The 57,671-nt window shown below is 44.3% G+C and carries 47 protein-coding genes and 4 pseudogenes (1 of these 51 running past the window's edge); 30 read left to right on the forward strand and 21 right to left on the reverse strand.

All coding sequences use genetic code 11. From position 1 onward, the window contains the following. Positions 1–149 precede the first annotated feature (149 nt). Together RIG27_RS24885 and RIG27_RS24890 are read right to left on the reverse strand one after the other, a co-directional pair. A pseudogene (locus RIG27_RS24885) lies at positions 150–512 on the reverse strand (class I SAM-dependent methyltransferase); the annotation flags it as partial. Positions 513–529: 17 nt separating this feature from the next. Further along, complete coding sequence (locus tag RIG27_RS24890; RefSeq protein ID WP_446349665.1) at positions 530–1,054, reverse strand: NAD-dependent epimerase/dehydratase family protein; 525 nt, start codon at positions 1,052–1,054, stop codon at positions 530–532. 356 nt (positions 1,055–1,410) lie between these two features. Between RIG27_RS24890 and RIG27_RS24895 the strand changes: the two genes are divergently transcribed. After that, positions 1,411–1,974, forward strand: a complete 564-nt coding sequence (locus tag RIG27_RS24895) for a YqeG family HAD IIIA-type phosphatase (RefSeq protein ID WP_446349750.1) — start codon at positions 1,411–1,413, stop codon at positions 1,972–1,974. Between the two features lie 203 nt (positions 1,975–2,177). Here RIG27_RS24895 and RIG27_RS24900 read toward each other — a convergent pair whose 3' ends face one another. Continuing rightward, entirely contained in the window at positions 2,178–2,351 is a 174-nt protein-coding gene (locus tag RIG27_RS24900; RefSeq protein ID WP_446349667.1) for a hypothetical protein, read from the reverse strand. Here RIG27_RS24900 and proB point away from each other — a divergent pair. The 6 genes and pseudogenes from proB (at position 2,339) to RIG27_RS24930 (ending at position 5,600) form a co-directional block, all read left to right on the forward strand. Beyond that, positions 2,339–3,454, forward strand: coding sequence for a glutamate 5-kinase (gene proB, locus RIG27_RS24905; protein ID WP_446349669.1), 1,116 nt, complete (start codon positions 2,339–2,341; stop codon positions 3,452–3,454). The genes RIG27_RS24900 and proB overlap by 13 nt on opposite strands. Before the next feature lie 44 nt (positions 3,455–3,498). Next, positions 3,499–4,113: a hypothetical protein gene (locus RIG27_RS24910; RefSeq protein ID WP_446349671.1), complete on the forward strand. Its 615-nt coding sequence runs from the start codon at positions 3,499–3,501 to the stop codon at positions 4,111–4,113. Between the two features lie 227 nt (positions 4,114–4,340). After that, positions 4,341–4,536, forward strand: a pseudogene (locus RIG27_RS24915) (UPF0175 family protein); the annotation flags it as partial. Between the two features lie 117 nt (positions 4,537–4,653). Then, positions 4,654–4,881, forward strand: a complete 228-nt coding sequence (locus RIG27_RS24920) for a DUF2281 domain-containing protein (protein WP_446349672.1) — start codon at positions 4,654–4,656, stop codon at positions 4,879–4,881. An 11-nt stretch (positions 4,882–4,892) separates the two neighbouring features. Beyond that, positions 4,893–5,282 carry a type II toxin-antitoxin system VapC family toxin gene (locus tag RIG27_RS24925; protein WP_006104721.1) on the forward strand — a complete coding sequence of 130 codons (390 nt, stop codon included), beginning with the start codon at positions 4,893–4,895 and terminating at the stop codon, positions 5,280–5,282. A 48-nt stretch (positions 5,283–5,330) separates the two neighbouring features. Continuing rightward, the gene (locus tag RIG27_RS24930; protein ID WP_446349674.1) at positions 5,331–5,600 is read left to right on the forward strand and encodes a DUF3368 domain-containing protein; all 270 of its coding nucleotides are present in this window, start codon (positions 5,331–5,333) and stop codon (positions 5,598–5,600) included. Positions 5,601–5,603: 3 nt separating this feature from the next. Here RIG27_RS24930 and RIG27_RS24935 read toward each other — a convergent pair whose 3' ends face one another. Next, a complete protein-coding gene (locus RIG27_RS24935) occupies positions 5,604–6,569 on the reverse strand; it encodes a hypothetical protein (RefSeq protein ID WP_446349676.1) in 966 nt (321 codons plus the stop codon). A gap of 133 nt (positions 6,570–6,702) precedes the next feature. Then, the gene (locus tag RIG27_RS24940) at positions 6,703–7,212 is read right to left on the reverse strand and encodes a DUF262 domain-containing protein (protein WP_446349677.1); all 510 of its coding nucleotides are present in this window, start codon (positions 7,210–7,212) and stop codon (positions 6,703–6,705) included. A gap of 179 nt (positions 7,213–7,391) precedes the next feature. Here RIG27_RS24940 and ilvA point away from each other — a divergent pair, with 179 nt between their 5' ends. Next, positions 7,392–8,903: a threonine ammonia-lyase, biosynthetic gene (gene ilvA, locus RIG27_RS24945; RefSeq protein WP_446349679.1), complete on the forward strand. Its 1,512-nt coding sequence runs from the start codon at positions 7,392–7,394 to the stop codon at positions 8,901–8,903. A 207-nt stretch (positions 8,904–9,110) separates the two neighbouring features. On the opposite strand, the gene RIG27_RS24950 is transcribed toward ilvA, so the two are convergent. Both RIG27_RS24950 and RIG27_RS24955 read right to left on the reverse strand, forming a co-directional pair. Beyond that, on the reverse strand, positions 9,111–9,716 hold the full coding sequence (locus RIG27_RS24950; protein WP_044210174.1) for a Uma2 family endonuclease: 606 nt from the start codon (positions 9,714–9,716) through the stop codon (positions 9,111–9,113). Positions 9,717–10,133: 417 nt separating this feature from the next. Then, positions 10,134–10,787: a glutathione S-transferase family protein gene (locus RIG27_RS24955; RefSeq protein WP_446349682.1), complete on the reverse strand. Its 654-nt coding sequence runs from the start codon at positions 10,785–10,787 to the stop codon at positions 10,134–10,136. Between the two features lie 600 nt (positions 10,788–11,387). On the opposite strand from RIG27_RS24955, the gene RIG27_RS24960 reads away from it, so the two are divergent. Further along, positions 11,388–12,464, forward strand: coding sequence for a fatty acid desaturase (locus RIG27_RS24960; protein WP_446349684.1), 1,077 nt, complete (start codon positions 11,388–11,390; stop codon positions 12,462–12,464). 42 nt (positions 12,465–12,506) lie between these two features. Here the strand turns inward: RIG27_RS24960 and RIG27_RS24965 are convergent, their stop codons facing one another. The 4 genes from RIG27_RS24965 to RIG27_RS24980 all read right to left on the reverse strand — a co-directional run bounded on the left by RIG27_RS24965 (position 12,507) and on the right by RIG27_RS24980 (position 17,507). Next, positions 12,507–12,923 (reverse strand): DUF928 domain-containing protein, encoded by a 417-nt coding sequence (locus RIG27_RS24965; protein ID WP_446349686.1) that lies wholly within the window; start codon positions 12,921–12,923, stop codon positions 12,507–12,509. 175 nt (positions 12,924–13,098) lie between these two features. Then, positions 13,099–15,510, reverse strand: a complete 2,412-nt coding sequence (locus RIG27_RS24970) for a CHASE2 domain-containing protein (protein ID WP_446349688.1) — start codon at positions 15,508–15,510, stop codon at positions 13,099–13,101. Positions 15,511–15,682: 172 nt separating this feature from the next. Continuing rightward, complete coding sequence (locus tag RIG27_RS24975; protein ID WP_446349690.1) at positions 15,683–16,633, reverse strand: DUF1822 family protein; 951 nt, start codon at positions 16,631–16,633, stop codon at positions 15,683–15,685. 223 nt (positions 16,634–16,856) lie between these two features. Then, entirely contained in the window at positions 16,857–17,507 is a 651-nt protein-coding gene (locus tag RIG27_RS24980; RefSeq protein WP_446349692.1) for a sigma-70 family RNA polymerase sigma factor, read from the reverse strand. A gap of 365 nt (positions 17,508–17,872) precedes the next feature. Here RIG27_RS24980 and RIG27_RS24985 point away from each other — a divergent pair, with 365 nt between their 5' ends. The 3 genes from RIG27_RS24985 to RIG27_RS24995 all read left to right on the forward strand — a co-directional run bounded on the left by RIG27_RS24985 (position 17,873) and on the right by RIG27_RS24995 (position 25,975). Beyond that, positions 17,873–22,846, forward strand: a complete 4,974-nt coding sequence (locus tag RIG27_RS24985; protein WP_446349694.1) for a two-partner secretion domain-containing protein — start codon at positions 17,873–17,875, stop codon at positions 22,844–22,846. A gap of 73 nt (positions 22,847–22,919) precedes the next feature. After that, positions 22,920–23,060 (forward strand): hypothetical protein, encoded by a 141-nt coding sequence (locus RIG27_RS24990; RefSeq protein ID WP_446349696.1) that lies wholly within the window; start codon positions 22,920–22,922, stop codon positions 23,058–23,060. Positions 23,061–23,074: 14 nt separating this feature from the next. Next, entirely contained in the window at positions 23,075–25,975 is a 2,901-nt protein-coding gene (locus RIG27_RS24995) for a CHAT domain-containing protein (protein WP_446349698.1), read from the forward strand. 142 nt (positions 25,976–26,117) lie between these two features. Here the strand turns inward: RIG27_RS24995 and RIG27_RS25000 are convergent. The 3 genes and pseudogenes from RIG27_RS25000 to hisZ form a co-directional block, all read right to left on the reverse strand. Beyond that, positions 26,118–26,342, reverse strand: a pseudogene (locus RIG27_RS25000) (element excision factor XisI family protein); the annotation flags it as partial. A gap of 116 nt (positions 26,343–26,458) precedes the next feature. Next, positions 26,459–27,433, reverse strand: coding sequence for an ATP phosphoribosyltransferase (gene hisG / locus RIG27_RS25005; protein ID WP_446349752.1), 975 nt, complete (start codon positions 27,431–27,433; stop codon positions 26,459–26,461). 128 nt (positions 27,434–27,561) lie between these two features. Next, complete coding sequence (gene hisZ / locus RIG27_RS25010) at positions 27,562–29,133, reverse strand: ATP phosphoribosyltransferase regulatory subunit (RefSeq protein ID WP_446349700.1); 1,572 nt, start codon at positions 29,131–29,133, stop codon at positions 27,562–27,564. Here hisZ and RIG27_RS25015 point away from each other — a divergent pair, their 5' ends adjacent. Next, positions 29,134–29,400 (forward strand): hypothetical protein, encoded by a 267-nt coding sequence (locus tag RIG27_RS25015; RefSeq protein WP_446349702.1) that lies wholly within the window; start codon positions 29,134–29,136, stop codon positions 29,398–29,400. On the opposite strand, the gene RIG27_RS25020 is transcribed toward RIG27_RS25015, so the two are convergent. Next, positions 29,391–30,587: a histidine kinase gene (locus RIG27_RS25020; RefSeq protein ID WP_446349704.1), complete on the reverse strand. Its 1,197-nt coding sequence runs from the start codon at positions 30,585–30,587 to the stop codon at positions 29,391–29,393. The two genes, RIG27_RS25015 and RIG27_RS25020, sit on opposite strands and share 10 nt — an antisense overlap. A gap of 251 nt (positions 30,588–30,838) precedes the next feature. Between RIG27_RS25020 and RIG27_RS25025 the strand changes: the two genes are divergently transcribed. The 3 genes and pseudogenes from RIG27_RS25025 (at position 30,839) to RIG27_RS25035 (ending at position 33,088) form a co-directional block, all read left to right on the forward strand. Next, on the forward strand, positions 30,839–31,090 hold the full coding sequence (locus RIG27_RS25025) for a helix-turn-helix domain-containing protein (RefSeq protein WP_446349706.1): 252 nt from the start codon (positions 30,839–30,841) through the stop codon (positions 31,088–31,090). After that, positions 31,003–31,387: pseudogene (locus RIG27_RS25030) on the forward strand (zinc ribbon domain-containing protein); the annotation flags it as partial. The gene RIG27_RS25025 and the pseudogene RIG27_RS25030, both read left to right, overlap by 88 nt. 111 nt (positions 31,388–31,498) lie before the next feature. Continuing rightward, on the forward strand, positions 31,499–33,088 hold the full coding sequence (locus RIG27_RS25035) for a glycoside hydrolase family 57 protein (protein WP_446349708.1): 1,590 nt from the start codon (positions 31,499–31,501) through the stop codon (positions 33,086–33,088). 146 nt (positions 33,089–33,234) lie between these two features. Here RIG27_RS25035 and asnB read toward each other — a convergent pair whose 3' ends face one another. Beyond that, a complete protein-coding gene (gene asnB / locus RIG27_RS25040; protein ID WP_446349710.1) occupies positions 33,235–35,094 on the reverse strand; it encodes an asparagine synthase (glutamine-hydrolyzing) in 1,860 nt (619 codons plus the stop codon). Positions 35,095–35,468: 374 nt separating this feature from the next. On the opposite strand from asnB, the gene RIG27_RS25045 reads away from it, so the two are divergent. From RIG27_RS25045 to RIG27_RS25055, 3 genes are all read left to right on the forward strand, one after another. After that, positions 35,469–35,633 carry a bacteriocin gene (locus tag RIG27_RS25045; protein WP_446349712.1) on the forward strand — a complete coding sequence of 55 codons (165 nt, stop codon included), beginning with the start codon at positions 35,469–35,471 and terminating at the stop codon, positions 35,631–35,633. A 486-nt stretch (positions 35,634–36,119) separates the two neighbouring features. Further along, positions 36,120–36,965, forward strand: a complete 846-nt coding sequence (locus tag RIG27_RS25050) for a class II glutamine amidotransferase (protein WP_446349714.1) — start codon at positions 36,120–36,122, stop codon at positions 36,963–36,965. Between the two features lie 22 nt (positions 36,966–36,987). Further along, positions 36,988–37,998 (forward strand): cyclic nucleotide-binding domain-containing protein, encoded by a 1,011-nt coding sequence (locus tag RIG27_RS25055; protein WP_446349716.1) that lies wholly within the window; start codon positions 36,988–36,990, stop codon positions 37,996–37,998. 110 nt (positions 37,999–38,108) lie between these two features. Here the strand turns inward: RIG27_RS25055 and RIG27_RS25060 are convergent, their stop codons facing one another. Continuing rightward, complete coding sequence (locus tag RIG27_RS25060) at positions 38,109–38,510, reverse strand: Fur family transcriptional regulator (protein WP_446349718.1); 402 nt, start codon at positions 38,508–38,510, stop codon at positions 38,109–38,111. 286 nt (positions 38,511–38,796) lie between these two features. Between RIG27_RS25060 and purS the strand changes: the two genes are divergently transcribed. From purS to RIG27_RS25080, 4 genes are all read left to right on the forward strand, one after another. Continuing rightward, positions 38,797–39,078 (forward strand): phosphoribosylformylglycinamidine synthase subunit PurS, encoded by a 282-nt coding sequence (gene purS / locus RIG27_RS25065; RefSeq protein ID WP_446349720.1) that lies wholly within the window; start codon positions 38,797–38,799, stop codon positions 39,076–39,078. Further along, entirely contained in the window at positions 39,075–39,785 is a 711-nt protein-coding gene (purQ, locus tag RIG27_RS25070) for a phosphoribosylformylglycinamidine synthase subunit PurQ (protein ID WP_446349722.1), read from the forward strand. Before purS ends, purQ begins: the two co-directional genes overlap by 4 nt. Before the next feature lie 59 nt (positions 39,786–39,844). Then, a complete protein-coding gene (locus tag RIG27_RS25075; protein WP_446349724.1) occupies positions 39,845–40,096 on the forward strand; it encodes a hypothetical protein in 252 nt (83 codons plus the stop codon). Positions 40,097–40,356: 260 nt separating this feature from the next. Then, positions 40,357–40,989 carry a Uma2 family endonuclease gene (locus RIG27_RS25080; RefSeq protein WP_446349726.1) on the forward strand — a complete coding sequence of 211 codons (633 nt, stop codon included), beginning with the start codon at positions 40,357–40,359 and terminating at the stop codon, positions 40,987–40,989. Between the two features lie 393 nt (positions 40,990–41,382). Here the strand turns inward: RIG27_RS25080 and RIG27_RS25085 are convergent, their stop codons facing one another. Further along, on the reverse strand, positions 41,383–43,716 hold the full coding sequence (locus tag RIG27_RS25085; protein WP_446349728.1) for a VIT domain-containing protein: 2,334 nt from the start codon (positions 43,714–43,716) through the stop codon (positions 41,383–41,385). Positions 43,717–44,133: 417 nt separating this feature from the next. Between RIG27_RS25085 and RIG27_RS25090 the strand changes: the two genes are divergently transcribed. From RIG27_RS25090 to RIG27_RS25105, 4 genes are all read left to right on the forward strand, one after another. Next, complete coding sequence (locus RIG27_RS25090) at positions 44,134–44,292, forward strand: hypothetical protein (protein WP_446349730.1); 159 nt, start codon at positions 44,134–44,136, stop codon at positions 44,290–44,292. A 375-nt stretch (positions 44,293–44,667) separates the two neighbouring features. Then, positions 44,668–46,524 carry a ShlB/FhaC/HecB family hemolysin secretion/activation protein gene (locus RIG27_RS25095; protein WP_446349732.1) on the forward strand — a complete coding sequence of 619 codons (1,857 nt, stop codon included), beginning with the start codon at positions 44,668–44,670 and terminating at the stop codon, positions 46,522–46,524. 18 nt (positions 46,525–46,542) lie between these two features. Then, a complete protein-coding gene (locus RIG27_RS25100; RefSeq protein ID WP_446349734.1) occupies positions 46,543–48,102 on the forward strand; it encodes a tetratricopeptide repeat protein in 1,560 nt (519 codons plus the stop codon). Between the two features lie 18 nt (positions 48,103–48,120). Then, positions 48,121–49,296, forward strand: coding sequence for a hypothetical protein (locus RIG27_RS25105; RefSeq protein WP_446349736.1), 1,176 nt, complete (start codon positions 48,121–48,123; stop codon positions 49,294–49,296). Positions 49,297–49,392: 96 nt separating this feature from the next. Here the strand turns inward: RIG27_RS25105 and RIG27_RS25110 are convergent, their stop codons facing one another. Together RIG27_RS25110 and RIG27_RS25115 are read right to left on the reverse strand one after the other, a co-directional pair. After that, positions 49,393–53,844, reverse strand: a complete 4,452-nt coding sequence (locus RIG27_RS25110) for a CHAT domain-containing protein (protein ID WP_446349738.1) — start codon at positions 53,842–53,844, stop codon at positions 49,393–49,395. A gap of 313 nt (positions 53,845–54,157) precedes the next feature. Further along, positions 54,158–54,346: a CPXCG motif-containing cysteine-rich protein gene (locus RIG27_RS25115; RefSeq protein ID WP_446349740.1), complete on the reverse strand. Its 189-nt coding sequence runs from the start codon at positions 54,344–54,346 to the stop codon at positions 54,158–54,160. 444 nt (positions 54,347–54,790) lie between these two features. Here RIG27_RS25115 and RIG27_RS25120 point away from each other — a divergent pair, with 444 nt between their 5' ends. Further along, positions 54,791–55,318, forward strand: a complete 528-nt coding sequence (locus tag RIG27_RS25120) for a DUF4330 domain-containing protein (RefSeq protein ID WP_446349742.1) — start codon at positions 54,791–54,793, stop codon at positions 55,316–55,318. Between the two features lie 90 nt (positions 55,319–55,408). Here RIG27_RS25120 and RIG27_RS25125 read toward each other — a convergent pair whose 3' ends face one another. After that, positions 55,409–56,329, reverse strand: a complete 921-nt coding sequence (locus RIG27_RS25125) for an alpha/beta fold hydrolase (RefSeq protein ID WP_446349744.1) — start codon at positions 56,327–56,329, stop codon at positions 55,409–55,411. Positions 56,330–56,871: 542 nt separating this feature from the next. On the opposite strand from RIG27_RS25125, the gene RIG27_RS25130 reads away from it, so the two are divergent. Together RIG27_RS25130 and RIG27_RS25135 are read left to right on the forward strand one after the other, a co-directional pair. Further along, positions 56,872–57,420, forward strand: coding sequence for a hypothetical protein (locus RIG27_RS25130; RefSeq protein ID WP_446349746.1), 549 nt, complete (start codon positions 56,872–56,874; stop codon positions 57,418–57,420). Positions 57,421–57,647: 227 nt separating this feature from the next. Beyond that, positions 57,648–57,671, forward strand: the beginning of a protein-coding gene (locus tag RIG27_RS25135) for a polysaccharide deacetylase family protein (protein WP_446342498.1). The gene runs 645 nt beyond the window's last position; the window shows 24 of its 669 coding nt (coding positions 1–24); its start codon is at positions 57,648–57,650; its stop codon lies off the right edge, out of view.

Here is a 57,671-nt window from a genome sequence, read left to right on the forward strand (position 1 = left end):
CCAAACTGTTAGTTAAAACGGCTCCAAATTCAGTTATACCGTGATTTTATGCCTCCACAGTCTAAGTTAACTCGAAATAACGCCCAAAATCCTTGCTTAGCAAGGATTTTGGGCGTATTCTGATGCAATTTAGCATAACAGGTACGGAAGAGCCAGTTTTTTAGCATATACCCGTCGTTACTCGCGGCTTCGACGACAAGACTCTCGGAATTTAATTGCCGCGATTCAATCAAGGCTTTCGCACTATCCCCAAAGTGGTTCAGTAGGGATTTGGAAACAGAGGAGAAATAGGGATAATCTCGACAAAAGAGAATTTCTGGGGGAACCGTTTTGGTAATCTGTACCAGAGAGCATTGGGGGCAAAATACCAAGTCTAGGGACTCGATTATCTCCGGTTGGTCAAGTTGCTCTTTGGTTAACAGGGCATCGGCTAGAGGTGTTTTGCCAAAGGATAAAATTGGCTCTAGTTTAGTATAGCCACAAGAACGGCAGGCGATCGCAGAATCGTTCATGACAAATCCTCCTTCGATTACACCAGAGATGGTACAGATGCTACAGTGTGCCAGCGCAGGTTGGCATCGAGTTCACCCTGACTCAACAGGTGTTGAATATGGGCAATCCGCTTATATTTCATCCCCTCAAACTCATCCAGGGTTAAGCCGATTTTCTGATAGGCGGTGTAGAGTTCTTTTGCCCCCCGTCGCGCATTCCATTGGGGTTGGAACTCCGGTAATGTTTGGGCGATTTTGCTACAGTTCACCCGATAACAGCGCTTATCGGGTCCAGCCTCCTTGGCATATTCAATGCGGCAACCGGGTACTGTTTGTTTGACAATTTCCGCTAAATCCCGAATGCGATAGTTGTCTTGATTACGTCCCACATTAAAGGCTTGATTGTGAATTACCTCACGGGGAGCATGGAGTACTGCAATAAAGGCTCGTGAGATATCTTCGATATGAACAATGGGACGCCACGGGGTACCGTCACTCTTAATATAAACTTGGGAGAGTTCATCTAGCCTAGCTGGAATGACAACAAGGTCGGAATTGTTCATAAACCCGTATTCACTCAGATTGTTATGGCTATTAAAAATTAACCTTTTTTAATATAAAAATGTGGTTTTCTACGGGTATTTGGTTTAAGTATTGCCGCAAGGATAGATAGCTATAAGGTGTGTCGTGGAACTAAGAATCCCCTTACTTATAGGACGGGGATTGTCAAGAGTGAGACTAAACTGATCGGCTCAAGTCCCCTCCCGTTTCACCCTTGCGATCTCGAAGACTGCTACGCTATATGAAGCAGGAACACTGCGACAACCATTGAGTAGGTGGGAATGTTGAGTAGGTGGGAATGAAATTACTGGCTGAGGACAAATCGCGGCTTATGTCTTGGGTATCAAACTTAGAAAAGATGGCTTGGGTATCAAACTTGGAACCTGACTTAGTTCTGGAGGCTCCAATTGTGGGGTTAACCCGAGATATCCTGCAACACTATAAGCTTAAAGGATTAGTGCTGGATGTAGACGAAACCTTGGTTCCTCTGAAAGCCTCCCAAGCCTCAGACGAACTCAGGGCGTGGGTTGAAGATATTCGATCAGTAGCGTCTCTGTGGCTAGTGAGTAATAATCTGAGTGAGACGCGCATTGGTGGGATTGCTAACTCCCTGAATCTGCCTTATCTCCACGGTGCGGTTAAACCATCCCGACGCAAATTAAAACAAGCCGCCGCCGCCATGAATTTGCCAGTCGAACAAATCGCTATGGTAGGCGATCGCTTGTTTACAGATGTCTTGGCAGGTAACCGATTGGGAATGTTTACCATTCTCGTCGAACCGATGATAGATCCCTCTCAAACTGCCTACTCTTCCCCGATTCGCGACTTTGAAGTATGGGTCACTCAAATTCTTGGCGTATCACTGCCCAGCAAGCAACATAACTTTACAAAAAATGATAAATCAAGACAAACAGAAATATAAAGAAAAGATTATAAAAATGCAGGCAACCCAAAAATCATGAGATCCTGATAATAGTTCAAATGGGGTCAGCCATTATAAAGACCCTAACCATAATAAGAACACCTGTTATAACATAGCGAGCGCTATATCCCTTAGTTGAGGACGTAGCGCTCTATTGTGTTGAGAGGGCGAGTTATCAGTGAGCAGTTATCAGTGAGCAGTTATCAGGAGATGGGGGAGATTGTGTAGGGGCGGGTTTCACTACTATCTTTTCGGTGAAACCTAGATGTAACTAAACCCGCCCCGACTTGACAAATGACAAATGACAAATGACAAATGACCAATGACCAATGACCAATGACCAATGACAAATGACAAATGACCAATGACCGAAACAATTGTTGTCAAAGTGGGTACATCCAGCCTGACGCATCCAGAAACGGGTCAATTAGCGCTGTCAACGATTGCAATGCTAGTAGAAACGCTAACTAGGTTACGTTCTTCTGGCTATGGTGTAGTCTTAGTCACCTCTGGCGCGGTGGGAGTTGGGTGTGGACGATTGGGATTAAAGACTCGTCCTCAAACCCTCGCCCTCAAGCAAGCTGTCGCGGCTGTAGGTCAGGGACGGTTAATGCGAGTCTATGATGATTTATTTTCCAGTCTTGAGCAAGCGATCGCGCAAATTTTGTTAAGCCGCCAAGACTTAGTACAGCGCAGTTGCTATGTTAATGCTTACGCGACATTTCGAGAACTGTTGCAGCTTGGTGTCATTCCCGTAGTGAATGAAAATGATACCGTTGCTGTCGAGGAACTCAAATTTGGCGATAACGATACCCTTTCTGCAATGGTGGCGAGTTTAATCGAAGCGGATTGGTTATTCTTATTAACTGATGTTGATCGACTCTATTCGGCTGATCCGCGTCAAGTCCCTGATGCTGAACCCATTACCCTGGTCAACAGCATGGAAGAATTAGCCGAACTTCAGATACAAACTGGGAACGCAGGTTCTCAGTGGGGAACAGGGGGAATGGTAACCAAAATTACCGCCGCCAGAATTGCCACGAGTGCGGGAGTCAGAACTGTGATTACTCAAGGACGACATCCCGAAGCGATCGAAAAAATCTTACAGGGAGAACCATTAGGAACCCAATTTTCCCCCCAACCCCGAACCGAAAATGCCCGTAAGCGTTGGATTGCTAATAGTTTAGTTCCGGCGGGTAAGCTGTATTTAGATGAGGGTGCAGTGAAGGCAATTTGTCAAGGGGGTAAGTCTTTATTATCAGCCGGAATTACTGCGATTGAGGGTAATTTTCACGCCTCGGATGCGGTACAACTCTGTGATAGTCATGGCTTAGAAATGGCTAGAGGATTGGTTAACTACAGCAGTCTAGAATTACAGAAAATTCGGGGACATAAATCAGCCGACATTCCGGAAATTTTGGGCTACGGTGGAGCCGAAACCGTCGTGCATCGAGATAACCTGGTTTTGAGTAATGTCTGAAGGCGATTCGCAAAATTATACCTGTTGAATTGGGACAAATAATTATGAACCGACTATTGAACACTCAATTAATAGTTGCCTTTGCTGGAGCATCACTCTCTTTTCTGGCTGGAGTGGAGCCAGGGATTGCCCAGCCTGACCAATATTGTGATGATCCGGGTTCAATTCCAGCAGCAGAGACAACCAGAAACTTAGAACTCGATAAGTTTGGCATAGAACTCACCATCCCCTCCAATTTCAGAGCAATGCGCCTTAACAACGGCAACGTCAAAATTGTCGATCCAGGCACGTATGAATTATTATCTTGCATAGCTAGAGGTAGAAAAGCATTGGGACGTGGATATGCTTACACCTTAGTTCGCACTGTTGAAAACCCAAACAATCTAGAATTACGTCAATTGGTGGAACAAAAGAGTAGAGAACATGAAAAAATATCACCCTATACTTTTGATGGTAAGCAAGGCTATCTAGTTGAATATCGGAATCAAGAGGCTGTGGGAATTCCCGATGCTCATGCTGAGTTTTGGGTAGATATAAACGATGTTCCCGGAGCCGTTGTCATTTCTAAAAGCTGTGATTGTTCAGGAATGAATGAAAGCCTGGTTTCATTACTTGAGCGCTCAAGTTTGCTCCAGCCAAGCCAAGCCTCAACTCCATAGCGCGATCGCGAACCAGACAGCAAGCAATCCTTGAAGTGCAGCCGACATTACCCTCAATTGCATGTCACTGACATAGCTTACGTTCGTAGTTGCGCTGTCTTCGCCATCAGCGCTCGTATCACCCATTACAAACGATGACAAACCCTTAAGTCGGATGGCGCTGACTTAAGCTGAGTTCGTAGTAGGCACTTTAGAGCCAGAAGAAGCGCTAAAGCGCTTACTACAAACAATTTAAACAAGAAATTGCACTACTGCTATTTCAAGCGGGTCGGCTAACGATTGGTCACGCCAGTCACTTAGCTCAAATAGTCAGATGGTGCCTTCCGGAAATTGCTCAAACAGCGCCAAATACCCCTCTATAACTACGATATTGAAGACTTCGAGCTAGATCTAAAAAACCTGCGGAAATTGGATCGGCTGTGATAGTTATTAGTGATACTTCCGTCTTGACAAACTTAGAGATGTGGAATGTGGGATAAAATAATATTGATCGCCTAATTAGGTGGTTAATAAACTGCCCCAACCCGGAGAATTGTGAAAATGTCTGCAAGAGAACAACTTATTCAGGAAATTGCTCAAGCTCCAGATTTTTTAGTTGAGGAAGTTTTAGATTTTTTACTGTTTACTAAATCTCGTAAAAGTCCGACCATATTTCCTGACAAGCAAAAACAACTCCGTCCATTTGCCCTTTGTGCAGGAGAGTTTACAGTCCCCCCAGAATTTAACGATCCATTGCCTGATGAGATTATTCGTGATTTTGAAGGCTAATTGTTCAACAAATGAAATTATTGTTAGATACTCACATTTTCCTCTGGTTCATCAGCGGTAGTCATCAGCTATCAGCAACCTTTCGTGATACCATTCAAAATCCTGACAATGATGTTTATCTGAGTGTTGTCTCGTTATGGGAGTGTATCATCAAGTATCAACTCGGCAAACTCTTACTCCCAGAGTCTCCTGAAATTTATTTGCCCAAGCAACGCGAACGACACCAGATTGATAGCCTTGCTGTTGATGAGGCAAGTGTGGTTCAGTTAATCAACTTACCCTCACTACACCGCGATCCATTTGACCGATTACTGATCTGTCAAGCTTTACAGCACAACTTGACAATCGTGACGGCTGATGCAGCAGTTATGGCTTATCAAATGGCTCAGTTTTTACGATAGCTGATCAAAAGAGCGATCGCGCAATGGTTGAGCAATTGCTTTCATACAGTGCAACTCGATCCAGGCGAATCCGAAGCGATCGCTTTAGCACTGGAAATCAATGCTGACTTGTTACTCATTGATGAGCGTCGTGGTAGAACAGCAGCGAACCGTCTAGGTATCAGGATTACTGGCTTACTAGGAGTATTGGTGGAAGCCAAACAGCGATCGTTTATTCCTGCGGTTCAACCTTTAATGGATGAACTCATTGCTACATACCAGTTTAGAGTGTCTCCAGTTCTGTATAACCAAATTTTGGCAATAGTAGGAGAATTATAAACTCTAACAATTTTCCTCTGATGTGCGATCGCACTGTGATAGCTCTTTGGCTTTTGTCAGAAGCAATTCAGCTCTTGAGTTGAGAAATATATCATAATCATCTTTGAACATTTCAATGGGACAGAAATGGGTTGCCAATATTTCCTCCACTTCTTGGTTATCTTCAGGCATCTCAGAGCGATATTCACTTGGCGACTTGTCGCTTATTTTTTTATTTTCAGTTCTTTGTAAAATTGATAAATTAGCAAGGCTATTGATTTTATCTTTAGATTTTCCACCCAATCTCTCTAGATACGCTTTAGGAAAAATATGATGAAATTCTTTGCGATTCCCTTGAGACAGAACATCTCCTAGGTTTATGTTAATACCCTGAATAAAACTCTTTGGTTTTCCTTGTGCCAATAATAAAATAAAGGTTTTAGTTGCAATAGCACCCATATTAAAATTATTTTTTATAAAGTAATTATTGTCTAGGGAAAGGTTAATATCTCCTAATATGTTAGACTCATTTATTTTTAGTTTATATACTGCATCAATATCTATATCAGTACTTTTAGAGCCTCCTCTAGCATATCTTTGAGAGAAGCACGAACGCCAGAACCACTTCTTTAAAGTTTGACATTGTTCTTGAGGTACTGGAGGAGGTTGTTTTTGTGAAGAAGCAAAGAATGATGTAAGAACAACCAATATATTTTCCATCGGTAAAAGTTTTAATGAAAATACATTTAATTCGGCTTTTAAAAAGTCTATTGCTCCAAATATTCCTGTCTTAATTTCATTAAATTTTTCTCTTACTTCACTACCTGGCAGATCTATAAAAGCTTCTGGCTTAGAGCTATTTATTATAACAGCAGAGCAACATTTTAAAAGCAATTCAGAACCTATTTTTTTGAATCCAAATCGCTCTAATTCATCAGATATTTCTCTAAATTTATCTTGTAAATCGAAGTCTTCACTCCAGTTCCACACTGACAATAAATCAAATGTGTCTAAATCTACTTTTTGTCGATTTATTCTTTCAAATACAGTTGCAACATATTTCCTTTCTTCTGTTTCAAAACGTTCTAAAGGTATTGTTGCTTTTGTAAATCTATCTACTAACTCATCTATTTTTTTTTGCTAGCTCTTCATCTAACCCTCTTGTAATTTGCCTATATCTAGGCGAGTCAAAAACATATTTTAATGGAAAAAATTGATTGCTATCATAGTTTTCTGGGTCGTCCAGGTACTTAAATGGTACAGACTCTTCACTATTAAGTTCAAAAAACAAGTTAGTCCAATTCGTCTCTTGATTTTCTTCGGCAGGAAGCGTATTCTGAAAAATACCAAAAATAGAAGTTATTCTTTGCTGACCATCAAGAACATAGTCGATCGGATATTGTGGATCGTTATTGGGCAGTTTATATGGACCCAGGTTTCTTTCTGTTCGTAATGGGTTTCTGGTTCTCCAGAGCAAGATAGATCCAAACGGGAAACCTTTGTATATACTGTCTATAAAATAAGAAACTTGTTCTGGATTCCAAACAAAACCTCTTTGAAAAGAAGGAATTCTAATTCTCCCCCTCTCTAGGTCATTAATTAAATCTTTCACAAAGTAGTATGTTTCAGCCATAACGAGGTAAAAAACGGTTTAGAGAACGATTACTATAGAGTAATTTAGATGAGGATGCCCTTTTAAGCTAGCACAGTGAGCTTTCGGTTAGCAGTACTGATCGCACCTCACCGCCACAACCAGCGACGCCAATAAAGTAAAATTTTCGTTACACCCCGCATCTGCCACCCTGTTTACCTATGCTTTGTGACTACCTAGTACAAATCCTCACCGCCCGCGTCTACGATGTTGCCCAAGAAACCCCTCTAGAATACGCCCCCAATCTATCCGCACGCCTGAATAACCAACTCCTACTCAAACGGGAGGATATGCAATCCGTCTTTTCCTTCAAACTGCGCGGGGCGTATAACAAAATGGTACAACTCCCCCCCGATATGCTGGCACAGGGCGTGATTGCAGCATCTGCCGGAAATCATGCCCAAGGCGTCGCCCTAGCTGCCCGTCAGCTAGGCACCCAAGCGATTATTGTGATGCCCGTAACCACACCCCAAGTTAAAGTCAATGCGGTTAAATCCCGTGGGGGAGAGGTGGTTTTGCAGGGAGAAACCTACGATGAAGCCTACGCCTTTGCCCGGAAACTGGAAGCCGAAAAAGGGTTAACCTTTATTCATCCCTTTGATGATCCGGATGTGATTGCCGGACAAGGTACGATTGGCATGGAAATTCTCCGCCAATATCAGCAACCTATCCATGCTATTTTTGTCGCCATTGGTGGCGGTGGATTAATTTCTGGGATTGGGGCGTATGTGAAACGGTTGTATCCCCAAATTAAAATAATTGGCGTTGAACCTGTAGATGCGGATGCTATGTATCAATCTCTGAAAGCTGGGAAACGGGTGCGATTGCCTCAAGTGGGCTTATTTGCTGATGGGGTAGCGGTGCGAGAAGTGGGGGAAGAAACCTTTCGCCTGTGTCAGGAATATGTGGATGAGATTATTCTGGTGGATACCGATGCCACCTGCGCTGCAATTAAAGATGTCTTCGAGGATACACGCTCTATTTTAGAACCTGCTGGGGCATTAGCGATCGCAGCCGCTAAAACTTATGTTGAACGTGAGCAAATTCAGGGACAAACCTTAGTTGCTGTTGCCTGCGGTGCTAATATGAACTTTGACCGTCTTCGCTTTGTGGCAGAACGGGCAGAATTTGGCGAACGTCGCGAAGCTATTTTTGCTGTGACAATTCCCGAAAAACCGGGTAGTTTGCGTCAGTTTTGTGAATGCTTGGGTAAACGAAATCTAACTGAGTTTAATTATCGCATTTCTGCTGAAAATGAGGCACATATTTTTGTCGGCGTTCAAATTGCCAACCGCAGCGACGCCGCTAAGATGATAGAAGCCTTTGAAGGGTGTGGATTCAAAACCGTAGATTTAACCGATGATGAACTGACAAAAATGCACCTACGGCACATGGTAGGCGGACATTCTCCCTTAGCGGATAATGAATTACTTTACCGCTTTGAGTTTCCTGAACGTCCGGGTGCTTTAATGAAGTTTGTCGGTTCTATGAGTCCTAATTGGAATATTAGCCTATTTCACTACCGGAATAATGGGGCAGATTATGGGCGTATTGTCGTGGGAATGCAGGTTCCGCCGCACGAGATGGAGGAATGGCAAGGGTTTCTGGATACCTTGGGTTATCGCTATTGGGATGAAAACCAGAATCCGGCGTATAAGCTGTTTTTGGGATAGTTATAGCGCTACGCGCCAGGGAATAGGCAATAGGCTTTCTTGCAATAGTGAAGACAAAAGCTTACCTTACAAGGAATTGAGCGATTTGAATTTTTCTTCATTTGTCCTAACCTTAGTGCGTAGTGCTATATGACTAGAGATGTGGGGTTGAGCGAAGTCGAAACCCAACCTACAGGGATAGGTGATTATACTGATTACCATAAATAATTAATTGGGCATCACATCGTCGAGTTTGAGTTGTAAGTTTGGCAGGAGGTAAGATGTAATTGTATCTCCCAAGCGATATTTTTGCTGCTGATACGCCCCCCTCATGAGTTGGCATACTGTAAAAGTGGGTTGTTTAGGGTTGCCAATGAATTGCCAACCGCCTAAGCCGCGAAAGTCTACAATCCAGAATTCGGGAATGCCTAGAACCGCATACTCTTCGACTTTTCTGGCATAGTCATCTTGCCAGTTGGTGCTAACAACTTCGGCAACAAGTTTGATGGTTTTGCCATTACAAATAATTGGCTCTTTTTGCCAAAGCGGTTCGTTGCTGAGTTCGGCTTTGTCTAAAACAATGACATCAGGGCGTAGTGCTGTCGCTTCAGCCGCGAGTGGTTTAATTAAACAACTTTTGGGAATTAGCCAGTTTAACTGATTACCAATAATTTCGGCATAGATTCTACCCGCAATAGTCCAAGCAACTTCTTCATGAGAACCTGTTGGTTCCATGTCTCGTAGTTCTCCATCAATAAGTTCGTACCTGGGATTATCTCCGTATTCTGCTATAAATTGATCGAATGTTATAAGTTTAGAGGGGGTGTAAGTCATGGCGTTTTTCAGGAGAGGCAGTTTTATTGTTTATTCTAGCTTGTAGAACGGGAAGCCTTATCTCTATGATTGTCTCATATCCAATCCACCTTTTTTATTCACATCTTACTCGCTACTAATACCCAATTTAAATGCATAACAGCTTATTCAGATCGTCCCGACAGAATAAGGGCGGGTTTTGTTGAATAGTTATCGGTAATAAGCTTACCTGAGTGGCTAAACCCGCCCCTACAATGGACTTATAGCAGCGACTTTGGCAGGTTAGGACATTCTTTACTGTTCCCTGTTCCCTGTTCTCTGTTCCCTGTTCCCTCTTAGGAGCAACTGATGTCCTAATGTATCCCCGTAGTGCTATATTACGTCTTTTCACTAAGACAGATGTTAATAGCGATAGCAATAATTGCTAGATACATTGAATTATCGCTTCTCTAAAATTGCTCGCATATTGGGGAGAGCGGCTTCAATCATTTCAGGTTTCACAGATGTCTGTTGCCAACTTTCTCTCTGCTCAAGCTGCTGTGACCATGTTTTTAGGGATGGGTAATTGTCTAGAGATAAACCCAATTGAGGTAAGGAGGGAATGAGTGTTCCAGCTACGATATCCGCTAGGGTGATTTGATTATTCACAAAGTAAGACTGTTCCGCTAAAAGATTTTCATAAAATTGGATAATCGTCGTTATGCGTTGCCGAGCATTGTCAATTTTATCAGAATTGACTTCCAGTCCAACTAATTGTTTCGTTAACGGAATCATCAGCGGCTGAAGGTCATTGACGGCTATCATTTCTACCATCCGAACCGTTGCGATCGCGTCAATTTCATTAGGCATCAATGATGGCGTTGGATACTTTGCCTCTAAATAGTCCAAAATGGCTAACGACTCAACGATCCGAAATCCGTTATCGATGACGACAGGAATTCGCTGAAGCGGGTTAATGGCGGTAAAATCCTCACTCAGGTGATCTCCATCTAGATTCACCAAAATTGGCTCAAAGGGAATTTGTTTTTCCAGTAATGTCACCCAAACTCGGCGAGCATTAACAGAAATTGGATTATAGTAGAACGTTAGCATTAGAGGAAATTCTTTTAATAACAATTATACCCTATAAGTAGGACTCTAATTCTAGCAATCTCACTCGCCAGATGTCATATAGAGGTAGCCATCTAGCGGCGTTCCTCAATGATTGTCTCAGAAATAGGCTTATCTTGTACCTGAATCGTTCTGTACGGGTCAAGCTAGCATCGAGATCGATATGAAGATGAACGCGATCGCACTTTTATTATTGTAGGTTGGGTTGAGGTTGCTTAAACCAACACATCTAGTTATAGTGTTAGAGCTACGTCTGATTGACTACTGAATGCATATTTATAGTATTGTGTCAACTATGTTTTGCACTGACTGATACTATAAGATATTGCTATGGGGATCAAAGGCAACATCTGGCATAAATGCTATTTTGGTGCTAATGGGATGAGCCGCTTGCGCGATCGCGTAGTTATTGACTGACAAACAACTGATCCACTAATTTCAGATTTATTTGAACAACTAAGGTCATAAAAGGTTACAATCAAGCTTGTGTAATTCAAACCTATATTTACCCGGTTTACCTGGCATACTATGTGTGGCAGGTAGATGATTAAATGTAGGTTTTTCAATTAAATTAGAAGTTTAGTGCAATCAAACACAGTTCTCAAGCCGACAACAATTACAGCCCCATCCATTCGGAAAGAAGAGTTACCCTTTACTCTTCAAGACTTGAAAACGGCAATTCCTGCCTATTGTTTTGAACCCTCTGTCTGGAAGTCTCTCAGTTATTTCTTTCTAGACATTGGCATCATCGCTGGATTTTATGCCATCGCCTATAAGCTAGATTCCTGGTTCTTTTTCCCAATCTTCTGGTTACTCCAAGGAACCATGTTTTGGGCGTTGTTTGTGGTTGGTCATGACTGCGGTCATGGCTCTTTCTCTAAGATTAAATGGCTGAATAACCTGATTGGACATCTGTCTCACACTCCCATTCTGGTGCCCTTCCACGGGTGGCGCATCAGTCACAGAACCCATCATGCTAATACGGGTAGCCTGGAAACCGATGAAAGCTGGTATCCGGTATCTCAGAGTAAGTATGAGCGGATGCCATGGTATGAAAAGCTATTCCGCTTTAATTTACCATTGCTAGCTTATCCCCTCTATCTATTTAAGCGATCGTCTGATCGCAAAGGTTCCCACTTTTTGCCCAGCAGTCCGTTATTCCGTCCCTCAGAAAAATGGGATATTGTCACCAGTTCTACCCTCTGGATATTAATGGTTACCTTTTTAGGTGGACTGACTTTTCAGTTCGGTTGGCTATTTCTGGTGAAGTATTACCTGGTTCCTTATATCGTGTTTGTAATGTGGCTAGATTTGGTCACGTTCCTGCATCATACCGAACCAGATCTTCCCTGGTATCGAGGAAACGATTGGTATTTCCTTAAAGGAGCATTATCAACGATTGATCGGGATTACGGCTTTATCAATCCCATTCATCATAATATCGGGACTCATGTGGCGCATCATATTTTCTTGAATATGCCCCACTATCACTTGAAAACGGCAACCGAGGCAATTAAGCCGATGTTAGGCGATTATTATCGCTGCTCAAATGAGCCGATTTGGAAGAGCTTTATTCGTTCTTACTGGGCTTGTCATTTTGTTGCGGATCAAGGATCTCCCGTTTACTATGAATCACCCAGAAATCCGCGAGCCAACTAAAGGCTAAAATACGGATTCACTCATTTAACCAATCAGGAAATTTTAACGATAGAGAAGATTAACAACGTAATTGTTATCTTCTCTATTTCCCTGATACGTTACTATAGTAACTCCCGGTATTCCAGTCAGGGATAACGGCATTTCATAGACTCTCTCACCCCGTCGAGTTTGCAGAGAAAACTTAGCCGAACGAATAGACTCTGGCGCATAAGGCACATAAAACCAAAACGTAGGATAGTCTTGAGTCGTAAATCCCCAGCGCAATTGTTGGTCTGAATCCGCCGACTCTTGAGTAACTAAAACCAAAGGCGTCAGAGGTTGCTGGATATCCGGACAAGGACCACGACTTCCGGCTGGAACAGTTCCCTCTGGTGCATCATCCCCAGGATTTGGCGGGGGTTGTTGTGCATAACCTTCTCCTGGGATTGACTGTGCTTGTACTGGCGTTAAGCTAATCATCGCCAAACTCATTGCCCAAGCTAGTGCAAGAAGGCAGAAGGCAGGAGGCAGAAGGCGGGAGGCTTTTTGGTTTATGTTAACTGGTAGGTATTTGAAGCCGGGATGTAGTAGTAGTCTATTAAATAATTTTTGTTGGGTCAGCATTGTCTTAAAAATTGACTATTATTCTACTCTTCTACCCTTTTATCCTAGAATAAACGATCGCGCCGCCACTTGTACCCACTATCGCCAAGGCTGAGGGAACCAGGGGTATCCAAATGCCTTGGGTAAACAGGTAATAACATCCTCCATATAGAATAACCAAAGCCATGGCGCTGGCGATCGCGAAATGGATGGGTGAGTTTAACCGCCAAGCCAGTATACCCGCCACACCGGACCAACCCCAAATCCATAAGATATCTCCCCAAGGCGGTAGGATGGTTAACAATGGTCGTCCATCTAAAACCGCACTGAGGATTTGACTCACCATTTGGGCGTGGAGAATCACCCCTGGAATTTGTTGAGCCGGGGAATTATCTTGACTATAAGGAGTGAGAAAATAGTCATTGGATTGGGAGTGGTGCGCCCCAATCAAAATAATCCGATTTTTCACCAGTTCGGGTTGAACCTTATCCTGGAGAACATCGGTTAGGCTAACGATAGGGGCAATTTTGTCAACAGCACGATAGGAACGGTAATTCAGTAAGATTTGATTTCCCCAGGTATCGGCTTTTTTATACCCTCCCATTGGTGCTTTTACGCGATAGTTTGTAGTAAGCGCTTTTTTTCTTCTACGCACCCAGATTTCCGGTTGAGTCAACTTAGGGGTAATGCCTTCAGCCTTAAGATAATGAGTCGCTAATTGAAAGCTAAGGGCGTAGGGTGTTGTACAGGGAGACGTCGCCGGAACCCCCATTGATAAAAGATGGCGACGCACAATACCATCGGAATCCGGCAGAACATTGCTAAATCCTAGTCGTTCTCTGGGTATACCTGGTGGAGGTGAAATACTTGAATAGTCATCCCCCGGTATGCCGATATGACAGATGGCAAAAAAACGGTCATCTTCACGCAAATAAGCCTTTAATTGAGCCAGTTTTGGTTGATAATCGGGGGGATCACGAAAAATATCCAAGCCAATAACTCTGGGTTGATAAGCTTCCAGTTTCTGCACCAGTTTATAGAACACTTCATCAGAAAGTGAACCGCGTCTATTTTCCTGTTCCGGTAACTGCAAATCCTTGTCTGTAATCGTCACCACCAAGAGACGGGAATCGGGTGCTTCATCGGGGCGCGATCGCATAACATAATCATAGGCTTTTAACTCCCAAGGTTGTAGTAGTCCAAGATACCGGGTGACGATAACCAATCCTGTTACCACGACACTTGTCATAAACGCAGGTTTAATGCTTCCCTGATTTCTTCGTTTCCGGGTTTTCTTGTCCTCTTTTCTGCTGCGATTATCCAGCCAATCCTGCCAACTGGGAGGAATCGCCGCCGGATTTTGGCAAATCAAAGGTAACCAACTCGCACCGGGGAAATCATTCTCTAATCCCTGCAATTTTTCCCTGGCTTCACGTACTGCTAAATAAAAGGATTCTCCTCTCGAAAAAGCCGTCAGAAACTCTTTTAAAAAGTCCTGTGCCACTTGATCTGGTACAGGTTCACGCATGACAATCATTTGCGGGATGTGTAAAGAAGCGAGTTCTCGTGCTAATCCCAAGCCATCACAAGAGTTAAAAATCGCGATTTTTAAACCCCGAACAATAGATTTACTCAAACCATGTTTAAGCTGAGATATCGTTAAACTATCGTTTTGGTTGATAAATAATTGACCAATTTCACCATCAGCTTGGCTAGAACTATGTCCAGCAAAAAACAAGATATCCCAGCCGCGTTCATGCCACAGTTGGGCATTTAATTCTCGGCGGCTAGGTTCAACTAAAAATGAAATTTCGGCATCTGGCAATTCTTTGAGCAACTGTCGATCCGCTTCAACATCAATACCCGTGCTATTGCCGAGAATGGCTAAAATATTAACTCGTTTAGCAGACAACTTATCAGGCGTTTGGCTTTTTTCATAGTTTATGGCACTAACAGCAATTTCGGCGTGAGGATAATCCTGAAAAAAACTCCAGAGATGCCAGGGAATTTTTCTCAGTTGGTTATCTTCCGTTTCAATAATTACACGAATTTCATCGGTGTGAGCTAAATAAAGTCGTAATTTCTGGTCGATGGTTCTAAATTCATCCGCGTTAAACCAGGTGTTAATGTGGTTTTGTAATTCCTGACAGACATTATTGAAATCGGCATCGGAAACTTGGGTAACATCACCATCATCAATTTCAAAGTCTTCATCAATGACTGAGGAGTGACGCCACATTCGATTCTGATAGAGTTCCGGATTTTCTTGCGCTAAGGATTCATAGAGTAACTCGTATAGTAATTGCCAACGGCGGTAAAGTTCGAGAATTGCGGGTGCTGGCGGTAAGCTTCCCGTCAATTGTATCGGGTGAGGATTATCAGTTTCCCGTAGTTGAGCGATAACAACAGGAAAACCATCGTTTAAGTTACCATGTCCTAGATTTAAGACAACTAGCTTACTCATTTCCCTCAGAAATAATTAAGGCAGAAGGGTTGTAGGGGCGGGTTTTACCGATAACGTTTTTGACAAAACCGATAACTGAACTAAACCCGCCCCTCTAGGTAACAACGGAGAAATTGTAGGTTTAGAGCCTGACTCTGCAATTAACCTCTCTATCTCAGCTTTATCTGTTTACTCAAACGCTAAACTCTTCTATCACGCTCACACCATCCAACACCACTTGGATACTGAAACCTTTCCCATAAGGAACTTTAAAGCGTTTTAGTTGAATGTAGTTATCTTGAGTACGCGATCGCACCTCCTGTATAATGTTCCCGGATTGGGCGTGTAAAATCAACTGGAGATTGGCGGGTAAGTAGGTTTCCCCAGCCGCTGGGTGTAGCTGGATACGGATACCCACCTTGTCATCAGCTTCCTGGATTAAGCCCACTAGCATCGTCAAGGGTTGAGATTCCAATTCCATGCCTAAATCGATTAGCTTGACACCCTTAACCGATGCTTGTGTCAACTCGGAATTCTTTCTGAATCCCCAGGCTAAATTGCCTGATTCTGTACCGAACAGGCTATCCAGAGATTGCCAACCCGCCTCAAAGAGATTTTCAAACCATTGGCTTAATGTGACTGAGAGTTTGATGGGTTCAGGCTGTTGAATTTGACTCAGATGAGTGAGTACATCTTCGATGGGTTGTAATTGGTGGATATGGACTTCATTGGCTACAGTTTGAGTAAAGCCTAACAATGTAGCTTCTCCGACGGATTCATCAATTTGCACCAGGATATAGCCAATGCGTTTTGCTGATACTTCAGGCGGAATCGAACAGATTTGCTGGTCTTTTTTCAGGGGACGACATTCTAAGCGTCCTTTTCCAGTTACGTCTAAATCGGCGACATCTACACAGAAGCGCATCACGGGATTCCAGCTATCTCCCGCTGTCAAGTCTGTAGCTATTCCCATCATTTGCAAGTAATCATTGACTGCACAAACGGCTAGGGTATTGAGATAAACTTGTTCCTGCTTTTGGGGGGTTTGTTGTTGTCTGGCAAACTGTTGCGCTGTCTTTTTGGCTACCTGAGTAATCGGCAAAGGTAGGGAAAATTCTTCGATGTTTGGCTGGGTATAAGTCATGGCTATAATGTAGAATGGTAATAATGTAAACGGGTTAACTTGTCAAACTGTTGAACTGGCGGCGATAATGTAAAATGATGTAACAATTTATACTCAAGTCAGGCTTGGCTCAGATCAGTCAATCGGAGTTCACCCATAAATTAAGTGCTATGACTATCGGCAAACGGATATCAATGGTCAAATCATCTGAGCAATTATCATTCTGGCTGCTTCCCTTCCGCTTCTACAAATATCCCTGCGACTCGCCAAATTTACGCAAGCGCGGCATACATTTGCGGCGATAAAAAGCATTTAATGTTGACACAGAAACACCAAATTCTTGTGCCAAAGTATTCCAAGGCGTTTCTGGGGGGAAACGTCGTAAAATTAACACTTGGCAAGTGATTTCCGGATGACCCTTGATGTGAATGCGACGCAACTCTCCATCAGAATCGGCTTGCGCCCACTCTCTAGTTTCTTCAAGAATTGGTGGAATATCGGGTGAAGCGGGGATGTTTTCTATCGGATTGCTACTGGATAGTTCGGGGTCTTGCCCCAAGTTAGAATGGCCGGTAATTTTCCGTTTCTGAGTCTGGGATCGTTGGAGTTTGAAATCGAGTAATCGTTTCTTGAGATATTCATTGAGCCAGGTAATAACACTAGCACGTTCCGGATCATACTTGTCAATATTTTTGCATAAGTAGATCCAAGTTTTTTGTAAGGCATCTCCATAGTTAGGGTCATTGTCTTTCCAAAGTTTGCCCGATTTTATAATCGCTCGAATCAGCTTAGTCAAGTCTCGCTGGCGTTCAGGCGTATCGGGTGGGTGAGAGCAAGCCTGGGCGATTAACTGGCGCAGTTGCTGGTGAAGTTCATGGGTTTGGTGATTGACCATCTCAGGTAAAGGAAAGAGTTTTCTTTATTAACTTATCTGGTGAGATTAGGAATTTTATGCAAGAGTTTAGTCTCGAAGGCTACCCGTTTGCCATAGGGGTATTGATTTCGATTACACCGACTGGAGATCGAGGTTAAACTAGTCAGTAGGAAATCACAAAATGCCGGGGCAAACGGGCGCGATCGCATCCCTGCTCCGACAACCTGTGTTCCCTGTGTCCAATCGCCTTCTTATCCCGTTAATTTTGTTGACATTAAATAACATTAAATAACATTTTTTTACTTAATGTATTGAATGGCTCGTTCCTCAACACGACATTAAGGTGTAATATGATGCTCAGGTAAATTTACAAAAAAATAAGACGTTTGTCAATTAACAGGCGATCGCGCAGCAGCCGGGTGGGAAATGCCATGTTTAGAAAAAGTTTATGCACAAGCCTGAGGTGTTGGACGTTACAGCTAGGCAGTTCTTTCGCACTAGCGGGTTTTGTCCTCTTGGCGGGAAATAGCACCCATGCCCAGATTACACCCGATGGCACTCTGGGGGATGAATCTTCCATCGTTACTCCTAACGCTAGGATTAATCAACAGATTGTGGATTTAATTGAAGGCGGCGCGGTTCGCGGCGCGAATCTCTTCCACAGTTTTCAATACTTTAATGTCAGCGAAGGACAGCAGGTTTATTTCACCAATCCTACGGGAATTGAAACGATTTTCAGTCGGGTAACGGGAACGGATATCTCAGATATTTTGGGAACACTGGGCGTTAATGGAAATGCCAATTTGTTTTTACTTAATCCCAATGGGATTGTTTTTGGTCCTCATGCATCCCTCGATATCCGGGGGGCGTTTGTGGCGTCCACTGCAGAGAGTTTAGTCTGGGAAAATGGGACTCAGTTTAGTGCGACAAATCCCCAAGCACCACCACTGTTAACGATTAATGTGACACCGGGATTACAGTATGGGTCAACCTCTCCCCAATCAACGATTATCAATCGAGGAAATTTGGCGGTGGGACAAGATTTCACAATGCAAGCCGGGACGCTGAATTTACAGGGTCAGTTATTGGCGGGGGGTGATTTAAGCTTATTCGCCACGGATACGGTGAAGGTGCGCGATACGGTAACGAGTCCGTTTATCGCGGCGGCTAGGCGTCAGTTACTGGTACAGGGGAACCAAAATGTGGACATTTTTGCCCTGAATCACCCCGACAGTGGCTTGTTTGCTCAGGGAGATTTGGTCTTGCGATCAGAGAATACTGTGGGTGGTGATGCTCACTATAGCACAGGCGGCAGTTTTCGGATTGAACAGCTTGATGGTAGTTTAGGACGTTGGTCAAGTCCCGATGACCCAATTATTCGCGCTAGAGGTGATGTGAGTTTTGATGTTTATGTCGGTGCATCACTGCATATTTTAGCAGGGGGGAAAGTTGATATTGGTACAGTCATAATTACAGGTACAGATCAAACGAATTATTTGCAGGACAAGATAACTCTGTCCGATGGAACTGATATCCAAATTGATGGACGTGAAAAACCAACGCTTGATGTGCGGGCGGGGGTTGATCCAGATAAAATCGGTATGCCTGGGATAACCGGTTTTGGTGTTTTTTTAGACCCTAATTTATTTTTTGACCCTAACCAACCCAGTTTAAGTGATGTGGCGACAAGTGCGGATATCACTATTGGCGATATCGTGTTTGAGTTTGGTGTTGTCGATGGCGTGGTTTTGCTGACGAATCAGTATCAGCCGAATCCGGCTTTACCCGGTGGACAGATAGAAATTACAGGGAAAGGCTTTTTTGGGTTTGGTATTAATACGAATAGTGATGGGACTAATAGTCCAGAAAAAGCTGGCGATATCATTATTGACTCAAGAGGCGGTATTGTTTCTGCTGGAGAATTACAGGCTAGTTCTGATGGAGATGGAGGGGAGATCACTCTTATCGCTCAAGATACTATTACGACAGGAAACATTTGGTCTGTTTCTTTTTCTGCCAATAGTGGTCAGATTCGGTTCATTAGCCATAATGGCGCGATTGATACAACCGCCGGAACTATAGCTTCCTTTTCCAATGATGGAACAGGTGGCGATATTTCATTTATGGCTCAAGAGGGGATCACGACAGGAGATATTCAATCTTTTTCTGTCTCTTCCCATAGTGGTCAGATTAATCTTACTAGCACTAATGGGAGAATTGATACAACGGCTGGGGAGTTAGATTCTGCTTCAACGGGTGGAACAGGTGGCGATATTACATTCGTTGCTCACGATCACATTCAAACAGGAAACATCAACTCTTCTTCTCGCTTCTCCAATAGTGGTGAGATTAGTCTTACTAGCACTAATGGGAGAATTGATTCCACAACCGGATGGCTCGACTCCTCTTCAATTGAGGGAAATGGGGGGAATATTTGGCTCAGTGCTAATGGGACGATTAATACCGCCGATATTTTGGCTCCTTCCTTCTCTTCCAATAGTGGTCAAATTCGTCTCACCAGTAACAGTGATGCCATTGACACGAGCGCTGGGTTTATTGCTTCGGCTTCCACTGATGGCAAAGGCGGAGATGTTACGTTCATTGCTCAAGAGAATATCACGACAGGAACTATCCAGTCTTTTTCTCGCTTTTCCAATAGTGGTGAGATTAGTATTACTAGCAATAATGGGAGAATTGATACAACGGCTGGAGAGCTAGATTCTGCTTCAACTGAGGGAAATGGGGGGGATATTTTACTCAGTGCTAATGGGACGATTAATACCGCCGATATTTTGGCTTCTTCCTTCTCCTCCAATAGTGGTCAAATTCGTCTCACCAGTAACAGTGGTGCCATTGACACGAGCGCTGGGTTTATTGTTTCTGCTTCCACTGATGGCAAAGGCGGAGATGTTACGTTCATTGCTCAAGAGAATATCACGACAGGAACCATCCGGTCTTTTTCTCGCTTTTCCAATAGTGGTGAGATTAGTCTCACCAGTAACAACGGTGGGATTGATACCACAGCCGGCTTGCTAGATTCTGCTTCAACTAGGGGAAATGCTGGGAATATTTTACTCAGTGCTAACGGTAATATTTATACCGCCGATATCTCTTCTGTTTCTGAGTTTTTTCATGGTGGTGAGATTAATTTTACCAGTAACAACGGAAAAATTGACACCACCGCCGGATTACTAAATTCTTATTCAATTGAGGGAAATGGCGGAGATATTACATTGATGGCTCTTGAGCAGATTACAACAGGAGAAGTCGAGGCGTCTAGTGTGTTCCGTAATAGCGGCAGGATCAGTATTATTAGTACCCAAGGAGGAATTGATACGACTGGAGGTTCTCTGAGTACCTTCTCTCATTTGGGTTCGACAAGTTCTATTCACCTTGAGGCTCAAAACGAAATCACGACAGGAAATATCGAAACCTTTGGTTCTTTTTCTGCTGGTGATATTATCCTGAAAACTCGCGCCTCTATTTCTACAGCAAATAGTTTGATCAGCAGTACAACGACGGGTTCAGGAAAGGGAGGTAATATCTATGTTCAAGCACGATCACTCTCTTTAACTGATGGTGCTACTATAAGTAGTAGCACTTTGGGAACAGGAGATGCTGGCAGTGTGTTTGTGATCACTGATGATCGGATAGATTTGAATAATAGTGTCATTATCGCTAGATCCCACTCTACAGCGACAGGTAAGGGGGGTAACATTACGATTGAAACTGACTCACTTTCGTTAACCAATGTGGCTGGTGTGAGCGCTAGAGCATTGGGGCAAGGAGATTCTGGAAATATAACAATTACGGCTCAGGGTGAAATTTCGCTCTCCAATTTTGGCGCTATTGAAGGAAGTGTTGACTCGGGCAAAGGTGGAAACATTACCATCACCGCTGATTCACTCTCCTTAGATAATTCTAGTATTGGTACTGACACGGTTGTCCGAGGAGAGGCAGGGAATATATCAATATTTGCCGATGGCACTGTCTCTTTGGCAAATACCAGCACAATATCAAGTAGTCTTTTCCCTGAAGCTGTCGGTAAGGGGGGTGAGATTACCATAGCGGCTGACTCGCTTTCCCTCATGAATACCGCTTCCATATTTGTTAATACGTGGGGACAAGGAGATGCTGGCAACATTGTTATAGACACTAATGACGCCGTTTATGTGGAAAACTTTGCCGGAATTTCCAGTAATGTTTTACCTGAAGCTGTCGGCAATGGGGGTGAAATTCGTCTCAAAACTGGTTCATTGTCCTTAAGGGATAGCGCCTCCATAGACACTAGCACTAATGGACAAGGAAACGCCGGTGATATCATTGTCCAAGTTGATGATCAAATCCAGCTCATAAATAACGCTTTGATCAATAGCAGTGTAAATGATAATGCTGTCGGTCAAGGTGGCGAAATTAACCTAGCCTCTGACTCCCTGTATATCGCCGATAACTCTGGTATTTTGAGCGGCACCATAGGACAAGGAAATGGCGGCAGGATTGTGGTTAATGTTGATGACTCAGTTTCAATCATGCAGAATGCTGCCATCGTTACATCAAGTTTGCAAGGGGATGCGGGTGACATTGAAATAACAACCCCGACTATTTTTCTTAACGATGGAGGTATTGTAACTGAAGCTTTTTCAGGTGAGGGTGGCAATATTCGGCTTCAGAACCTGGATTTGTTACTTATGCGCCACGAGAGTCAAGTATCTGCAACTGCAGGTAGAGCTAATGCTGGTGGAAATGGTGGTAACATTACCATTGATGCGACTGACGGCTTCATTATTGGTCCGGCTTATGAAGACAATGATATTACTGCCAATGCCTATGAAGGGAATGGCGGTAATATTAATATCACGGCTCAACGCATTATTGGTTTAAGAGAACGCCCCAACCTGACTCCCAAAAGCGATATTACGGCGAGCTCAGAATTTGGATTACAGGGGACTATCGAAACCACTGAATTAGCAGTTGACCCCAATAGTGGATTAGTGGCTTTACCCACACAACCTGCGCCACCGGAAGTCGCCCAAAACTGTCAACCTGGTGAAGTTAATGCCAATCGGTTTTATAACACTGGATCTGGGGGATTACCTCCCAATCCCAATGAAGCCCTTGTCAGTAATGCTGTGGCTGTACCCGATTGGGTGACTCTTGATCAAGGCGATAGTGTGAGTTCTACCCCAGCGACTCATGTCAGCCAAAACCGGATTATCGAAGCCCAAGGTTGGGTCAAACGTGCCGATGGAACAGTGGTGCTGACGGCTGAACCGACTACGATGACGCTTTTACCCACTTGTACGATTCGTAGCCAATCATCTGAAGCGGAAACTTCTAGGAGCTCAAGGGAGTGGAGATAGTCAATTTAAGCCCTGTTGAAAAGGAAATCGCGGAACCAAACGAAACTTTCGTCCGCTTGACAAGGACTAACCTGTGGAAACCCCTGTGGAAACCCGCGCAGGCGGGTTTGGTTTGTGTAGCTGCGGTTTCAACCGCCCCTTGTTGTGCGATCGCTGGGACTATAGACTAATCGAGGATATATTCGGTGACGCGATCGCACTACGAACCAGTTAAATGGGTGACAGGTTATGACTATTTTTGATACCAAGATTACCATGGCTAGGGCGCACGCTGGGAAAAGGGCGCACGTCGGTGCGCCCCTACGGAAACCCAATGTTAAACCTGTTTCAACGGGGTTTAAGTTGCTCTCAGAATTTTATTTGAAAGGGTTCTCTCACCTTTTAACGTTACTATTAAGCGCCGCCCTCTTCCCCACGTTCATCTCTATCCCAGCTTTTGCCCAATTTCCCCAAACTGAAACGAATCCATCACAACTTTTACAACAAAGCCGAACTCTCTACGAAAATGGACAATTTTCTCAGGCGATAACGTCCCTCCAACAAGCCGCTACTGCTTTCCAATCCATCGGTGATGTACAGCAACAAGCTATGGCATTGACCAATCTTTCCTTAGCTTATCAACAATTACAACAATGGCAAGATGCCGAAGCCGCTATCACTAAAAGTCTGAATTTATTACAATCCCATCCCGATAACTCCTCACAACACTTAAACCTGCTTGCCCAAACCCTGACAATTCAAGGTCGTCTACATCTTACCATTGGTAACCCAGAAGCCGCCCTGAAAAATTGGCAAGAATCAGCGGCAATTTATACTCAACTCAATCATCAAACAGGGATCACGCAAAGTCAAATTTATCAAAGCCTTGCGTTACAAGAAATAGGACGTTACCGTCAAGCCCTGAGAACTCTACTTGAGCTTAATCCATCCTTACCCAACCAACCCGATTCTCTACTCAAAGCTATCGGATTACGCAGTCTGGGAAATCTGCTGCGTATTGTCGGACAGGTTGAATCTCTAGACGACTTATTCCCCCAACCCAAAGATACAGAAAACTATGACTATTTAGACCAATCCAAACACCTCTTAGACCTCAGTTTAACCCTTGCTCAACAGTTACAATCTCGCCAAGAAACTGGCGAAGCTTTCCTCGGTTTAGGTAACACCGCCCGCGCCGCCTATACCCGTGCCAAAGACGCCTACGATCGCCTGCAAATCCCGATTGACCGAAATCGCGCCAACGAAAAGGTTACAGCCGCTCTCGCCGCCTATCAACAAGCGGCAACGACTACCCCTTCCCCCTCTACCCGTATCCAGGCACAACTGAATCAATTGAGCTTGGCAATTGACTATCAGGAATGGTTGGCAAAAACTGCACCCAATTTAGCCAAAAATGCTCCATCTCCTCCCCTAAACGCTCAACTCGAAACCTTACCCCAACTCCAGGATCAAATTGACGCATTACCCCTAAATCGCACGGCTATTTATGCTCAGATTAATTTCGCCCAAAGCCTGATCCAATTACTTTCGCTCACCAAGCAAACCAATCTGAAATTAAATTCCCAGATCAACAGTTCCGTCATTGAAAAACTATTACTCACCGCCATTGACCAAGCCAAACACATCAACGATAAACGAGCGCAAGCCCACGCCTTGGGAAATCTCGGCAGTCTTTATGAACAAAATAAACAATGGGAACCCGCCCAAACCTTAACCGAAAATGCGCTGATTTTGAGTGAAGCCATCAAAGCCAAAGACTTAGCCTATCAATGGCAATGGCAACTGGGACGAGTGTTAAAAAAACAGGGGGAAAAACAAAGCGCGATCGCGGCTTATTCGGAAGCGGTGACTAGCCTGGATTCCTTGCGTGGTGATTTAATCAGTCTCAATAATCCCGACTTACAATTCTCCTTTCGTGATCATATCGAACCCGTCTATCGTGAACTCGTAGATTTACTCCTCTCCCAGCCGGATGAAACTAGCCGAAAACCCAGCCAAGCCAACCTAAAAAAAGCCCGTCAACTCATCGAAGACTTGCAAGTGGCAGAACTAGAAAACTTCCTCCGTTGTCGCTTATCTGACGCCACCACCTTACCCATTGATCGGGCGATTGATGAACAGAATTTGAATGCCGCAATTATCTATCCAATTATCCTGGAAAACCGGATTGAAATTATTCTCAAATTGCCCCAACAATCGGAACTCATCCACACCACCACATTTATTCCGAAAGCGGAAGTTGAACGCACTATCGAACAACTCCAAGACGATATCCAAGAATACAAAACGGGGCTAGATCCTAATTCCCGATTTCGTTTAGTTTATGATTGGCTGATTGCCCCTATTGAAAACGACTTAACCCAAACCCAACAACTAGAAACCTTAGTCTTTGTCTTAGATGGCGCGTTCAGAACAATTCCCATGGCAGCCCTGTATGATGGAGAACAATACCTGATCGAAACCTATAGTATTGCCCTGAATATTGGTCTTCAATTCTCCAAAACCGAATCCTGGCAATCCGAACAATTCCAACTACTAACGGCTGGACTTAGTGAAGCCCGTCATGGGTTTAAAGCCCTTCCTTATGTTGAGGATGAATTAGCACAAATTCAATCGAATCTTCCTCATAGCCAAATCTTACTCAATTCAGCATTTACCAGGCAAACGTTTCAAAACCAAATTAATTCTCAACCCTTTGGCGTGGTTCATTTAGCCACTCATGGACAATTTAGTTCGAGTCCGGATGAAACCTTTATTCTCGCTTATGATCAACCAATTAATGTTAATCAACTCAATCAATTCCTGCAAACCCACACTGAAAATCGCCCCGATGGGATTGAATTACTGGTGCTGAGTGCTTGTCAAACCGCCACAGGGGATCAACGGGCGACGTTAGGCATTGCTGGGATCTCAGTCAGGGCGGGGGCGCGGAGTGCGATCGCGTCTTTATTTAATGTCAATGATAACTCTACCGCGTTGCTGATGAGTCAATTTTACCAAGAACTAGCACAACCCAATATTACTAAAGCCGAAGCCCTGCGCCGCGCTCAGATCAGTTTATTACAACAAGAAAGCTATCAGAGTCCCTATTATTGGTCTCCCTATATTCTAGTGGGTAATTGGCGGTAAAGGGGTATAAAGGTATATTTAGCAGACCCTATTTATTATTTTTCCTTTAACCGTTCCAAGAATAGCTGATAGTTCTGATACTGGGAACTAAATACATAATCCGGTGACGTAATTGTCGTGAAGTTCCTGACTCCTATTTGCTTCAACTAGCAGCAAACTCAGTAAATTTTCGTTTATATGGGGCTTTAAAACCCAAAACTATATCTTGTTTAGGAACTCCAGCTTCTACTAATTCATTAGCCACTCCGATTTCGGTTCCATCGCGTTCGATCCAAATTTTACCATCTTTAATTTCTACGTAAATGATACAACCAAATATCCGCGTTAGTTCTTGCCAACCAATATTAAGAACTTGATAGCGATCGCGCTATTGCCGTCTATTGCCGTCGCTGAATTACTAACTTTTTCACAAGTTCATAAGTCATCGTTTGCCCTCGCCGTACATCTTGCGTTTCAATCGTATTCATCGGATGTCCCTGTTTATTAATCTTCCTTTAACCGTTCCAAGAATACCTGATAATTCTGAGACTGGGAACCAAAAACATACTCAGGTGACGTAATCGTCATGTCACTCCCCCCCGCCTTTCTCAGATGATTAACCGCCGCCAGTAACATGTTTTGCTCAACGACAATCGTTACCGCATACCAATCCTTATCTTCCTTAGAATAAACCTTGGCAATCGTGGGTCCTCGTAAGCCGGTTAAACCACTCAATTCGCTATGATTGACTAAATAAGTGCCAATCTCATCGGCTGATTGACCCCGAACATTTGCCGTGATTGAGACATATTTTTTCGCATTCAGATTTGCCTCAATTAATTCCAAGATCGTTTTGGTTGTGTCCAGTTTTATCGAATCCTCTTGAAGTAATCGTTTGTTGCCAATCAGACAGGCTTGGGACTTTAACAGTGTGCCACCAGCAATCCGCTTTAAGCGGTTTTCTCGTAGGGTAGTTCCCGTACTGGTGACATCAGCAATCATGTCCGCATACCCCATACTGGGCGCGGCTTCCATAGCACCTTGGACGGAGACTAGGGAAAAGTTTACGATGAGTTTTTCATACAACCAATCTCTGGTCAGATTGGGATATTTCGTGGCAATTCTCAGGTTTTTACCTTTTTCTTTAAATAGAAGGGTGAGTTCGGCTAAATCTTCAATCGAGGATACATCGACCCAACTTTCGGGAACAGCTAATACCAGTTTGCATTTACCGTAACCCAAACGGTCATGAATAACCACGACATTATCATGACCCACGCCTTCTTCACAGACGACATCATAGCCAGTAATTCCTAGGTCAACGCTACCTTCTTCAACTTTGGTGAAAATATCAGCAGCCCGTTGGAAAAGTACATTAATTTGAGGGAGTGAAGGAATCGAGCCGAAATATTGGCGATCGCTGGGTCTAAAGACACTCATTCCACAGGCTGACAGGAGGCTGCTTGTCGAGCGTTCCAGCGCTCCTTTACTGGGGAGAGCGAGGCGAACGGGTGATTGGTAATTTGTCATTGGTGATTTGTCATTGGTCATTCGTCATTGGTCATTTGTGATACCCGCTTCTGAAAAAAAGCAAGCACCATCATTTGTCAAGTTATCCGGCTTAATCGATCATGAATATACTTGGCGGCGTCGCTTACGGTTAGCTGCTGCTGTTCTCCGGAATCCATCTGCTTGAGTACAACATTTGACGCTTGTCGTTCCTCTGAACCCACGAGAATGGTGTAGGGAATGCCTTGTTTGTCGGCGTATTGGAAGTTACTGGAAACACTTTTTCCTCTCAGATCCATAGCGACTGCCAATCCAGTATGTCGCAATTTTTGAGCAACACTAATGGCATACCCGGCATCATCTTGACTGACAGGAACCACCCAAACATCCACGAATTGATCCACTTGCCAAACTTTGCCCTCAGCTTCTAGGGCTAATCTCAGCCGTTCCATCCCGTAGGAAAAGCCAGTGGCTGGGGTATCTTGGCGTCCGCCGAAGGTTCCCACTAAATCATCATATCGACCACCGCCGCAGATTTGTCGCTCCTGTTTGCCTGCGCCATGATAAATTTCAAAAATCATGCCTGTATAGTATTGCAATCCTCGGCTAAGTCCTAAATCCAGGCTAATTTGACTAGAATCTAGATTGTAGAATTCTAATGTCTTAATAATCTCACGCAGTTGTTCAAGTCCAGCATCATCGATGCCATGGGAACAGAGGAGTGTTTGGGCTTCTTTTAAGACTTCCGTGGGTTCTCCTACCAGTTGTCCCAGTTGACTCATAAACTCTAGCGCTTTACTGACTCTCTCAGTTTGATCTTGGCGTTTTATTTTGGTCAGCAGGCGATCAACAATTTCCTGGGCGTCGCGATTACCCGCCAATTCAATGTTCATGCTGTCTAGGAGATCCAGAATCGCAGTTTGGGCGTCGGATTCTGCCATTCCCTGAAAGAGTTGACTCAACCGTTGGCTGTGGACTGTCTCCAGGTTCGTCTGTTCTGGACTGAGTTGGGGGTTAGAGGTATAGAGGGCAAAGGCGGGATAGATATCACACAAACGCTGTTCGACAGCGGATTTGCCTTCCTTGCGTAAAATTTCCATATTGGTTAGCAAGAAGCTACGCAAGCGACTTTCGATCTGGAGGTTATCCAGAAATTTAGAGATTACGCCAATATGACCCAGAACGATTCGATACCCGCTTAATCCTAAACGATTTAACCCTTGGGATGCGATCGCGATAATTTCGGCATCTGCCATCGCCCCTGTCGCGCCAATTAGTTCAATCCCCATCTGGTTAAACTGGCGGTAGCGTTCTTTCTGGGGGCGTTCGTAGCGGAAGGCGGAACCCGCATAGTAGAGGCGAATGGGTTGGGGAACGCCTTGCAGGTTGTCTACATAAGCGCGGACAACCGAGGCGGTAAATTCGGGGCGCAAGCAAAGGCGGCGGTTGCGGTAGATGAAGTCATAGAGACGGGGGGCGATTTCTTCACCGGATTTCCTTAAATACAGTTCTGTATATTCAATCAGTGGCACGTCAATTGGACGATAGCCGAAGGATTGGAAGCATTGGCGCAGGGTATCTTCAAGTTGTTTAGTGATGGCGTAATCATCGGGCAAGACATCGTTGACGCCGCGTACTCGTTCAATTTTGGTTTTTCGCATTTTGGTCATTTGTCATTTGTCATTTGTCATTCGTCATTTGTCATTTGTCATTTGTCATTCGTCATTCGTCATTCGTCATTTGTCATTTGTCATTTGTCATTTGTCATTCGTCATTCGTCATTCGTCATTCGTCATTCGTCATTTGTGATAATTGAACGGTTAGGTCTGGGCGGGTTTAGTTATATCAGGGTAACACCCAAGGTTAACGGTAAAACCCGCCCCTACAAAAGATATTTCATCGGAACGTCTTTACATCGCTTTAACGTTTACCGATAAATGGGTAGGGTAAAGTGAAAACACCCGCCACCTTTACCTTTAGTAGGGCAATCGACCCAGATGCGACCATAATGGGCGCGGATTATGCGTTGGCACAAGGATAAACCAATCCCGTACCCGTCCTTGCCTTGATCGCGTTTGAGTCGGAAATGATTCTCAAAAATGCGATCGCGATTTTCTTCCGGGATACCCGGACCTGTATCATAGACCGAGACTTGAACTTTTTGGGTGGTGCGGTGCAGCATCGAAACCTGAATTTTACCCCCTTTTGGGGTGTATTTGTTGGCATTGTCTAGCAGATTGACGATGACTTGACGCACCAACTCACTATCGGCATGGACAGGGGGTAAATCCTGGGGAATGTCTGTTTCCACAATCTGGGATTTGAGTTGGAAGGACTCCTGCATTTGATTGAGAATATCTTGACACAAGGGTCCTAAAGCTAGTTTGCGGGGTTTAACGTAAAAGTCGGCGTTGCTGCCTTTGGCTGCTTGCAGGATTTCCGTAATCATGCGATCGATGGTACGGAGTTGGATACGTGCTTGTTCAAATAACCGGGCTTTTAGAGTGGGCGTCAATTCAGGACGAGGGGATTGACTGGGGTTGTTTTGACCTAATTGCAGGGTATCTAAGGCAATGGATGCGGCGGTTAAAGGGTTGCGGATGTCATGGGCTAACATGGACAAGATTTGGTCTTTAAAATGGATATTTTCCCGCAGTGCTGTGTTTTCTTGGTTGAGGCGAAAAATTTCGTCAGTGAGTTGAATCACTTCGACGGAAGATGCCATGGAAGGTTTGGCGGATGAGCCATTCTCACTGGAGATATCCCTGTTAGCGGATAAGATCATCTGCTGGGTTAACTCGGCTTTATAGTCTTCGATACAGCGTTGCCAGCGTGACCAACAGTTCTGCAACTGTCCGAGTAAATTCGTTCCCGCTAGGGTTTGTCGGGGTTGGGGATGAATCTTTAGCAGGGCTGGAGTGGCTACAATTTTAAAATGTTCGGCTAAATAGGGCTGTTCTCCCACCTTCACAATCATCAGTTCAAACGGATAGTCCTGTTTCAAGGACTCCAGATAGTTGCGGATGCGATGGATATGTTTCCGGGAACTGGGGCGCTCATCGACAAACAGCAGAAGCTGTAAGGTGGCTTCCCCATCCGGAGAGTTCTCATGAGCGACCTGCATGAAATTGGGTGTTAACACTCTTAACTGGGGCAATTATAGGAGAACATGGGACTTGACTGCCTCGGGGCTGGGGGGTCTTTGCTTCCTTAGAGTATAGTGTAGCGAAGGTGAACACCCCCGTACTGTAGCCAGCGATGAAACCGAGCGATGCGAAGAGCCTTGCCACTTTAGTTGCGAGTCTATTGCGTCCTGACGACAATCAACCAATAATGTAGTATAATACCAGCCAACATTGCAAGAGGTCGAAGCAAGTGTTTAATCGAATCTACGAATTTAAACTAAAACCAACTAACGCTCAAGTAGTCACTTTTGAGGAGTGGCTAGAACAGTGTCGTCGAGTATACAACTACTCGCTAGCTGAGCGAAAAGATTGGGTGAATAGTCGTAAGTGTCAGATAAACGCTTGCTCCATAATATTCTCTCCCAATGCTGTTTCAAGCGAGGGGTGTATTTCCAGAAAATACCCGCCGCAGGCACAAGTCAGACCTGTCCCAAGTGCTTGAAAGAGACGGGCCGAAAGAAGCTATCCCAACGTGTTCATAGATGTCAGTATTGTGGGTACACCTGTAATCGTGATGTAGCTGCGGCCCAAGTAGTCGAGATTAGAGGACTGCAAGCCCTGAGACACACGGTAGGTAGAGACTCCTCATGCTACGTCTCTACGGAGGGTAAAGGTTCCATCCACCGAAGATGTAAAACTCTGCCTCCCTATGAAAGAAGAATCCCCGTCTATGCAAGAGCGAGGAGTGTCAAAATTTAATCTCTATTTTAGATTTTCCGCAAAACTGAACGGTTTGTGAGGTTAATCTATCCTTTTGCTGTCCCTTTCGTCCTAAAATCTTAAATGACTGTCAACCTCCCAGGCTATCCTAAACTTTTCGTTATCTAGCAATTCACGACTTCTATTCACTATGGCTATCGGCTACGTTGCGCTCGTCCTTCATGCCCATCTACCTTTTGTGCGGCATCCAGAAAGTGACTATGTTTTGGAAGAAGAATGGCTATTTGAAGCCATCACCGAAACTTACGTCCCCCTCCTGCATGTCTTTGAAGGGTTAAAGCGGGATGGGGTGGACTTTAAAATCACCATGAGCATGACACCCCCTTTGGTGTCGATGCTAAAAGATCCTCTGTTGCAAGAACGCTATGACAAACATCTTGCCTTACTTGAGGAATTAGTTCAAAAGGAAGTCGAGCATAACAAACATAATGGTCACATCCGCTACCTCGCTGAACATTACGTTAACGAGTTCAGCCTGATTCGCCAAACCTGGGAACAGTACCAGGGTGACTTGATAACCGCATTTAAACAATTTCTAGACAGCAATAACCTGGAAATCATCACTTGCGGCGCGACTCACGGCTATTTTCCGCTGATGAAGATGTATCCCCAAGCTGTTTGGGCGCAAATTCAGGTGGCTTGTGAGCATTATGAGCAAACCTTTGGGCGTCCCCCGAAAGGGATGTGGTTACCCGAATGCGCTTATTACGAAGGGGTAGAACGGTTACTCGCTGATGCGGGCTTACGCTATTTCCTCACCGATGGTCACGGGATCTTGTATGCCCGTCCCCGTCCCCGTTTTGGCACTTACGCTCCGATTTATACGGAGACAGGAGTCGCGGCATTTGGGCGAGATCACGAGTCCTCTCAGCAGGTGTGGTCTTCGGAAGTGGGGTATCCAGGTTCACCGGAATATCGGGAATTTTACAAGGATTTAGGCTGGGAAGCCGAATACGAGTACATTAAGCCCTATATCATGCCCAATGGACAGCGCAAAAATACAGGAATTAAATATCACCGGATCACAGGTCGTGGATTAGGGTTAGGGGATAAGGCGTTGTATGACCCCTATTGGGCGCGAGAAAAAGCTGCGGAAAATGCGGCTAACTTTATGTTTAACCGGGAACAACAGGTGGGTCATTTGGCGGGAATTATGCAGCGTCCGCCGATTGTGGTTTCCCCTTATGATGCGGAACTGTTTGGTCATTGGTGGTACGAGGGACCGTGGTTTATCGATTATCTGTTCCGTAAGTCTTGGTATGATCAGGGGACTTATGACATGACCCACCTGGCGGACTATTTGCAGGATAATCCCACCCAGCAGGTTTGTAAGCCCTCTCAGTCAAGTTGGGGGTATAAGGGATTCCATGAATATTGGCTCAATGAAACTAATGCTTGGATTTATCCTCACCTGCACAAAGCAGCGGAACGGATGATTGAGCTAGGGCGTCGCGAACCCGCTGATGAACTGGAATGGAAAGCACTTAACCAGGCGGCGCGAGAGGTACTCCTGGCGCAGTCGTCGGACTGGGCGTTTATTATGCGGACAGGAACTATGGTACCCTATGCCGTGCGGCGGACGCGATCGCACTTGATGCGGTTTAATAAGCTGTATGAGGATATCAAAATCGGTAAAATCGACAGTGGCTGGTTGGAAAAAGTCGAGGAAATCGATAATATCTTCCCCCAAATCAACTACCGGGTTTATCGTCCGCTTTGACCTCTCCTTGGCTTGAAACACCATGGGAGCACGACATAATGTGGTACTAAAATATTACGCCCTTGGGGTGGCTTGGCGATAGCAGAAGCCGAAATGATGTAGAGACGTTGCATTCAACGTCTCTACTTTTATAACCACCTTGACGGTTAAAAATCATCCAGAGTTTTTAGGGGTGAACACCCATACAAGTAATCCATAGAAGTAGGAGATTTCCCAGTTAGGCAAATAGTTTTGAACACTGTCATTGCCATCGCATTTAAGAGCTTATCCAAAGCTTGAATACCCTTGACACTATTTACATTCGCTTGATCAAACCAGGATAGTATTTGCTCATCTGAGAACAGACTCCTAGAATTGGCTAAATACTTCTCGCAAAACTGCGTAAAAATCCTTTGCACAATTTTATACTGTATGAGAACCCACTCCGTCTGATGTGAGGCACCGAATGATTTTTTGCGGTAAACAAAATCATGGGGTAGCCATTGCCCAGCCATTTCTCGAATAATCATTTTATTCCAAAATAATGCGGCATGATGTTGAGGTGGAACAGCAGCTAAATATTCGACTAAACGATGATCTAAAAAGGGAACACGAGCTTCAATACTTTGACTCATAGCGCTGCGATCTTCATGCCAAAGGTTATAATCTTGTAAATAATAAACTTCTCGTAACATTTGTTTCTGAAACGAAGTACAATCAGGCGGATAAGATTTAATGCCTCTATCAAACAGGTATGACCCATCATTAAGGCTAGTTAGTTGTTTGAGTTGACTTGTCTGTTGCTCCTCTTCGTTCAATTGTTGGATATAGTCTTGCCAGTCCTTTGTCGAGCTATCTTCAGGGGCAGAGTATCCGCCAGCAAATTCATCAGCACCCTGTCCCAAAAGCATTACTTTGAGGTCAGGAAATAGGGTTTGGCAATAACGATGGAGTTCGTGCTTCAAAAACCAATCCATATTAAATTTTGGCGCATCCATTATCCAAATAAAATATTCAAAAGTTTCTAATGAAAAATGAACTTGTTCTAATAGCTTTTCCGAATCAAAATATACCGGATGAAACGGTAGATTGAGCTTTTGGCAAAACTGACGCGCTGCTTGGATATCTCCATTTTCTCTCGTGTAATCGGCTAAGATGCTGAAGCAATGTAATCGGTTATGGAATTGATTGGCAACAGCGACAACTGCTCCAGAGTCCAACCCTCCACTCAAAAAGGCTCCTACAGGTACATCACTCATCAGACGTTTCTGTACACTATCGACAAAAAGCTCGCGATATTCTCTGATATAGTCTTGAGGCTGGCGTGAGTCTGAGTTAGGCTCGGTGACCCAATAATTTTCTAAATTCCAATAGGACTGAATAATTAGGTTGGTTGTGTTAGCATCATAAAGCAAATAATGACCACCAGCTAACCTGTTAATTCCTCTCACATAGGATGTGGTAACGCTTAAATTAGTTAAATCCTGGAACTGAGGATGCCTTGGTACATTGGGATGGGCTAAGAGGGACATTAAAGTCGAGCCAAAAATGAGTAGGGAGCCAATTTGTGCGTAGTATAATGGTTTTATTCCTAGGCGGTCTCGTGCTAAAAATAACTGTTGTCGTCGAGCATCCCATAAAGCAATAGCAAACATACCATTCAGTAAATGGAGTGCGTTGACTCCAATTTCTTCATACAAGTGCAAAACAATTTCGGCATCAGAATAGGTGCGAAATTGATGGGTGTTCCGTAAGTTTGAACGCAACTCTATATGGTTGTAGATTTCTCCATTGACGGCAACAAACATAGTTTTGTCTTCATTCCAAATCGGTTGTTGCCCTCCAGCTAAATCGACAATAGATAACCGTCTGAAAATAAATGACAATGGCGTTGAGTCAAATAATTGCTTGTCATCTATGCCGCGCCGATATAATCGTTCTCCCATCTGGTTTAGAATCTGTAAACGCTCTGATTGTTTGTATTGCTGGTGATTGTTTCCATCTATAAATCCGGCAAATCCACACATTTATATTGTCCGAGTTTATTGCTATATCGATTTATTATACACTCAATCATGTAAATTACGGCGATTTCTAATTTGTGGTGCTAAACTTGCAGGGGTGACAAGCCGATCAAAACCAGGGTAAGTAGTCGGACATAAATAAAGGTAACTGTGTTAAGTTTAATCAAAATACACAATCGTTCCACCTGAGTGCGATCGCGGAATTTGACAAAACTTAATGATCGTGATTTTTACTTTTATAGCGTTTCTCATAGGAGCAGGTACATGACTGAGGGTGCAAGCCTAGATCCCCTACATTGGGGTGTACCTCACGCTCTTGAGAATGGCTATATCCGACTACTGCGGTTAAACCAACTACTAAAAAAGATGAACAAATAATGTCCAGTGAAAACAAAGCTCAAAATCCAAACGAACAGAACCCAGAACATGAAAAACTCGTAAACAATCAGCCGTCAATTGAAGGACAACAGAAAAGTCAAGAAGAACTGACTGAGGAAGAGTTGGAGAAGATAGCGGGAGGGTTCCGTCGTGCGGGGAGATAATGGAGAATCCAGTCTAGTCTCTACGCAAAAGCTAGATTACTTGAAAACCACCCTATTTAGTTGTATCTTATGGCTCGCTATAGTCAAAAGTAGGGTGGGGAGATTCTCAAGAATAAAAGAGAGACTTGCCTCACGGTTGCTCATGATTGCCGTATCCTTATCTTGCATTTAAAGATACCGCTTTGGCATCGTTAAGAACACTGATTCCTTTTGGTAGAGGAACCATTGATGGTTGAATATGCATGGAAATTTCACAACGTTGGATCGCACGTAGCAATGCAGGAGAAGGGGAAGAGCCTGGAAGAAAACAGCAAATCGTATTGGGTGTTGTGATCGGCTTATTCATTTACTCTCTAAGGTTATTTACTATATAATCAGTATAATACTTGAAAACCACTAGATTGAATTGCTATGTGTCGAGTTGTAGCGTATTTAGGAGAGTCTGTACTGCTTGATGACTTGTTATTCAAGTCAGACAGTTCATTAATGAAACAGACCTACGCCCCACAAATGCTGAAATTACTGAATTTGGCTGGGTTTGGTATGGCGGCATGGGAACCAACGTCCCACAATCCGGAGGTTCCCTTCATTTACAAAACCGTTTCGGTTCCCTTCTTTGACCGTAACCTGAAAGTTCTAGCGCAAAAGCTGCGACCAACTTGTCTGGTTGCCCATGTTCGCGGCGTCATCTCCGATCCTAGCGCTAAGGTAAATATACAGAATGTCCATCCATTTCAGTATAGAGGGTTCAAGCTGGCTATGGCTCACAATGGCGACTTGGCTGACATGGATAAGATGAAATTTCACTTGCTGGAGTACATCAAACCGGAAATCGCCCAAAAGATCGAGGGTACAACAGACAGCGAATGGATCTATGCCCTATTGATGTCACAGATGGAAGACCCAACTAAGGATTTGGAACTCGACGAGATATTGCCAGCTTTGGAATCTACCTTAAAGATTATCAAGCAGGTTCGGAAAAAACTAGGAATTGCGGTAGCTTCTTGGGTTAACCTGTTCATCTGTGACGGTAACGACTTAGTTGCCACTCGCTTTACCTTTGACTTCGGTTGCTACGCCGACAAAATAGACGAGTTGGAGTTGGGGCTAAAAGACATGAGCCTTTGGTATACCTTGGGTCAAAACTACGGCTGGCATGAGAATGAGTGGAAGTTAGTCGGTAGCGCCAAGAACGCTAATTCTGTAATCGTTGCTTCCGAACCATTGTCGAAGGATATCACCAATTGGACTGAAGTGCCGGAGTACTCGGTTCTCTACGTCACCTCCGAGGGCGACTATCGGCAGGTGAAAATCGCCGAACTCGACATCTAAACCTTACCGTTGTGTCTTAATCATGAACGTGAACTTGAAACAAAAAGAAGAGTTTTTAAGCTCCTTGCCCCTGTTCCAGAGCTTGACATTAGGGGATTTGGAGGACATTCTGTTGTTTGCGGAACCCTTCTGTGTCGAAGCCAACACCATGCTTTTTCGCCAGGGCGAGGTAGCCGCTGGGATGTATTTGCTCAGCGAGGGGCGAGTCAGGTTATACGCTGATGTGCCAGGGAACGATCGCGTGGATATAGAAACAGTTGGCTCTGGCGATGTCATTGGGGAAATCTCTGTTATGGATCGCGGTTTGAGCTTGACTTATGCCCTAACGCTTGAGCGGACATCGGGCTATTTTTTGAGTAATTTGCAGTTGGAAATGCTGCGATATAGCCTAAGATCCTCAGCATTGAACATCATGAAATGCCTGCGACTAAAAATCTGCGATCGCATTCGGTTAAAAACGGCACAAATCGTCGCTACGCTCACGGCTGGGGAAGCAGGAACATTGCCTGATTCTGGGGTACAAGAGAACAAAGGGCAAATTGATGCCCCTACCTCCCCCTTAACGTTAGATCACTCAAGGCTACAGTCACTTCCACTATTTCGCATCTTCACGCTTGCGGAATTGGAAGAGTTTCTCGCACCCATGCGGTTGTGGAATCTGCCACGAGGTCATATTCTCTACACAGAAGGTTCTCCGGCAGATAGTTGCTTGATCACAGTTCGCGGTGCTGTTCGCACCACGATTTACCGATCTGGCAAATACGAACACCTTGCCGTTTATGGTCCGAGTCGGCTGGTGGGAGTTCTGGGGCTGATAGACGGTGGTACATACCCAACAACTTGCGCGGTACGGGAACAGACAACGTTGCTGGAGGTGAATCAGTCTTACTTTGAGACTCTCTCTCAAGCCGGTAAGGAGATTGGCTTCAAGTTCCTTCACGTCGTTAACCAAGAATTGGCTTTGGATCTGCGGAAGCTAATCCTCCAGATCACAAGATTAGCGTCTCAGAGGCAGTTGAATACTCGAGTTTAGACTCAACTTGCGGATCACACAGCCAAAAAGACAAATAATCAAGTAGCCCTGTTTCTTTGCTCATGTTCCAGATGTGCTGTTACCGCGTCTGGATTATCTTGGCAGTCGGATTAAGGACGGTTTTGATCAGCTTCAACCATTTGGCAATCCTCACAGAGTCCAAAAAATTCTAGGGTATGATAGTAAATTTGAAAGTGGTGGTTATCTTGTAACTGGGTCTCTAAATTGTGGACAGGACATTCCTCGATGGGAATTGATCGCCCACAATTGAGACAGGTGAGATGGTGTTGATCCTGCAATAAACTGTAGAGGGATTCGCCAGTCGCTAGAGTCCGCATTTGTACCACTCCTTCAAGTTTCAAGGCATCGAGAGAGCGGTAAACTGTGGCTAGACCCATACCTTGCTTCCGCTTGCGTAACTCGATATGAATATCCTGGGCAGAGATAGCACGATTTAAGGTTTTGAGCAACTTTAAAATTCGTTCTTGAGAACGGGTGCGTTGGGCTTTCATAGATTTAGGGGTTAATCGAGGAAAAAGGATATGGACTATTGGGGATTAGTAATTCAAAATTTAAACCTAACAAGAAATCTGTAACCGAGGCTATGATCAACTGAGTACCCAGGGACTCTGGGGGAAAGAAATTGGCTGTCAAGTCGGGCTGTCGGGGGCATAGGACCTAGATAAGTGGCGTAGGGCAGCAATGTCTAACAGCGATGTTGGAAGCCCACACCATAATCTTTGATTTGGTGTGGGAGGATGTCACATTAAGGTAATCTCAAACCACTAGGGGGTGCTTGTGAATCGTCAGTATAAGGCTCGAATTTATGTTACACTGCGACCTTCTGTTCTAGATCCGGCTGGCGTGGCAGTCGAATCCGGGGTTGGGCAACTCGGCATCGCGAATGTTAAGCAGGTACGCATCGGCAAGTATATTGAGTTAATGCTGACGGCGGCTGATGAAAACCAAGCCAGTGAGCAACTGGATCGCATCTGTGACCAAATTTTGGCGAATCCGGTGATTGAAAATTATCGATTTGATTTGGATGAAGTACAGGTACAGTTAGGGGTATCAACATGAAATTTGGTATTGTGGTTTTTCCTGGCTCAAACTGCGATCGCGATGTTGCTTATGTCACCCAGGATTTGCTCAACTGCCCTACTCGGATGGTTTGGCATGAAGAAACGGATATTTCTGATCTGGATGTGGTTGTCTTACCCGGTGGCTTTAGTTATGGCGACTACCTGCGCTGCGGCGCGATCGCTCAGTTTTCGCCGATTATGTCCCATGTGATTGCCCACGCTAAACAGGGTAAGTTTGTCCTGGGTATCTGTAACGGCTTTCAAGTCTTAACCGAAACCGGGTTATTACCGGGGGCATTAGTCCGGAATCGAGATCTCCATTTTATTTGCGATCGCGTTCCCTTGAAAATAGAACGCACTGACATTCCTTGGACTTCAGCTTACGCCACGGGAGAAATGATCACATTGCCCGTTGCTCACGGAGAAGGACGCTACTACGCCCATACAGATACCCTGAAAGCCCTCGAAGATGGAAATCAGATTGTCTTTCGTTACGCCAATTCCAGCGGTGAAATCGACGAAACCAGCAATCCCAACGGTTCAGTGAACAACATTGCCGGAATATGCGATCGCACGGGTAAAATATTGGGGATGATGCCTCATCCCGAACGAGCATCTGATTCTGTGTTGGGCTCTACGGATGGCATCAAAGTATTTCACGGATTATTAGCGTTCATGAATCAACAGCAACTCCAACCCGTCTAGCCAAGTTTCTTTATGCTCTCTGAAATCGTAAATTAAATTCAATACTCCTAAGAAAGCCAGTGACTTCAGACAATCCCAACACCGGCTTGCCCATCAAACCAATCCGCTACCGAGATTGGTCAATTAGCACGAAGATGATTGACAGACGGTTGTGGTTACGTTGGCAACACCCGAATGAAAATTTTGCTCGTTATAGCTATCCAGTGACGGAGCGAGGGTTGACAGATTCACTACGTTATGCTAGGCATCTGATTGATTTGATTATCGAGTTAGAAGAGGCAGAGTCAAAAGCCGCTTCATCGCGAGACTAAAGCCTGGGGAGCTACGCCAGTAGCCAGTAGGTTGGGTTGACGCCAGGAAACCCAACAGAATTTCAAATTTTATCAACGACTGCACCCACTGAAAATCAGGAAACTTGTCCCGGAAAAACAAACCTAAACAGGACAAAGATGGCAAATATCTACCCAATGGACAGAGTGCTAAATCGGGTTTAAATAAATCAATTTCATGCGACCATTTTATACTATTTACAAAACTAAATACAGAATTTAATAGTCCCAGGAGTTCAACCATGTTATTAGAACTGAATCGAATTACCGTACCACCAGGACAACGGGTGTTACTTTCAAATATAAGCTGGCAGGAATTTGAGACGATTTTAGCGGATTTAGGCGAACCTCGTGCCGCTAGAGTGGCGTATGATAATGGAACTCTGGAAATTATGACACCGTTGCCCGAACATGAAAGTCGGAAAGAACTCATCAGTGATTTACTCAAAGCACTTTTGGAAGAATTAGATATTGAATTTTGCACCTTGGGTTCAACGACATTCAAAAATGAGACGATGATTAAAGGGATTGAACCGGATAACTGTTTTTATATTCAAAACGAAGCAGCGGTTCGGGGGAAAGATCGCATTGATTTAACGGTCGATCCCCCTCCAGATTTAGCGTTAGAAATTGATGTCACCTCTCGCACACATCCAAGTATCTATGCTGCTTTAGGAGTGCCTGAACTGTGGCGATTTGAACAAGGAAGGTTAGAAATTAACGTGCTGCGAGAAGGGAAGTATAGTCCGTCTGAAGTTAGCCCACACTTTCCCAGCATTCCACTCATTGATACGATTCCTCAGTATCTCAACCAATGTCGAAGTTTGGGCAGAAATAAAACAATGAAGGCATTTCGCGCTTGGGTAAAAGGCTAGAGACGTAACAGGGAGTATCTCAGTCTCACCCATCGCCTTGGGTTAAAACTCAAGGAACCCAAAGTGCAAGTCATCTTTAGACGCCTGCATCTCTAGTTTTAGTCCACTTGAGTGGACTTTAGCTATAAGCCAAGAACTTGAGTTCTTGGCGGGTGTCGAGGCTGACTGACAAGGGTATAATACCAAATCCGCCTTTATTACCCCCTTTTGCCAAGGCGATTGAAATCGCTGCTATACAAACATAGGCGAAGCCTTCCCGAAGGGTAGGCCGCCTGCGCGGACTGGGTTATAACGGGGGTAGCTAACCCGGATTTGGTATAAGATATCAGTTTTAACCGGACGCAAGCTTTTAGTCCGAACTTTATAATTGTCAGTGCTACGTCTGGAACAGGATTAATTATCCGTTTGAATTCGTAAGGTTAAACGCACCGTATCCATTAACCATTGGGGTACTTGCCAACTTAAGAGCGATCGCTTAATTACATCAATGACAACGGCTTCATTTAGGCTAGAGGCATCCTCATCCCATAATACCCGCACCACACGCCCCTTACGCACCGGAAACTCAAACACAAGTTCACCACAGTATCCTGATGGTACAATCACCTGTTGCAGGTGTTGCGTGAGTAGAGTCGCACTTGACTTTTCTAATCCGGTAACGCTGAGAACTTGCAGGTTGGTAATGGTTTCATCCGGAACCGGGGGAGATGGGGTAGGAGTGATATCAACATCAGTACAGTTAAGGAGTGGCTGCTGGGTGGAATCACCTACAACCGGAGAAGACGCCCCATTAGTCGTGAGTGAGGGTGGCAAACCAGAATTGCCTCGCGATCGCCTGAATTTAAGTCCGAGGAAACGCATGGGAGATTGATCGAAGATTCCTTCATAGGATACCCCTTCTGGCACCTCAACGGGTACAGAGACACAAATTCCTTTTCCGTGCGGATCAGTTCGGATTTGTTCACTGACGGCAACAAACGCTGTATAGGGGGCTAAAATCTGATAGGTTAAGGCTGTTTCAATGATTGCCTCAACCTGTGCCTTCTTCTCACAGTGCCACATTTGATTCATCAGATCCTTGATTCGCGCCCGCCCCCACAACTGCGCGATCGCACAATTACCCTCTGAATCAAATCTCAGGTAAAATTCCTGTTCATAACGCTTACCCCCGGTAACGGTTCCAGTAATTTTCAGGATACCCGTCTGTTCCGGATGAATTGGAGAAATGCGCCCAAATAAAACTAAGGGTTGTTGGGTAAACAAATCGGGGGGAGTTGTCGGATAAATTATCGCCTCTCCCTCCCCTTGCCACTCCACATTAATAGTCGTCAACACGGGATTATTAACATGGCGTAAAAATTCTTCAGTTACCGCCTGAGTTGATTCATCCTGACGCACAATTCGTGATGTTCCTCGCCCTAATTCAGCCATCCGATTTAAAAGAAATCGATTCGGTGAACTACCCACGCCAAAACTATATAAACGATTTCCCGGTTTGAGATACTGTTTGACCTCTGCCAAAATTTCTGATTCATTCCCAATATAACCATCAGTAATTAATACAATACTGCGTAACCGTCCTTCGGGGGCAGGGGGGAAATTTAAGACAGCCCGAATGCCATTGAGTAAATAAGTGCCGCCATTTGCCTTGAGTTGATTAATATACGTGAGGGCTTTAATTCGATTTTGGGGCGTATTGGCTAAAGGTTGGGCAGATAATTGGGTCGTGATATCAGAAAAATCAAGAATCGTAAACGTATCCTGGGGATTCAATCCCTGGATAAATCGGCGCATCAGTTCCTGAGATTTACGGAACGGATCACCTTTTTGAGATCCGGATGTATCGATGAGAAAAACCACATCTTTAGGGACAATTTCATGATCGGAATAATCCACCGCCGGAATCAAATAGAGGGCGAAATGACCGCCGCGTGTATCCGATTGCGTCAGTACCGTCGCCTGAGTGCGATCGCCTGAGACTTGATAGCGTAAAATTAGGTCTTTGTTGGGAATTGTGTCCCCTTCCCCCAGGAGTACGCGCACCACTGTTTCCTCATGTTCCACTTTGATCTGGTGCGAGGGGGAATTAATGTTGGAAATGGGAACCCCAGCGTCAATTTCCAGCGTGATTTGAATATCATGTCCGGAACGGGTACTGGGTGGGATAATCGTCGGCATAATCCGTGACGCATCCGCCACGCGATCGCTATCCCCCGTTTCATCAATAGGAATCCCTGGACAAAATCGGGGTCCTACTACCATCGGGAAAACAAATTCACACTCACCGTCGCTAAATTTCAGCGTATCAGTATAGCGAATCGTGACATCAATTCGTTCTCCCGGTTTAATATTGGCTAAAGATTGAGTAAAAATATTATCCCGTTCTTGTTCTAATAATCCAGCCGTTCTTCCCTCTTGACGGGCTTGTTCATAAATTAGCTGCGCCTCTTCCCGTTTTTTTATCCCCCCTTTAATTATGCGATCGCCCAATTTTATTTCCATCTCATCCACCACCGCCGCATCTGGCAAAGGGAAGATATAGATAGCTTCTAAGGGTTCCATGAAGGAATTTTCAAAGGTTTGGGTTACTTCGACGCGGGATAAATTCCCCGCCACCTTTGCCAGCACTTGCGTATGCTTCAAAGGAAAAACTAAAGCGTGTTCCCCGGTTTTGGTGTATAGTCCACCAAGGGGTTTATGAGAGCGCAGCGTTGTATTAATAACCATGAGTAAATCCTTCACCAATGAGGGGCATCTATAATCAATGCTACTGTTGAGTTTTGGCGTTTCAGGAGCAGTTGACCCCTTATGCTAGCGTTAGTGATTTTCGTACATCCAGGGAAAATCAATAAATATAAAGGATGAGGGGTGCGGTTTGACGCCTTCAAGGGCAGGTATCGGATCAAAACAGTCAGAACTTACGCAAAGGCTCTATTTGTAGGGTGTGTTAGGGTAGCGTAACGCACCGCAAGCCGCTATCAGTGGTGTGTCTGCGTAAGTCCTGGCAACTGTCACACGCGATCGCTTTCCCCTTCCTCTTGCTCCCATAAGACTGCCCGACAGCGCGATTAGTTTATATAGCAACCGCCATAGCTGTTAGGACACATCATTTATGTAGAGACGTTGCATGCAACGTCTGGAACAATGGTGACGAAAGTCCTAATCGATGTGTCTACTGCTATATCACGCAGCAGTCGGTGTAAAGAAATCCTCCGCGCTGTCTTAACAGAAAAAGTAACTAACTCCTTAAATTTAGCCTTGGCTATCGAGCGACGTTTTGCCCATTTTGGCGATTTTAAATAAACAATCAAGTAAAAAGACTCAGTTGACTCAGGGTTCGCAGCAAGACGACGCGAACTTTTTATGGACATATCTCCTTACTGTCATTAGTTTATGCTTATTGATAATTTAAATATATATAAAGGACTTACGCACAGCTTCTATTCGTAGGGTGTGTTAGCGCAGCGTAACGCACCTTCGCCCCCATAAGTGGTGTCGCTGCGTAAGTATCCTGATATAGAGGAGTATAGCGGTTTGACGCCTTCAAGGGCGGGATAGGAGCCATTACAGGCGTTTATCGGCGACAAAATAATAAAAAAAGCTAAAGCGACGCCGAGATCTCTATCTCAGGTATGAGAATGGATCGGAAAGAGTTAGTAGTTTTTACTTATAACTACGATGGCTGCACCTTTAGGTTTACAGGGTTGTCTGCTGATGCTCCCCCTAGTTTGGATGATGACAGGGAGTGGGTTCAGGGCTACCGCTAATCCTGATCATGTTTTCACCTCAGCGACTGGGTTAGGGGAGGTGGAAATGCAACATCTGACTGATCCGGTGGTGCAGCCATCCGCTCCCAACAGTGAAGCAGAAGCCTCTTCGCTACTGGCTTCAGCTTGTCCGGATACCAAGGAGTTTCACCAGCAACATTCTGCGATCGCGTTTCCAGTCGAAAATATTCCAGCGCTGACGATTAAGGTGATTGGCAACACGGTGTTTAGTCGTGAGGAACTAATGGATGCAGTTGGGAAACCCTTAGAGGAAGTGACTGATCTCAACAGCGTTTCGGAAAAATTACCAGACATTGCCGGATCTATTACTGACCTTTATCTCACAAAGGGTTACATTAATTCTCAAGCAGAAGTTTCCAGCTTTGAGAATGGGGTTGTGGAAATTTGTGCGATTGAGGGAAGTTTAGATCAGATTCAGATATTGGAAATAATTGATGCGGAGGAGAGTGGAAGCCGCCAGATTACGGACAGTGAAAACCAAGAAGAAAATACAGAGGTTCAAAAAGTTGAAGTAACAGGACGATGGGCATCTTATATTCGCGATCGCATTCAATTGGGTGCAGGGACTCCCCTGAATACGGCTGAACTGGAAGACCAGCTGAGATTACTACGTGACGATCCCATTATCGGGGGTATAGAAGCCAGCTTACTAGAAACCGGGGAAACAGGGCAAACTAATCTCGATGTTCGCTTCACTAAAGCGAATCCCTTTGAGGGTAGTGTACGTGCTGATAACTTTTCACCGCCGAGTGTTGGTTCTGAACGATTGGGCGTTGAGTTAAGCCATCGGAACTTAGCGGTTGTTGGAGATAAAATTTCCTTTTACCGTTCGGCGACGTTGGGCGCTGATGTGGTTGATTTGGGTTATCAACTGCCGCTCAATTCAATGAACGGTACACTCAGACTGAGAATAGCACCCAATAGAAATGATATTATTCAGTCAGAGTTTGATGAGTTTGATATTCGAGGAGAAACGGATCTATATGAAATCGTTTATCGTCAACCGTTGATACGCAAGCCTCGTGAAGAGTTTGCCCTATCCTTGGGTTTTACCTTCCAAGAGGGTCAGACGTTTATTTTTGATTCTTTAGGGATTCCCTTTGGCATTGGTCCGGATGAGGATGGGGTCAGTCGCACGAGTGTGATTCAGTTTGGACAAGAGTATCTGCGTCGTTCATCGCGGGGGGCATGGTTTTTGGGTTCACAGTTTAGTTTTGGGACAGGTTTCTTTGATGCGACGACAAATGAGGGGGAGGTTCCGGATGGACAGTTCTTGAGTTGGTTGGGTCAAGTGCAACGGGTGCAACGAATCGGTGGGAATCACTTATTGGTTGTCCAGGCTGAATTACAATTGACACCGGGTAGTTTATTACCCGCTCAACAGTTTGTGATTGGTGGAGGTCAATCGGTGCGAGGTTATCGGCAGAATGTGCGTTCTGGGGATAATGGGTTTCGCTTATCAATTGAAGACCGGATTACTTTGGATCGAGATGAGTTGAATAACCCGTCTTTGCTGCTGGCTCCTTTTTTTGATACCGGGGTTATCTGGAATCATCCCGATAATCCGAATGAGTTACCATCAGAGCAGTTTCTAGCAGGTTTGGGTTTAGGATTGATTTGGTTCCCAGAACCAATACCGGGACTCGAACTACGTGTTGACTATGGTTTGCCTTTAGTGAGTATTGATGACCGGGGTGATAATATCCAGGATTCTGGTTTTTACTTTAGTGTGAGGTATGGGTTTTAGAGACTCGGTAGATAGCTGATGTTTCTAGGCGCAATAGACATAAAAAAATATTCAATTTATTTAAAGCACAAGGGAATGATAGATAATAACGATATTTGTATAGAAACAATGGTTAATCGCTATCAAGAAAAGGTTGATATATTAACGAAAGATACCTATAATCAATATAAGAAAAATTTATGGTTTATTCTCACATCTCAATTGAGAGCAAAGTCCAATGTTTCTAAATTAAACACTCCAGAATCTATAAATTTTCGGCAGAAAATAATGGATGTGCTAGCTGTTCGTGATGAGCTTTATCAATTGTTAGTTAAACAAGGTAATATGTCTGTAGCAACCTTAGATAAGATTATTGAATTAGATAAGCAATTGAAGGAGCAGGAAGACCAAATTACTACAACAGTGGATTTAGCAGAGTGGCGCGAAATCTTAAAACCAAAAACTCAAGGGTGGTGGTGGTTTTTAGTTCATCCCTGGGATCGGCGTGATTGGTTGTGGGGTCTATTGACTGCTGTTTTTATAGTGATATCTCTAAGTCTTGCAGCAAACATTGTTCCTCGTTTTTGGGCAGGAGGTCCGAGTACAGTAGGATCTGTGACGGCGATTGGAACAAGTTTACTCAGCTTACTACTTGGCAAAGAGTCACTCGACCAAGCTATACGGGGAAGAGAAACCTTAGAACGTAGATTTGAAGATTCGCAAATTCCTAGGCATCTTCAGCAAGAGGTAATTTGTATGTTTACAGGGGGCATATTTGTATTTATGATTGGCTTTTCTTTATCTTTGCCCCAGATTGCTAAGTTTTACAACTGGCATGGGGAAAGGCAAATGCAGGAAGAAGGGGGCTGGAATTCTGATAAATTGGCTAGTGCTGAGTCTAGCTTCCAAAGAGCGATCGCACTTAATCCAGATAACGCAGAGGCACACTTCAACTTAGGATGGCTTTATGAGCGGCGACAAAACTTAGACGAAGCGCGTACTGAGTACAAAATTGCCATGCAGGGAGGCTCTGTAATTGCTCGTGTCAGGCTAGCTCGACTATATATTTTGGATGATCAGGAAAAATATGGAATGTCTAATGCGGTTATAAGTCTTTTAAAAGAGGATTCAACTCTCAAGTTAGCAGCAACTCCTAGTTTGAGACTGGCTCAGTTCCCTCATCTAACTAACCATGTAAAGTCTGGCACGATGACGGCTTTTCACATTCTTTGGGAAGGTAAGGAGGAAGCTCAACAAGCTGATAAAGAGGAGGAAAAATCATGGTACACAGCCCTTGGATGGACGAGACTACAGCAGGGGCGTTTCGATGAAGCTTTGAATGAGCTAAACGAAGCAGTGAGGTTACAAGAGGAACAAAAGCAGGAAAAAGAAAATCAAGTTAATGACAGAAATCCCTTAGCTCCAGCTTATGTTAGCAATGCACATTCATACTGCTTAAGGGCGCAGGCACTGGAAGGTCAGAGGAAACTGCAAAAAGCGAAAGATGATTGGGATAAATGTTTTAGACTTAAAAATTCATTGGCTCCAGAAGTGGATATTTGGTCGGTTTTAGCTAAACAACGTTTAGGTTTAAAATAATTCAGTAGAAAATTCAAAATGAAGTACAGAAGTTTACCTGTGATACGTTCTTTAAAGTTTACATTTTTTTTTATTACAACCTTGATTTTGACTATAGTAATTCCTACAGCTACTGTACAGGCTTGGAAAGTTGTTGGTGTTCCGAAAGGAGAAGTGTATTACATACCCGCAGATCAACCCCTAGATAGAAGATATCGTGTATATAGAAATCAAGAATTCGAGGTAGGCGATACTATCGTAACTGGTGCAAATTCTCAAGTTACTCTAAAATGCAATAAAAAAGATCCAGGAACAGAACTCCTATCTAATAGAATGGAACCAATAACTAATATTTGTGGAAATTCAAATCCACATCTCGGTCCTGCAACCGAGATCAGACTAGGGGGAAACGAACCCTTAATCCCCTACATTGTTAGCCCTCGCTACACACGCTTGCTTGGGAAGCGACCAACATTGCGCTGGAATGCTGTAGAAGGTGCGACTCGCTACACCATCACTTTATATCGAAAAAATACTGAAGTCTGGCAAAAGTCTGTAGAAAGTAAACAACCAGTCGAAGGCGTGGAAGAATTATCATATCCCTCCGACGAGAAACAGTTGGAAGTAGGAAAAAACTATCAATTGGTAGTTGAATCAAGCAATGGGCGTTCGTCTGAAGAAGAAAATGAAAATATAGTTCTTGATGATTATGATACTATACCAAGGGGTGTATCGGGATTAACGTTTCGGCTGCTTGTTGAGGCTGACGTTCAGTCTATTCAGGACGCTTCTCAGAAAATTATGCAAAAGGCACTACTAAGTGAAGAAGATAAAAAGATTGACTTGGCGGTTCATTACACTGAAAATAACTTGTATGCTGAAGCAATTGAGATCCTAAACTCTTTGGTAAATAATGGCTCTCAAAAATCTTATGTTTACCGTATTTTAGGTGATTTCTACGCCCAAAGCGGTCTAAATTTGCTGGCGGAAGAATCTTACCTAAAAGCTATTGAAAAAGCAAAAGAAACGCAGGAAGTTTTCGAGGAGGCACTGGCACATCAAGATCTAGGTGAACTGTACATGAAAATGCACGAACCAAGCGATGACATTTCCCTACCGGAGCAAGCAAGGGCGCAGTTCGAGGAAGCATTGGCTAAATATCGAAAATTGAACCGTGACGACAAGATTGATGAGATCACAAATCTATCTAATTAGTCAAATATAAAATCTAGAAGCAAACCAGTAAAGGTTTAATATGGCAAAACAATACCATTCCTGATAAGTTGGTTTCATTCTCAATACTCATTCTAACTACCAAGGATTGCCAACTATTGCCATTCGTGACCAATACCCTGGATGATAAAATTCAAACCGAGCGTCGGCTTCAGGAAAATTATCTGGTAAGGTCATTGTTTGTTCATCAGAGGTAAATAGCGTCTTGCCTTCCACTCGAATTTGCTTATTGAGCATCGCTAGCTGAACTCTTCTTAAAGCTTCTGCTTTAACACCATCTTTTTTCAGTTGTCGATAAAATTCTATAGTCAGAATTGCTGTACCTCGATATTTGACCTTCCATAGACTAGCTAGCACCGATTTTACCTCAGCAGCAGCGGCTAATCCAGCAATACCAAATTCATTTTCCTCATCGCCTCTTCCCGTTTCACAAGCACTTAACACCAATAATTCTACCAATGGATCATTTAATCTGAGCCGTTCTATATTACTATCATTTAAATATAGCTCTCCATCCCAAAACTGAATAAATGAATTACTTAGTTGACCAGGACTAAAATCGGCATGAGTGGTTAAGTGGATAATCCGAAAAAGATTGTCAGTGCGGCGTTGATCTTCTAAATCTTTTACAGTGAATTTGCCATTAAGAAAGTAATCACTACCCGGTACTTGCCACAAATCAACAAGCGCAGGCAGCTCAAAATCAGCAGGCAATGGCGCTAAGTTTTTATCAGGAAATTCTGTTGCCCCCATCGCCAGCATTCTTGCATCTCTAATATCCCTGTAGCGAGCATCGGTCAAGCTGAGGCTAGGCATTAATGCTACACTGTATTTTTCTATCAGGAATTGTCCCTTATTGGGATCTGTTGGATCTTCCCCATCATGGAGCGCTGCAATAGGGATAGAGCGTAGGTTGCTATCCATGAGGAACACTAGATTATTGATATCCCTATTCTCTAAATCTTTTTCTAGAGGTTTAACAATCCACTTATACAGTGACTGTGCGGCTTCTAGATAGCTATTATCTTCGGTAAGTATCACATTTCCGCGAAATTCTATAGCTTCCTTGGTAACTTCGCTACGCTGCACGGCTTTTTTTGTCTCTTCGTCATATTCATATATCCGCCGCTGAATTGGTCTTCCTGTAGCCGTTACCAATACCGTATATAGATGGTAGTCATCCTGTAGTTCCTCAGCACGTATCGAACGACGACCACGAGTATCCACAGATAATCCTTGGTCGTTGAACTCCCATAGAGATTGTTCTGAGGAATCACCTTGGTTCTGAAACACTGGATTACTTGGAGCAAAAAATACATAAATCAGAGCTGATTTAACTCCTGTTTGCTCCTCAATCGCTCGAAGTTCTTCCTGAGCATCCTCTAGTGTTTTAATCGGAGTACCCGACTGTCCTAGATACTCTTCAAACTCACTGGTAAACAGTTCCTCTAACTCAACAACCAATTCGGGAAGAGGATTATTCGCCCTCAGATTACCGATTGACAGATTGCAGTCAGGTGGACAGTTGCCAGATACAAGAGAGTTATTTTGCGGCAATATTAAAGAGTTATCTTGAATGACGCTCTCATTATCAGGTTGCGGCGGAATATCAGGAACCTCACCATCAGGTTGCGGCGGAATATCAGGAACCTCATTATCAGGTTGCGGCGTAACCGGAGGAATCTCAGGCTCCTCATCATCAGGTGGTGGCGTAACCGGAGGAATGTCATTTTGAGTAGCGATCTGAATATCACTTGGCGGATTCCCCTGGCTATAAGAACCTAAAAAAGACTGTGGTGGCAGAATTGAATTATCAACACCAGTAGTAATAGCTCCGACTGTACCGTTGTCAGATACATTTCCCAATTTAAAGGGCGCATCAAAATGACCACCTCCATGTCGGATGATGATCTGACCCCCTTGAACTCCACCAGCCGTAGAAATACTGGCATCTATATTATTCTGATCTGTAAATGTTTCTGTAGCCCCAAAAAATTGGTCGGCGGTAATCTCAACGTTACCCCCTGTGCCACTGTCTCCGCCTTGAGCGTTGATAGAGGTAACTTGAACATTTCCTTGAGCGTCAAGGGTGACGTTTCCACCGTTACCAACACTCCCATTACTTGCTGAACTGGTATCAATCTGTGCCGTGTTAATATCACCCACAGTCGAAAGTGCGATCGCGCCGCCATTTCCGCCAAGAGAACTGGCATCAATCTCTGCTGTATTAATGTCACTTGCACCCGAAAACGTGATCGTCCCGCCATCTCCAGAAATCGCACGGGCATTAATTGCCGCCGTGTTAATCTGATCAGCAGCCGAAAGTGCGATCGCGCCGCCGTTACCATTAAGTGAAAAAGTCCGGATTTCTCCTGAACTCGTATCAATTGAACCATTGATACTGGTTAGATAAATTTGACCCCCATTTCCTGTGTTGATGCTAGAAATTAGTGTTCCCTGACTGTTTCGACCCAAACGACCTGTAGTTGTGATATTACCTCCCGCTTGCAGAGTTATCGATCCAGCATCCCCTGTTGGATTCACGTAACTACCGATAGACTTAACCGTAATGTCGCCCCCAGCTTCTAACGTTACTGCACCTCCCCTCCCATCAGGAGTCACCGATAAAATATCTCCAGAACTCGTATTAATAGAACCATTCGTACTGATCAGGGAAATCTCACCCCCATTACCGCTACCATAAACACTGACCGATGCATTTATACTGGCATCCGCTTTATCACTAACAACTGGGATATTATTTGGATCGACTAGATCCACAAGAAAATTCTCTATTGTCGTGATATCCCCTGATGCTTGCAATATTACAGAACCAGCATTCCCTGTCCTCACACTGGTATTGATACTGTCAAACACAATCGTGCCAGTCGTCGCGGTTAACTCGACCGAACCGCCTGCTGTAGTTAGGCGTGAATTAATCTGAATATCTCGACCCGCCTCAAAGCTAATCGTCTCACCAAACGTCTGATTCGTGAAATTCAAATTCGTCCCAGCCTGGGCAATAATATCTTGCTGCGCTTGTAGGAAAATATTACCCGTCAAAGCTGTCAACGCCGTGTCATCAATTTGAAAATCAACTCCATTCCCACCATCATTGAATAAAATTTCTTCATCTACGCCAGGAGAAATCTCTCCATTATCATCAGCCACCTCATCATCTGGCTCAATAATAATATCTCTAGGGTCGAGTAAAATAGTTCCATCTTGACCATTTGCCGCCGACACATCCACATAACCACTAAAGGCTAATGCATCTTTTCCCGACACTTCAACAAAACCACCATCCCCAGAAACACTCCCCCCACCAGCGCTAATCCTGCCATTAAATCCAGTAGCTTCATCCGCCCAAACAATCACCTGTCCCCCATTCCCCTCAACCAGTGCATCCGCATTAATCCTCGAATCTGCACTAACAACCGTCCGTAGAGCATTAGGTATAGTACCCTGACCTTGATAATCCCCTCCCACTCTCACCAATCCACCACCGTTCGTACCCGAAGCATCCACCGTAGCCCCGAATACACCAACGCGCTGACCTAAAATATTCACCTCACCGCCAACTTTGCCCACGCCCGAATTAGAAACATCAAGCGTACCAGAGGCGTAGGCAAAGCCCGCCGTAGGCATCGCACTTCCTTCAGTTGTTGGTATCCTTGTCCCAGAATCCCCTAACTGCACCGTACCATCCGCATCTACCGTCAATCCCGTCTCCATACCCGTCGCCCCAACCGTCAGCAAATCCGGTAAATCCCGCGCGGTAAACGATAACGGTTGCCCATCCACTGTCCGAGGTGCTTCAATCTCCAAACTCAACAAATGTCCCGACTGACGAATCCGGACTCGGTTTTTCCCCGGTACAGCCGCCATCGTAATGGTTCCTCCTGGTGCCCGGATTTCTCCCGTATTGACCACAGTACCACCCAGCAGGGTTAAGGTTTGACCTTCCAGCACCTCCAAATTGCCAGCATTAATAATACTTCCCGGTTGCATCGAATCAAACGCAAACTGACTCGGTGTACCGTTTAAATTCGAGTAGTCATTCTCACCAAACCCATTAAACCAATACCCATTATCAAAACCCACACCAGTCGCCGTTGTCAGCGTAAACGCCGCCGGAACATTAATTTGAGCCTCTGAACCCAGCACCCAGCCAGCCGGATTCATCAACACTAAATTAGAGTTACCCATCACCTGAATTAAACCATTAATCTGGGAGGGATCACCGCCAACAACTCGCCCGATAATATGCTGAATCGTAGGATCTGATAAAAAATTGGCAATCTGACCCGAATCTAAGCCAAACTGCTCAAAACTGTGAAACAGATTTGCCCCATCTCCCGAAAACGTGCCACCGTGGATATCGAAGCGGTTTCCATCCGGTGTTACCATCGTCCCCGTACCATCTGCTGCTGGAGTAATAGATTGAGCATAGGTTGAGGAAGGAGCGAGCATTCCTGCCAACAAGAGAAGCAGAAAAGTCCAAAGCGGGCGAACTTTAGGATACGGCATGGTTCAATAACCTTTTACGCTCTCTAACGAAAAGTTTCCCCCATAAACTGACTTTTTTTTCCAAACGACCAAAAAACTTAACAAATCCTGTGTCTTCTTCTCTAGAATCAACTGCTAACTCAGGAAAGTCCTGGAACAGGGGTTCAAGAGTCACCACTGATACAAGTCTGACTTTTCACCGAATGTCTCGAAATCTAGGAAAGTCGGGGCGGGTTTAGTCGCATCTGGATGCAACCCAAAAGATAGTCGTGAAACCCGCCCCTACATAAAACCAGATTCCCTCAAAGATCGTGAATAATGACAGACATACCCGTTAACCTTCCACGTCTGTATCAATTTCTACATTTAGGGTATCTTCATCAATACGGACATACAAAATATTCGGTTGGCAACAAACCTGGCAATCCTCAACATAAGATTGCTGAGAGCCGGCGCTAATGTCAATAAACGTAACGTTGGCTTCGCCACAGTAGGCGCAATTATATTCTGCTGTATTTTCCATGATAATGGTTGATAAATTATAGATAAGTTAGGCGTGAGATAGGGCGGGTTTTGTTGTTACGTTATTGGTGAATATCGAAATTTAGTGGCTAAACCCGCCCCTACCATTGATCTATGACTTAAGATACGCCTACACTACACATTTCGCGACTTTTGTCAAAAATATCTAGATGCGTTTACCCTGTAGGGTGTGGGAAGGCAGAATTCCATCCCACACGCTGAAGACGCCAGTAACGCTCACTAGCCTTTGGAGACTGCCGTTGTGCCTAGCATAAGAATCCTCATCTAGAATATTTGATTTAGATGGGGTGCGTTTAAACTCCTAAGCTTTCCACAGGTTATACTGATCTATTGTTGCTGCCCTAGTAATTTAACTCAGGACAGCATAACTGAGTCTTCTGTTGATGTTAAAACGAGAGTTAAAAAATACTAATCGTGAGGATTTATGACTATTTTAGATTCTAAAGGTCGTCTTTTTGGTAAAATCAGCCTTCTTGATCTAGGGGCTGCCTTGGTCATTTTATTAGTGATTGTGGGAATCTTTTTCATTCCGGGTACAGGTTCCGTCGCCCAGATACCTGGAAGCAGCGCCGAAAAATCTGTTCAAGTTGATTTGATTGTTCGAGGGTTGAGCGTGCGTAATCCAGAGGATTTGATGTCTCAATTTAGAGCAGAAAAGAAAACAAATATCGTTATTCGCAATCAACCCTCTGGTCAGGTAGACATCATATCGGTACAAGAATTGCCAAGACTGGTTATTGTACCTCAACCCGATGGCTCGGCTAAAGCGCTACCCGATCCCAGACCAGACACATTTAGTACTGATATACTAATGACCCTCGGTGGTCAAGCCACTATTACCAATGATGGTCCGGTTCTGGGAAATAGCAAGCTTAAAATTGGAACGCCTGTGGAATTAGAGGGTAAGGATTACAATTTCAACGCTAGCGTGATTGATGTCAGGGTTGAATGAAAGGGAACAGGGAATAGGGAGCATGTAGAGACTTTTCATGCTACGTCTGGGAGCTGGGGGAGATAATGACAAAAGACTAATGACAAAGGACTAATCTGCAATTCTGTCCTCAGACTTTAGCATTTTTAAATACTTTCGGATTAAACCAATCGTGACGGCTGGTAATTCAAGCTGAGGAGTCAATCCAACATCCTCAAGGGTTTGAAAGACTTGAACGGCTTTCGGATTGAGATCCGCCAGTCGCTTGCCGATTTCTGGGCTGGTAAATTCCGATTTTTGTCCCCAGATAATTGCTGTGGGAGTTGTCAGTTGAGTAATGTACAGGGATAAGTCAAAGCACAAGTCTCCCCGCACAAACGACAGCGCTGCATATTCAGCATTGGGTTGTTGAGCTGAGGCTAAATAAGCCTCCACGATTTCTGAAGTTATTCGGCTGGGACGAGCAAATTGCCGACTTTCCAAGAAACTGCGGATACCGCCTGCAGTGGCGACGCCAGTGCTGTAGAGGATGCGATCCAGAATCGGTGTGCTGATTAACTGAGCAAAAAAGCTACGTGTGTAGTCTTCCCCGAAATCAGAGAGTCCTGATGGAGTGGTGAGAATCAAAGACTTAAACAGTTCAGGACGTGCGATCGCAGCTCGGATTGTCAAAGCGGCGGTTAGAGACGAAGCAATCACTGGTGTTCCTTGAGGACAGGTTTGCTCTAGGAATTCATTAATTGTGGTGATGTAGTCATCAATCTGATAATTGCGTTCAGGATGCTCTGAACGACCCCAACCGATGAGGTCAGGGGCTAAAATTCGATACTCACTGGCAAATGCTGGATAGACCTTTGACCACTCATACGCTGATGACCCGCCCCCAAAGCCATGCAAAAACACTAATGTTGGTCGCTCTTCTGGCTCAGGGGTTTCTGGGGTTTGCCACGGCATGTCGTCAGCCGTATAGTATGCCATTGTTCCTAGTGAGGTCACTAAGGAGTGCTGTTTAAAACCGTTGGGTTCAATCATATCTCAACCTTATCGCTATTGCTATCATCCCTGATTCTAGGGTCGAGAGCCTCTGACTTTAAGTTGATTCCCTTAACCCGGAATCTTAGTTGACACTCTCTGCCCTACAAAGACGGAGATTCTTTGTTCATAGATCCGGCTTGCTGTCAAAGTGAGTCAATCTTGGAGAAAAGCGTTAGAATCATAAGTTTTGAACTGAGGGAACTTTTCTCACTATTATTTCATCGGAGGATTTTATGTGAGTGGACGTTTACACACAAAAGGGTACAAACTCATATCAGTAATCATCTAAAAAACACTTGTAGTTTTGAGTGAGACGGTTCCAGGGAGCATCATTGCGGCTGAGTTTCAATTTGAGTATAACCAGCCTGTAGACGTGATTGGCAAGCAGAACGGAGATATCTGGTGATTTTGAGAGCAGGAGATTTGAGCGGTGCTTGAAACCGAAAACTTGATATTTTTTCTCGGCTTATAGATTTATAAGCTTTCCGGTGTTCGATCTGATCAATTTATTTGTTTGTTGTTTAAAAGCTGTTATAACAATGCAATGCAATTTACAGTTACAGGAAATTATAGATGATAACTTCATCAAGTCGCAAGCGGCGATCGCTTCTCCTGGCTGGGATATAGCTGAATATGAGTCGAGTTTACTCGTGATAAGACCGAAGAGTGTCTGCCTTAATTTGGAAGCATTAACCTGTTTTGAAGTGGTAGAGCATCAATTTCACCAGTTTGGAGTGACATTTAAAAACGCGATCGCTCTACAGCCATCAAACCCTGCCTATCCGCCCCGCTTTGGTACAATTGTACTAATGGCGGCCCCTAAAAGCGGTTGGCTAGAAGCAACATTTTTGCAGCCGATTGCTCGGTTCTGCTGCTACGTCACCAGTTCCCAGCGAACGATCATGTCTGCTTACGACTCCCAGGGTATGCTTATTGATCAGGTGACGACTCAACCCAATTTAGCTGGATCAGATTCATCTACACCTCCCAATACCCAGCTACAGATTAATGCGCCGAATATCTCTCGCATCACATTCTATGCCTTTGACGGTCAACTGACCCTTGATGACTTAAGTTTTGAGTGTTGAGTGTTGAGTTTTGAGTTTTGAGTTTTGACCTTAATTTTTGCGTCCCCTGAATCCGGACAAGGGCGGGTTTAGTTCAGTTATCGGTTTGTGCCAAAACGTTATGGGTAAAACCCGCCCCTACAGAATCGGCTGTATTCCCATCTCCCAGACGTGCCATGGCACGTCTCTACATTGGCTCCCCCTGCTCCCCCTGCTCCCCCTGCTCCCCCTGCTCCCCCTCCTACCCTATGCAGTTTGCCCCCCTCTATCCC

The sequence above is a fragment of the Coleofasciculus sp. F4-SAH-05 genome (genome assembly GCF_040222985.1).
Classification (GTDB): domain Bacteria; phylum Cyanobacteriota; class Cyanobacteriia; order Cyanobacteriales; family Coleofasciculaceae; genus Coleofasciculus; species Coleofasciculus chthonoplastes.

Coding starts and splice junctions, on each gene's coding strand:
- proB (WP_446349669.1), top strand. CDS start 2,339: ATGACCGAAACAATTGTTGTCAAAGTGGGTACATCCAGCCTGACGCAT.
- RIG27_RS25115 (WP_446349740.1), bottom strand. CDS start 54,346: ATGGAAAATACAGCAGAATATAATTGCGCCTACTGTGGCGAAGCCAAC.
- RIG27_RS24975 (WP_446349690.1), bottom strand. CDS start 16,633: ATGACTTATACCCAGCCAAACATCGAAGAATTTTCCCTACCTTTGCCG.
- RIG27_RS24955 (WP_446349682.1), bottom strand. CDS start 10,787: ATGCTAACGTTCTACTATAATCCAATTTCTGTTAATGCTCGCCGAGTT.
- RIG27_RS25130 (WP_446349746.1), top strand. CDS start 56,872: ATGCAATGCAATTTACAGTTACAGGAAATTATAGATGATAACTTCATC.
- RIG27_RS24940 (WP_446349677.1), bottom strand. CDS start 7,212: ATGGCTGAAACATACTACTTTGTGAAAGATTTAATTAATGACCTAGAG.
- purQ (WP_446349722.1), top strand. CDS start 39,075: ATGAAATTTGGTATTGTGGTTTTTCCTGGCTCAAACTGCGATCGCGAT.
- RIG27_RS24920 (WP_446349672.1), top strand. CDS start 4,654: ATGTCTGCAAGAGAACAACTTATTCAGGAAATTGCTCAAGCTCCAGAT.
- RIG27_RS24965 (WP_446349686.1), bottom strand. CDS start 12,923: ATGATTAGCTTAACGCCAGTACAAGCACAGTCAATCCCAGGAGAAGGT.
- RIG27_RS24925 (WP_006104721.1), top strand. CDS start 4,893: ATGAAATTATTGTTAGATACTCACATTTTCCTCTGGTTCATCAGCGGT.
- RIG27_RS25080 (WP_446349726.1), top strand. CDS start 40,357: ATGTTATTAGAACTGAATCGAATTACCGTACCACCAGGACAACGGGTG.
- RIG27_RS24910 (WP_446349671.1), top strand. CDS start 3,499: ATGAACCGACTATTGAACACTCAATTAATAGTTGCCTTTGCTGGAGCA.
- RIG27_RS25105 (WP_446349736.1), top strand. CDS start 48,121: ATGAAGTACAGAAGTTTACCTGTGATACGTTCTTTAAAGTTTACATTT.
- RIG27_RS25055 (WP_446349716.1), top strand. CDS start 36,988: ATGAACGTGAACTTGAAACAAAAAGAAGAGTTTTTAAGCTCCTTGCCC.
- RIG27_RS25085 (WP_446349728.1), bottom strand. CDS start 43,716: ATGGTTATTAATACAACGCTGCGCTCTCATAAACCCCTTGGTGGACTA.
- RIG27_RS25035 (WP_446349708.1), top strand. CDS start 31,499: ATGGCTATCGGCTACGTTGCGCTCGTCCTTCATGCCCATCTACCTTTT.
- RIG27_RS25060 (WP_446349718.1), bottom strand. CDS start 38,510: ATGAAAGCCCAACGCACCCGTTCTCAAGAACGAATTTTAAAGTTGCTC.
- asnB (WP_446349710.1), bottom strand. CDS start 35,094: ATGTGTGGATTTGCCGGATTTATAGATGGAAACAATCACCAGCAATAC.
- RIG27_RS25100 (WP_446349734.1), top strand. CDS start 46,543: ATGTTTCTAGGCGCAATAGACATAAAAAAATATTCAATTTATTTAAAG.
- RIG27_RS24890 (WP_446349665.1), bottom strand. CDS start 1,054: ATGAACAATTCCGACCTTGTTGTCATTCCAGCTAGGCTAGATGAACTC.
- RIG27_RS25045 (WP_446349712.1), top strand. CDS start 35,469: ATGTCCAGTGAAAACAAAGCTCAAAATCCAAACGAACAGAACCCAGAA.
- ilvA (WP_446349679.1), top strand. CDS start 7,392: ATGCTTTGTGACTACCTAGTACAAATCCTCACCGCCCGCGTCTACGAT.
- RIG27_RS25120 (WP_446349742.1), top strand. CDS start 54,791: ATGACTATTTTAGATTCTAAAGGTCGTCTTTTTGGTAAAATCAGCCTT.
- RIG27_RS25020 (WP_446349704.1), bottom strand. CDS start 30,587: ATGCAGGTCGCTCATGAGAACTCTCCGGATGGGGAAGCCACCTTACAG.
- RIG27_RS25090 (WP_446349730.1), top strand. CDS start 44,134: ATGGTGACGAAAGTCCTAATCGATGTGTCTACTGCTATATCACGCAGC.
- RIG27_RS25125 (WP_446349744.1), bottom strand. CDS start 56,329: ATGATTGAACCCAACGGTTTTAAACAGCACTCCTTAGTGACCTCACTA.
- RIG27_RS25110 (WP_446349738.1), bottom strand. CDS start 53,844: ATGCCGTATCCTAAAGTTCGCCCGCTTTGGACTTTTCTGCTTCTCTTG.
- hisZ (WP_446349700.1), bottom strand. CDS start 29,133: ATGACCAAAATGCGAAAAACCAAAATTGAACGAGTACGCGGCGTCAAC.
- RIG27_RS24950 (WP_044210174.1), bottom strand. CDS start 9,716: ATGACTTACACCCCCTCTAAACTTATAACATTCGATCAATTTATAGCA.
- RIG27_RS24970 (WP_446349688.1), bottom strand. CDS start 15,510: ATGAGTAAGCTAGTTGTCTTAAATCTAGGACATGGTAACTTAAACGAT.
- RIG27_RS24980 (WP_446349692.1), bottom strand. CDS start 17,507: ATGGTCAATCACCAAACCCATGAACTTCACCAGCAACTGCGCCAGTTA.
- RIG27_RS24895 (WP_446349750.1), top strand. CDS start 1,411: ATGGCTTGGGTATCAAACTTGGAACCTGACTTAGTTCTGGAGGCTCCA.
- RIG27_RS25095 (WP_446349732.1), top strand. CDS start 44,668: ATGGCTGCACCTTTAGGTTTACAGGGTTGTCTGCTGATGCTCCCCCTA.
- RIG27_RS24995 (WP_446349698.1), top strand. CDS start 23,075: ATGACTATTTTTGATACCAAGATTACCATGGCTAGGGCGCACGCTGGG.
- RIG27_RS25050 (WP_446349714.1), top strand. CDS start 36,120: ATGAAACAGACCTACGCCCCACAAATGCTGAAATTACTGAATTTGGCT.